At 40.0% G+C, this 57,671-nt stretch carries 55 protein-coding genes and 2 tRNA genes (1 of these 57 running past the window's edge); 20 read left to right on the top strand and 37 right to left on the bottom strand.

Annotated elements, in window-relative coordinates; translation table 11 throughout:
* The 5 genes from HR060_RS14045 to HR060_RS14025 all read left to right on the top strand — a co-directional run.
* On the top strand, positions 1–527 hold the 3' portion of the coding sequence (locus tag HR060_RS14045) for a response regulator (protein WP_174200927.1). Its footprint begins 1,123 nt before the window's first position; 527 of the gene's 1,650 nt are visible here — the last part of the coding sequence; the start codon falls outside the window, past its left edge; it ends in the stop codon at positions 525–527.
* Positions 528–623: 96 nt separating this feature from the next.
* Complete coding sequence (locus HR060_RS14040; RefSeq protein WP_174200926.1) at positions 624–1,157, top strand: elongation factor P hydroxylase; 534 nt, start codon at positions 624–626, stop codon at positions 1,155–1,157.
* 14 nt (positions 1,158–1,171) lie between these two features.
* Positions 1,172–2,302 carry an ATP-NAD kinase family protein gene (locus HR060_RS14035; protein ID WP_174200925.1) on the top strand — a complete coding sequence of 377 codons (1,131 nt, stop codon included), beginning with the start codon at positions 1,172–1,174 and terminating at the stop codon, positions 2,300–2,302.
* Between the two features lie 72 nt (positions 2,303–2,374).
* Positions 2,375–2,647, top strand: coding sequence for a YfcL family protein (locus tag HR060_RS14030; RefSeq protein ID WP_174200924.1), 273 nt, complete (start codon positions 2,375–2,377; stop codon positions 2,645–2,647).
* Between the two features lie 23 nt (positions 2,648–2,670).
* Complete coding sequence (locus tag HR060_RS14025; protein WP_174200923.1) at positions 2,671–3,246, top strand: hypothetical protein; 576 nt, start codon at positions 2,671–2,673, stop codon at positions 3,244–3,246.
* Between the two features lie 423 nt (positions 3,247–3,669).
* Here the strand turns inward: HR060_RS14025 and HR060_RS14020 are convergent, their stop codons facing one another.
* A complete protein-coding gene (locus HR060_RS14020) occupies positions 3,670–5,052 on the bottom strand; it encodes an SLC13 family permease (RefSeq protein WP_174200922.1) in 1,383 nt (460 codons plus the stop codon).
* Positions 5,053–5,202: 150 nt separating this feature from the next.
* Here HR060_RS14020 and HR060_RS14015 point away from each other — a divergent pair, with 150 nt between their 5' ends.
* Together HR060_RS14015 and HR060_RS14010 are read left to right on the top strand one after the other, a co-directional pair.
* Complete coding sequence (locus HR060_RS14015; RefSeq protein ID WP_174200921.1) at positions 5,203–5,994, top strand: CZB domain-containing protein; 792 nt, start codon at positions 5,203–5,205, stop codon at positions 5,992–5,994.
* A gap of 100 nt (positions 5,995–6,094) precedes the next feature.
* Complete coding sequence (locus HR060_RS14010) at positions 6,095–7,096, top strand: tetratricopeptide repeat protein (RefSeq protein WP_174200920.1); 1,002 nt, start codon at positions 6,095–6,097, stop codon at positions 7,094–7,096.
* Positions 7,097–7,127: 31 nt separating this feature from the next.
* On the opposite strand, the gene HR060_RS14005 is transcribed toward HR060_RS14010, so the two are convergent.
* The 14 genes from HR060_RS14005 to yceD form a co-directional block, all read right to left on the bottom strand.
* Complete coding sequence (locus HR060_RS14005) at positions 7,128–7,910, bottom strand: TatD family hydrolase (protein ID WP_174200919.1); 783 nt, start codon at positions 7,908–7,910, stop codon at positions 7,128–7,130.
* 66 nt (positions 7,911–7,976) lie between these two features.
* Entirely contained in the window at positions 7,977–8,303 is a 327-nt protein-coding gene (locus tag HR060_RS14000) for a PilZ domain-containing protein (protein WP_174200918.1), read from the bottom strand.
* Between the two features lie 24 nt (positions 8,304–8,327).
* Positions 8,328–9,278, bottom strand: a complete 951-nt coding sequence (gene holB / locus HR060_RS13995; protein ID WP_174200917.1) for a DNA polymerase III subunit delta' — start codon at positions 9,276–9,278, stop codon at positions 8,328–8,330.
* Positions 9,266–9,895, bottom strand: coding sequence for a dTMP kinase (gene tmk / locus HR060_RS13990; protein WP_174200916.1), 630 nt, complete (start codon positions 9,893–9,895; stop codon positions 9,266–9,268). Before tmk ends, holB begins: the two co-directional genes overlap by 13 nt.
* On the bottom strand, positions 9,895–10,914 hold the full coding sequence (mltG, locus tag HR060_RS13985; RefSeq protein WP_174200915.1) for an endolytic transglycosylase MltG: 1,020 nt from the start codon (positions 10,912–10,914) through the stop codon (positions 9,895–9,897). The genes tmk and mltG overlap by 1 nt, the downstream gene beginning before the upstream one ends.
* Before the next feature lies 1 nt (position 10,915).
* Positions 10,916–11,761, bottom strand: coding sequence for an aminodeoxychorismate lyase (gene pabC / locus HR060_RS13980; protein WP_174200914.1), 846 nt, complete (start codon positions 11,759–11,761; stop codon positions 10,916–10,918).
* Positions 11,762–11,841: 80 nt separating this feature from the next.
* Positions 11,842–13,080 (bottom strand): beta-ketoacyl-ACP synthase II, encoded by a 1,239-nt coding sequence (fabF, locus tag HR060_RS13975; protein WP_174200913.1) that lies wholly within the window; start codon positions 13,078–13,080, stop codon positions 11,842–11,844.
* A gap of 72 nt (positions 13,081–13,152) precedes the next feature.
* Complete coding sequence (gene acpP, locus HR060_RS13970) at positions 13,153–13,389, bottom strand: acyl carrier protein (RefSeq protein ID WP_174200912.1); 237 nt, start codon at positions 13,387–13,389, stop codon at positions 13,153–13,155.
* 170 nt (positions 13,390–13,559) lie between these two features.
* A complete protein-coding gene (gene fabG, locus HR060_RS13965; protein WP_217434938.1) occupies positions 13,560–14,300 on the bottom strand; it encodes a 3-oxoacyl-ACP reductase FabG in 741 nt (246 codons plus the stop codon).
* 5 nt (positions 14,301–14,305) lie between these two features.
* A complete protein-coding gene (gene fabD / locus HR060_RS13960; RefSeq protein ID WP_174200911.1) occupies positions 14,306–15,241 on the bottom strand; it encodes an ACP S-malonyltransferase in 936 nt (311 codons plus the stop codon).
* A 22-nt stretch (positions 15,242–15,263) separates the two neighbouring features.
* Positions 15,264–16,226, bottom strand: a complete 963-nt coding sequence (locus HR060_RS13955) for a beta-ketoacyl-ACP synthase III (RefSeq protein ID WP_174200910.1) — start codon at positions 16,224–16,226, stop codon at positions 15,264–15,266.
* A gap of 9 nt (positions 16,227–16,235) precedes the next feature.
* The gene (plsX, locus tag HR060_RS13950; RefSeq protein ID WP_174200909.1) at positions 16,236–17,267 is read right to left on the bottom strand and encodes a phosphate acyltransferase PlsX; all 1,032 of its coding nucleotides are present in this window, start codon (positions 17,265–17,267) and stop codon (positions 16,236–16,238) included.
* Positions 17,268–17,286: 19 nt separating this feature from the next.
* A complete protein-coding gene (gene rpmF / locus HR060_RS13945; protein WP_174200908.1) occupies positions 17,287–17,454 on the bottom strand; it encodes a 50S ribosomal protein L32 in 168 nt (55 codons plus the stop codon).
* Positions 17,455–17,463: 9 nt separating this feature from the next.
* The gene (gene yceD / locus HR060_RS13940; protein WP_174200907.1) at positions 17,464–17,991 is read right to left on the bottom strand and encodes a 23S rRNA accumulation protein YceD; all 528 of its coding nucleotides are present in this window, start codon (positions 17,989–17,991) and stop codon (positions 17,464–17,466) included.
* Positions 17,992–18,076: 85 nt separating this feature from the next.
* Between yceD and HR060_RS13935 the strand changes: the two genes are divergently transcribed.
* Positions 18,077–18,682 (top strand): Maf family protein, encoded by a 606-nt coding sequence (locus tag HR060_RS13935; RefSeq protein WP_174200906.1) that lies wholly within the window; start codon positions 18,077–18,079, stop codon positions 18,680–18,682.
* Between the two features lie 104 nt (positions 18,683–18,786).
* Complete coding sequence (locus HR060_RS13930) at positions 18,787–20,022, top strand: erythromycin esterase family protein (protein WP_174200905.1); 1,236 nt, start codon at positions 18,787–18,789, stop codon at positions 20,020–20,022.
* Between the two features lie 17 nt (positions 20,023–20,039).
* On the opposite strand, the gene HR060_RS13925 is transcribed toward HR060_RS13930, so the two are convergent.
* Both HR060_RS13925 and rluC read right to left on the bottom strand, forming a co-directional pair.
* Positions 20,040–20,699 carry an HAD-IA family hydrolase gene (locus HR060_RS13925; RefSeq protein WP_246283174.1) on the bottom strand — a complete coding sequence of 220 codons (660 nt, stop codon included), beginning with the start codon at positions 20,697–20,699 and terminating at the stop codon, positions 20,040–20,042.
* Entirely contained in the window at positions 20,699–21,661 is a 963-nt protein-coding gene (gene rluC / locus HR060_RS13920) for a 23S rRNA pseudouridine(955/2504/2580) synthase RluC (protein WP_174200904.1), read from the bottom strand. The genes HR060_RS13925 and rluC overlap by 1 nt, the downstream gene beginning before the upstream one ends.
* Before the next feature lie 518 nt (positions 21,662–22,179).
* Between rluC and rne the strand changes: the two genes are divergently transcribed.
* Positions 22,180–25,098: a ribonuclease E gene (rne, locus tag HR060_RS13915; RefSeq protein WP_174200903.1), complete on the top strand. Its 2,919-nt coding sequence runs from the start codon at positions 22,180–22,182 to the stop codon at positions 25,096–25,098.
* A gap of 112 nt (positions 25,099–25,210) precedes the next feature.
* Here rne and pyrF read toward each other — a convergent pair whose 3' ends face one another.
* The 8 genes from pyrF to gyrA form a co-directional block, all read right to left on the bottom strand.
* Entirely contained in the window at positions 25,211–25,915 is a 705-nt protein-coding gene (pyrF, locus tag HR060_RS13910; protein ID WP_174200902.1) for an orotidine-5'-phosphate decarboxylase, read from the bottom strand.
* Positions 25,916–27,067, bottom strand: coding sequence for a hypothetical protein (locus HR060_RS13905; protein WP_174200901.1), 1,152 nt, complete (start codon positions 27,065–27,067; stop codon positions 25,916–25,918).
* Positions 27,068–27,355 (bottom strand): lipopolysaccharide assembly protein LapA domain-containing protein, encoded by a 288-nt coding sequence (locus tag HR060_RS19460; RefSeq protein WP_174200900.1) that lies wholly within the window; start codon positions 27,353–27,355, stop codon positions 27,068–27,070.
* Between the two features lie 11 nt (positions 27,356–27,366).
* Positions 27,367–27,648, bottom strand: a complete 282-nt coding sequence (locus HR060_RS13895; protein ID WP_174200899.1) for an integration host factor subunit beta — start codon at positions 27,646–27,648, stop codon at positions 27,367–27,369.
* Positions 27,649–27,785: 137 nt separating this feature from the next.
* A complete protein-coding gene (gene rpsA / locus HR060_RS13890; RefSeq protein ID WP_174200898.1) occupies positions 27,786–29,459 on the bottom strand; it encodes a 30S ribosomal protein S1 in 1,674 nt (557 codons plus the stop codon).
* Between the two features lie 123 nt (positions 29,460–29,582).
* Positions 29,583–30,260 carry a (d)CMP kinase gene (cmk, locus tag HR060_RS13885; RefSeq protein ID WP_174200897.1) on the bottom strand — a complete coding sequence of 226 codons (678 nt, stop codon included), beginning with the start codon at positions 30,258–30,260 and terminating at the stop codon, positions 29,583–29,585.
* A 39-nt stretch (positions 30,261–30,299) separates the two neighbouring features.
* Positions 30,300–31,385, bottom strand: a complete 1,086-nt coding sequence (gene serC / locus HR060_RS13880; protein ID WP_174200896.1) for a 3-phosphoserine/phosphohydroxythreonine transaminase — start codon at positions 31,383–31,385, stop codon at positions 30,300–30,302.
* The gene (gene gyrA / locus HR060_RS13875; RefSeq protein ID WP_174200895.1) at positions 31,378–34,008 is read right to left on the bottom strand and encodes a DNA topoisomerase (ATP-hydrolyzing) subunit A; all 2,631 of its coding nucleotides are present in this window, start codon (positions 34,006–34,008) and stop codon (positions 31,378–31,380) included. The genes serC and gyrA overlap by 8 nt, the downstream gene beginning before the upstream one ends.
* 254 nt (positions 34,009–34,262) lie before the next feature.
* On the opposite strand from gyrA, the gene ubiG reads away from it, so the two are divergent.
* The 5 genes from ubiG to yfaE all read left to right on the top strand — a co-directional run bounded on the left by ubiG (position 34,263) and on the right by yfaE (position 39,978).
* Positions 34,263–34,991, top strand: coding sequence for a bifunctional 2-polyprenyl-6-hydroxyphenol methylase/3-demethylubiquinol 3-O-methyltransferase UbiG (gene ubiG, locus HR060_RS13870; RefSeq protein WP_174200894.1), 729 nt, complete (start codon positions 34,263–34,265; stop codon positions 34,989–34,991).
* A gap of 9 nt (positions 34,992–35,000) precedes the next feature.
* Entirely contained in the window at positions 35,001–35,699 is a 699-nt protein-coding gene (locus HR060_RS13865; RefSeq protein WP_174200893.1) for an HAD family hydrolase, read from the top strand.
* A gap of 427 nt (positions 35,700–36,126) precedes the next feature.
* Positions 36,127–38,406, top strand: a complete 2,280-nt coding sequence (gene nrdA, locus HR060_RS13860) for a class 1a ribonucleoside-diphosphate reductase subunit alpha (protein ID WP_174200892.1) — start codon at positions 36,127–36,129, stop codon at positions 38,404–38,406.
* Positions 38,407–38,483: 77 nt separating this feature from the next.
* Complete coding sequence (gene nrdB / locus HR060_RS13855) at positions 38,484–39,614, top strand: class Ia ribonucleoside-diphosphate reductase subunit beta (protein ID WP_174200891.1); 1,131 nt, start codon at positions 38,484–38,486, stop codon at positions 39,612–39,614.
* Between the two features lie 94 nt (positions 39,615–39,708).
* Complete coding sequence (gene yfaE, locus HR060_RS13850) at positions 39,709–39,978, top strand: class I ribonucleotide reductase maintenance protein YfaE (protein WP_174200890.1); 270 nt, start codon at positions 39,709–39,711, stop codon at positions 39,976–39,978.
* A 72-nt stretch (positions 39,979–40,050) separates the two neighbouring features.
* On the opposite strand, the gene HR060_RS13845 is transcribed toward yfaE, so the two are convergent.
* Both HR060_RS13845 and HR060_RS13840 read right to left on the bottom strand, forming a co-directional pair.
* Positions 40,051–40,842, bottom strand: coding sequence for a DUF2189 domain-containing protein (locus tag HR060_RS13845; RefSeq protein ID WP_174200889.1), 792 nt, complete (start codon positions 40,840–40,842; stop codon positions 40,051–40,053).
* A 37-nt stretch (positions 40,843–40,879) separates the two neighbouring features.
* On the bottom strand, positions 40,880–41,398 hold the full coding sequence (locus HR060_RS13840) for a YrzE family protein (RefSeq protein ID WP_174200888.1): 519 nt from the start codon (positions 41,396–41,398) through the stop codon (positions 40,880–40,882).
* A 237-nt stretch (positions 41,399–41,635) separates the two neighbouring features.
* On the opposite strand from HR060_RS13840, the gene HR060_RS13835 reads away from it, so the two are divergent.
* Genes HR060_RS13835 through HR060_RS13825 form a run of 3 tightly spaced genes read left to right on the top strand, consistent with a single transcriptional unit; the run spans position 41,636 to position 45,072 of the window.
* On the top strand, positions 41,636–42,850 hold the full coding sequence (locus HR060_RS13835; protein WP_174200887.1) for an aminotransferase class I/II-fold pyridoxal phosphate-dependent enzyme: 1,215 nt from the start codon (positions 41,636–41,638) through the stop codon (positions 42,848–42,850).
* Positions 42,851–42,862: 12 nt separating this feature from the next.
* Positions 42,863–43,459 carry a 5'-deoxynucleotidase gene (gene yfbR, locus HR060_RS13830; RefSeq protein ID WP_174200886.1) on the top strand — a complete coding sequence of 199 codons (597 nt, stop codon included), beginning with the start codon at positions 42,863–42,865 and terminating at the stop codon, positions 43,457–43,459.
* Positions 43,460–43,470: 11 nt separating this feature from the next.
* A complete protein-coding gene (locus HR060_RS13825; RefSeq protein ID WP_174200885.1) occupies positions 43,471–45,072 on the top strand; it encodes a tetratricopeptide repeat protein in 1,602 nt (533 codons plus the stop codon).
* 82 nt (positions 45,073–45,154) lie between these two features.
* Here HR060_RS13825 and rpsO read toward each other — a convergent pair whose 3' ends face one another.
* The 9 genes from rpsO to HR060_RS13780 form a co-directional block, all read right to left on the bottom strand.
* Complete coding sequence (rpsO, locus tag HR060_RS13820; RefSeq protein ID WP_174200884.1) at positions 45,155–45,424, bottom strand: 30S ribosomal protein S15; 270 nt, start codon at positions 45,422–45,424, stop codon at positions 45,155–45,157.
* Between the two features lie 106 nt (positions 45,425–45,530).
* Positions 45,531–46,439 carry a tRNA pseudouridine(55) synthase TruB gene (gene truB, locus HR060_RS13815; protein ID WP_174200937.1) on the bottom strand — a complete coding sequence of 303 codons (909 nt, stop codon included), beginning with the start codon at positions 46,437–46,439 and terminating at the stop codon, positions 45,531–45,533.
* Positions 46,439–46,855, bottom strand: coding sequence for a 30S ribosome-binding factor RbfA (rbfA, locus tag HR060_RS13810; protein WP_174200883.1), 417 nt, complete (start codon positions 46,853–46,855; stop codon positions 46,439–46,441). The genes truB and rbfA overlap by 1 nt, the downstream gene beginning before the upstream one ends.
* A 74-nt stretch (positions 46,856–46,929) precedes the next feature.
* Positions 46,930–49,587, bottom strand: coding sequence for a translation initiation factor IF-2 (gene infB, locus HR060_RS13805; RefSeq protein ID WP_174200882.1), 2,658 nt, complete (start codon positions 49,585–49,587; stop codon positions 46,930–46,932).
* A 22-nt stretch (positions 49,588–49,609) separates the two neighbouring features.
* On the bottom strand, positions 49,610–51,112 hold the full coding sequence (gene nusA, locus HR060_RS13800; protein WP_174200881.1) for a transcription termination factor NusA: 1,503 nt from the start codon (positions 51,110–51,112) through the stop codon (positions 49,610–49,612).
* A gap of 25 nt (positions 51,113–51,137) precedes the next feature.
* Positions 51,138–51,593 (bottom strand): ribosome maturation factor RimP, encoded by a 456-nt coding sequence (rimP, locus tag HR060_RS13795; RefSeq protein WP_174200880.1) that lies wholly within the window; start codon positions 51,591–51,593, stop codon positions 51,138–51,140.
* A gap of 83 nt (positions 51,594–51,676) precedes the next feature.
* Positions 51,677–51,753 (bottom strand) — tRNA-Met (locus HR060_RS13790).
* A 179-nt stretch (positions 51,754–51,932) separates the two neighbouring features.
* Complete coding sequence (locus tag HR060_RS13785) at positions 51,933–52,766, bottom strand: hypothetical protein (protein WP_174200879.1); 834 nt, start codon at positions 52,764–52,766, stop codon at positions 51,933–51,935.
* Positions 52,767–52,816: 50 nt separating this feature from the next.
* On the bottom strand, positions 52,817–55,231 hold the full coding sequence (locus tag HR060_RS13780; protein ID WP_174200878.1) for a PilZ domain-containing protein: 2,415 nt from the start codon (positions 55,229–55,231) through the stop codon (positions 52,817–52,819).
* Between the two features lie 451 nt (positions 55,232–55,682).
* Between HR060_RS13780 and HR060_RS13775 the strand changes: the two genes are divergently transcribed.
* Complete coding sequence (locus HR060_RS13775; protein ID WP_174200877.1) at positions 55,683–56,582, top strand: DMT family transporter; 900 nt, start codon at positions 55,683–55,685, stop codon at positions 56,580–56,582.
* Positions 56,583–56,588: 6 nt separating this feature from the next.
* Here the strand turns inward: HR060_RS13775 and HR060_RS13770 are convergent.
* Positions 56,589–56,664, bottom strand: a tRNA-Gly gene (locus HR060_RS13770).
* Positions 56,665–56,871: 207 nt separating this feature from the next.
* On the opposite strand from HR060_RS13770, the gene HR060_RS13765 reads away from it, so the two are divergent.
* Entirely contained in the window at positions 56,872–57,594 is a 723-nt protein-coding gene (locus HR060_RS13765; protein WP_174200876.1) for a substrate-binding periplasmic protein, read from the top strand.
* Positions 57,595–57,671: the final 77 nt, after the last annotated feature.

The raw sequence follows: 57,671 nt of genomic DNA, 5'->3' as shown, positions 1-57,671 counted from the left end.
ATTTGCTTGATGAAAGTGAAAAACACGAGTCTCCCTATGATTCTGCCGATGACAGACTTGATAAAGCTAAAGCTTATTTTGCAACAGGTAACTTATCAAGAAGCGATGAAATCATGGCTTCGCTTGATGAATTAGTCGAAAAAGACGACCTGATATCGACTACGCTGCAAGTGCTAGTTGAAAAAGAAAAAGAAGGTCATGAAGAGCTCAGAGAGCGCATTCGCCAGCTAAACAATGAAGGTTTAAAATTCTATCAAAATGCGATGTATCCGCAATCGGTAGAATGTTTTGTAGAAGCCTACTCATTCATGCCAAATAACGCGAGCTTAGCGTTAAACTTAGTTCAAGCCATTACCAAGGTGGGTACTTTCTTAACACAAGGGCACAGCCCTAAAGAAATGAAGTCTATTTGTAATCGCTGCATGACAATCATAGAGCAATCCGATTTGTCAGAGAACAATATGCGCCGTTATCATTCGTTAAAACCTGAGCTAATTCAGTTATTAAGCGAAAAAGAAATTGCTTAAATGCATTTTCAATAAATATTAAGCCATGAGCTAGTTCACCGATTGTGCTTTTTGTTAGAATAACTGCTTTGAAACCCTGATTTACGCTTTGTATCCATGTCTGTAACCCCACATCAATATCAAGACCTAATCGCTATTTTTGAGTCTTGTTTTTTGACATCTCACCAAACGCGCTTAGTACGAGGTGATGACGAGCCTATTTACTTACCAAAAGACAAAAACAATCAACATGCGCAAATTGTCTTTGCACATGGTTTCTATGCCAGTGCATTACATGAGATTGCCCATTGGCTTGTAGCGGGAACAGAACGACGTAAAAAAGAGGATTACGGCTATTGGTATAGCCCCGATGGCCGAGATCAACAAACTCAGGCAGAATTCGAAAAAGTAGAGATCAAACCGCAGGCTATTGAGTGGGCATTGTCTATTGCGGCAGGTTTTGAGTTTAAAGTCAGTTGCGATAATTTAAATGGTAGTTGTGAGCCAGATAGGCATGCTTTTGAAGAAAAAATCAGAACTAAACTTATCGAACTGATACAAACCAACGGCTTTAACGACAGAACACTCACGCTATTAAAAGCACTTTCTTCGTTTTATAAAACGGCTTTTCCCATTTCAGTTGCTAGCTAGATTCAGGATACATCATGAAAAGTAGAAAATTTAAACTTGGATTAATTATCAATCCAGTTGCAGGTATTGGCGGTTCGGTAGCACTAAAAGGCAGTGATGGTGAAGCCATTCAACAACAAGCCATTGCTTTAGGAGCAACGCCCAAATCACACCTAAGAGCAGAATTAGCACTTGCCGCCATTAAACCAGTATCCACGCAAATAGAAGTTATCACCGCGTCTGGAAAAATGGGTGAGCAAAGCGCAACTGAACTAGGCTTTGAACACAATGTAGTCTATCAAGCTAATGACCCATCAACAGCCGAAGATACCGAAATGGCAGTCAAAGCAATTTTAGCCCATGGCGTCGATTTAATTTTATTTGCAGGTGGTGATGGTACAGCCCGTAATATCTACAGCCAGATTGATGAGAATACGCCTGTGCTAGGTATTCCTGCAGGGTGCAAAATTCACTCAGGTGTTTATGCCCTCACCCCAACAGCTGCAGGTGTACTCACTAAACGCTTAGTAGAAGGCGAAATACTGACACTAGCAGAAACAGAAGTCATGGATATAGACGAGTCGTTATTCAGAGGCGGACAAGTCAAAGCAAAGCGCTACGGTGAAATGCAGGTACCGATGGATTTGCGTTACGTACAAGCGGTTAAAATGGGCGGAAAAGAATCCGAAGAATTAGTGCTAGCAGATATCGCTGCAGATATCATTGAACGAATGGATGACGAAACATTATTTTTAATCGGTTCTGGTTCAACAACAGCACATATCATGCATGAGCTGACTCTAGATAATACCCTGCTAGGTGTTGATGCCATTCTCGACCAAGAACCATTAGCCAATGACTTGACGAGCGATAAAATTCTATCACTATTGAATAACCACAATGAACACAAGTTGGTGATTACGCTTATTGGCGGTCAAGGCCACTTATTTGGCCGTGGTAACCAGCAGTTATCACCTCAAGTAATACGTGCTATCGGAAAAGACAACATACTCGTGGTAGCGACTAAGTCTAAATTGGAAAAACTGAATGGTCGTCCGCTAATCTTAGATACTGGCGATCCAGATTTAGATGCAGAGTTATCAGGGCCATTTAAAGTGATTACAGGCTTTCACGATACCGTGTTATACCCAGCAGCAACGATTTAGTCTTGATTTAGCCATACCAATAAAGAAGATTTACTGGTATAACAAAACAAAAGAAATTAGGAATTAAAATATATGTCTCAAGATGAGCAATTTTTAGAACAGTTACTTGATAAACTTGATCAAATGATGGAAAGCGATGATAGCGACGCGCTTTTTGTTAGCGGCTATTTACGTGGCCACATCACACTGATTGCAGGCCAATTAGATTTTGATAAAGCGCTGACAAAAGATACTTTAATTAGCAAAATTGAATCGGCTCTTTTTGAAGCAAGACAAACAGGTGAGTTGACTCCACAAGACTCTGAATTAGTCAAAGCATGCTGGGACAATATCACGCTTAGTTAACTATAAAAGACCTGACCAATACGATGAAACTATCTTCAGCCACGGCGATTATCTTTTTATTACTTCCCGCACTATCCTCTTTCTCAATAAATGCTAAAGAGCAATCACCGCGTTGCCAAGCTGCAGAAGCTCAATTAAAAAGAGTTCAAGGCTTTATGAAAGAAGGCAACAAAGAAAAATGGGGTCGAAACTTAGCTGACTATCAAGCAGAATTATTTAAGGACGTAGATAAGTTTTGCTTTCCTGATACTGGCGTAGCAGCTCAAAAAAAATCGAAAAAAGTCATCAAGAAACAATCGCAAGACAATGGTTTATTGACTCTTGATGCCAACCAACCTTGGCAATCACTACAAAAGGAAAAGAAAGCTCAAGGTCCTAAGTTAGCCCAAATAGGTCCACCAGGCAGTTTAGATACGAGCAGAAATAAAAAGAAGATACCTGAATTATCAAGCAAGGCTAAAGCTTGGAAAGCTTGGTATCAACCCGCACCAGAGTGTGTGGGCAAGCTAGAGATGAATATGTTTGTTTGGTGTAATAAATTAGAAAAAGCGCAAAAAGCAGAGTTTGAGTCACTTTGGCAAAAACGTAATGCCAAGTAAATAAGTTAACTTTTCTTCTTATTCATAAGTGTTCGGTTAAGAATTGAAATACCGTAGCTCACAACTACCGATACTGAAACAACCGCTAAAGTAAATCCTACTATACTGACTAAACCCGACATCTTTTACTCCTTTAGATTCCGTTTGGGGTAAGGTACAGTTTGGTCAAAAAATTAAAGTTTCGCTGTAAGATATATCTCAAAAGTCTGAGTGAAATTAACTAATCGTTATCTACCGACTCTTCAAATAACCTATCGCTAGCGAAAAAAAGCCAAGCAGTGTAGCCCAAAATAGCAATGCTAGCGGTAATCAGTAAAAACATATCCAAACTCTAATAAGAACAGGTGGGTTAATTAACAAGTTTGAATAATAAAATAACGACGAGAGTGGTTTTGTGACCTTAATCACAAAACCACTAAAGTATTAGATAGAAAAGTAAACAAAACCCGAAATAACGATGGCTAATAAAATATTAAGCACAACACCTTCTCTAGCCATCGTACTTATCTTAAATGCATCTGCACCATAAACGATAGCATTTGGCGCTGTGGCGACAGGTAACATAAAAGCACAACTTGCACTTAATGCTGCAGGTATCATTAATAGTTTAGGGTCAATTGCAGCTGCAACACCCGCAACAGCTAAAATTGGCATCAATAAAGTGGTTGTCGCAGTATTACTGGTTATTTCTGTTAAGAATGTCACCGTCAAACAAACAGCAATAATCATTAGGTAAGTTGGCCAAGTAGCCAGTGTTGTTAATTGATCACCTAATAGTTGGCTCAAGCCACTGGCCTGAAACGCTTTAGCAATACAAATACCGCCAGCAAACAGTAATAACATGCCCCATGGAATGTGACTAGCCGTTTTCCAATCGAGTAAACGTAAGATTTTACCATTTTCTTTAACCCCAGAAGAAACAATAAACATTGCAGCAACACTCATCAATGCGATTGTACTATCGCCGACAGTTTTAATACCCAGCCAATCAGACCAACCACCAAATGGCGCTTGACGAAATATCCAAGCACAAGCCGTTACTGCAAATACCAATAACACCCTTTTTTCAGCTTTTGTCCAAGCACCTACTTCAGGTAAAGTCAGGGCATTAGATAATTTGATCCCCCTAGTTAACCACAAGGCCATGAGTGGAATTGCACACAGGACAATAGGTACGGCTAAAGACATCCAGTCTGTAAAGCTCGGCGCAAAGCCAAACTCTTGCTCAAAGACAGCCATAAATATGATATTTGGCGGGGTTCCAATTGGCGTGCCCATTCCACCAACACTTGCAGCATACGCTACACCTAATAGCAATACGGCGGTGAAGCGTTGATCACCGCTAGTTTTACCCACGGCAATCACAATAGGCAGTAACATCAATGTCGTAGCAGTATTACTTATCCACATACTTAACGTCGCTGCAGCGAGCATAAACCCAAAAACTACTCGTTTAGGGCTATTAATACCTAATTTACTGACCATGCATAACGCAATACGATGATGAACACCTGATTTTTCGACAGCCTTTGACAACATAAATGCCCCCATCAGAAGCAAAATAACGTGGCTACCTAAAGCACTCGCTGCGGTTTTATGATCAATAACGCCAAACAAGGGAAACAAAGCAAATGGAAAAAGAGAGGTGACAGGAATCGGTAAAGCTTCTGTAACCCAGCAAGTGCCAGTTAAAACAGTAATAGCCAAAGTCAGTGCAATGACTTGTTCTAAGCCAAAAAATTGAGCTGAAAAGTAGCTGATAAAAGCTAAACAGATAGCAAGAATAAAGTATTGAGTATTTTGCATAAATTTTTATTACCTTAAAAATGAGCAGTTCTTGATTAATGATTGATAAACAAAAAAAAACTGCCTCACCAAGATATTTTTTATTTTGAGTTTTAATTACTAAGGTCTAAAGTTATAGTAATTTTTTGATAAAAAATAGCGTTAAATAAAATGGAAGTAGTGAATTTTAGGGTTGGTGAACGAATTGTAGCCTTCAATATTCTCAATATATTACTCACCGAAAAATTTGATGATGCCCAAACATCTATGCCTTCTGAAGATGCATCTTTTCTTGGAATTAAAGATTTCATGGGCGAGCCCATTCCTATTTATGATCTAGGGTTGGCAATGAATAAAGAGTCAACTAAGCAATACAATTTATCTCTTATTGAGCTTTTTCACCAAAAAGAGCGTGAACATACTGAGTGGTTAGATTCATTAGAAGAATCGGTGCAAAATAACACGCCGTTTACTAAGACTACCGAAGCGAGCCAATCAAGTTTCAGTAAGTGGTACGAAGGGTTTGAAACTAAAAACGAAGATTTACTCGATGTTTTAAAAAAGATTGAAGAACCCAATAAAAAATTGTATTCGGTTGCTCATCAAGTGCTATCTCTGGGCGCTGAAGGAAAAACAGAAGAAGCAGCCAAATTAATCGACCAGACCAAAGCTTCAACTTTAGCTATCTTAAAGCGCCTTTATCAAGCGGCAAGAGAACAAGTTGATGTCGCTTATAAACCTGTGACTGTATTTACTACAACTGACGGTCAAAAGCCCTGCTTGGGATTTGTTGTCGATAAAGTTGAAGATTCTTTACATGTGACAGAAGACCAAGTGAGGCAGCTATCTTCGCTTGATATGCATGTCGGACAAATTGATCATCGAGTTAAAGAGATGATCACCAGTTTGATCACTACAGGTGAGAAAAATAGCTTATTACTTAAACCAGAAGCTTTTTTATAATGCCCACTTTGGCAAGGTCAAACCTTGCCAACCTCCTACCCTATTTAAATTTAACTATCTTTGTTACACTCAATTTTTTAGTAAATGAGCGCCCCTGTCTATGAGCGAACAATGGATTAATTTAGAGCAAGCGACTGCCATCACAGGTGTATCACAAGCCATCATTCTAGATACCACGGCTAAGTACCAAACTACGACAGACTCGCCGATCACCAAAACCGAGCACGGTATTGTTTATTTCAACAAACGTCAATTAGTCTCCTTATTTCCCAATTCTGCTAATCCGCTAGTGAAAGACAAAATACCAGGGACTGTCTTTAGATGGTTTGATGATCTTAGACGAGCCTATGAAACAAGTTTAAACACCATGTTTAAACGAGTGGAAAAAGTGAAGGACGATCACAAGGATGATATTGAAAGGCAATATCAAGCGCGTATGCAAGATATGCAGGCTCAATATCAAGCTCAGCTAAACGCAATCGAAAAAGGCCATGATGCTGAAATAAAAGCGCTTAACCATCATTTAGAAAAACTTGAAAATGACAGTGTTTTTTATCAAAAACAAATCCTGACGCAGCAAGAAACCCTAGCACAACTTAATAATCGTTACGATGCGGTGATTTTGGCGCTACGAGATAAAGAAAGCCAAACAATTAGCTCTGAGCTTGCAAAAGATATTACACCGACACCTCTTGCTATTCCGAGTAATGACGAATGTCACGATGACGAAGAAGAATCCGCAACGAAAGAACAACAGCGTGTCGACTTTGAAGAAATCGTCAACCAAGCATACCAAGCTAGAAATGAGAACAACTATGAACTAGCGGTTGAGCTATTTCAACAAGCGGCCTTATCGGGTCACGCGAAGGCGATGGGCGCTTTAGGTCGCGCTTATTTTGTTGGTGAAGGCATTGAAAAAAATATTGAACTTGCCGTTGCATGGTTACACCTAGCTGCGACAAACGGTTTTGAACCTGCCGGTAAAAAGCTTGAAGCGCTAATTAATAAAGTACCGGAACAATACCAACACGGCTTGAAACTCGCTGAGCCTATCTCACTGCAAATAAAACTGAATAAAGACGCTTTAGATACAGCGAGTTAAGCTATTGAATACTCAAGAAAAAAATAACGTTTTAATCGCGTTTACTTAACGAGAAAAGTTTGAAGTAGTTATCAGTTGTTACTTTTGCTAATTCATCCAGTGAAACACCTTTTAAATCAGCAACAAATTTAGCGACATCTTTGACGTATGCAGGTTGATTCTGCTTGCCTCGGTGTGGAATTGGAGCAAGCCAAGGAGAGTCTGTTTCGACAAGTAAGCGCTCTAATGGCAGTTGTCTTACTGTCTCTTGTAACTCTGCAGCATTTTTAAATGTCACGATCCCCGAAATAGAAATATAAAAACCTAATTCTACCGCCTGTAATGCCATATCAAGTGACTCGGTGAAGCAATGTAAAACACCACCTACTTTATCGGCTCCCTCTTCTTTTAAGATTTGCAGCGTGTCTTCCCTTGCATCACGGGTGTGTATAATTAATGGCTTGTTCAGCTCTACCGCAGCACGGACATGCTTTCGAAATGAGGTTTGTTGAATTTCGATCGTCTCTGGTGAGTAATGATAATCTAAGCCAGTTTCTCCAATGGCGACAACACTTGGATCAGCCGCTAAATCAATTAATTCTTGATAAGTGTAATCGGCATCTTCTTGGTGCAAAGGATGAACACCACAAGAAACCGAGACATCGTCAAAGTCTTTAACTGCCGCTAGCATTTTTGGGTAATCGAGTAAACTGACCGATACACACAAAAAATGGCCAACACCTTGAGCACGGGCATTCTCAAGGACGCCAGCAAGGTCTGTTTCAAAATCTTTCAGTTTTAATCTATCTAAATGGCAATGTGAATCAACTAACATAACTAACCTGTAAAACAAAAAAACCGAGCATTTGCTCGGCTCTATTAAATCTTTTTAACGTCTGACTTACATAGTGTAAGTAGGCTCATTCGAATTGAGCATAGTCCCTAGCATGGTTTCAATACGATCTTTCAAGTGATCTTTATCATCAATAAAACCTATGCCAACTCCCTGTGGCGTCGCCCCTTGAGAGCCAATGGGTGTCACCCAAACAATTTTTCCTGAAACACTGATAGGCTCAAGAGAACCTGGTAGTAAAACACTCAAAGCTAATGGATGGCCCATGTCATATAAACGGTTAGTCTCGAAGAATAAACCACCCTGCTGAATAAACGGCATAAAGTGTTTATAAAGCTCATGTACACTTCTAAATTCTAATGGGATCTCTTCCATCACTAACCTTTAAATTTAATTCTATTATTCTTGTAATATCGCTTCTATTTTATGACAAAGCTGCTGATAGTTCAGTTTTTTATTTATGCCGTTTAAATTCACATTAGCATAATTGTGCTGGACAGCTTGATAAAGCGATGAAATTTTAACGAGTTGTGCCGATTTATCAACACTTTGATCTGCTTGTTTAGACTTCACACTTAACCATTGATTAAGGGCTTGCATCAACCAAATATAATAATGGTTAAGCTCGCTTTCTTGAAAATCAGCAAAAAAATCAAATGCGCTAATACGCCCAGCCAGTAATTGTTTAAATTGACTCAGGTAGTTTGTTCTTTTCTCAATATAGTTATCGGCTAACAGCGCACTTGCTTTGAGAGGTGCATGACCTGAGTCTTGATAAGCGACTAGAAAGTCAGATTGTTCTATGCCTTGTCTAGCAACCCATTCATTGAGTTGTATTTCTGTCGGGCTATTGACTCGGTGAAGCTGACATCGGCTCAAAATAGTCGGTAATAGATGCGAAATTGCCGATGTTGTTAACAGCAAATAAGTATGTGGATTGGGCTCTTCAAGTGTTTTCAACAGTGCATTGGCCGCAGAGTCTGTCATTTTTTCACAGTTTTTTATGACAAAGACCAAGGCGCCGCCTTGTTGAGATTTCTGTTGAGCCTTGTTAACTATTGCTCTAATTTGCTCAACGCCAATAGAATTAGCTGTATCATCAGCAAACTCGAGATAGTCAGGGTGAGAACCATTATTAAAAAGGTGACAACTCTTGCACTGACCACATGCCTGACCATCAATCGCTTGATTGCACAACAAACGGTTAGCTAAGCTTTTAGCAAATTCATATTTGCCTACGCCTTCAGTCGCATCAAATAGCAAAGCATGGTGTAAACGATTGAGCTGGAGCTGCTGCTCTAGCTTATCGCTTAATGGGCGTAACCAAGTTAGTTCTTTTATGACATGCATTGATAAAAATCATCCAACGCTTTTCTAATATCACGAGCCACTTCATCAATTGTTTGCATTGCATTAATCGATACGATGGACTCATCTTGACTAGCAATTTGTTGATATTTCGCGCGAGTATTTTCGAAGAAGGTTAACTCTTCTAATTCAATACGATCGAGTTCGCCACGCGCTCTTGCTCGAGCTAAACCGATTTTAGGGTCAATATCCAAATAAAGAGTTAGCTCTGGCTTAAAGCCTTTTAGTACTGCGTTTCTAACAGGTTCAATTAACTCATCGCTAATCCCTCGGCCACCCCCTTGATAGGCGCGAGAAGACAGGTCGTGTCTATCTCCAATAACCCAATTACCTTTATTTAATTCAGGCTTGATCACGTTATCGATAAGCTGAACTCTCGCAGCATACATGATCAATAACTCAGCTTCAGCGGTCACTTTTTCATCATCTCGAACCTGCTTAACCAGGGTTCTTAATTCTTCAGCTAATGCTGTTCCGCCAGGCTCTCTTGTTTGGCTAAAAGCAATGCCTTTATCATTTAACCACTGAGTTACCGCCGAAATAGCAGTTGACTTACCTGCACCTTCTAACCCTTCAATGACTATAAATTTGCCTGACATCAGTTTGTGTGTCCTTGTTTCTTTAAATAGGCTTTTACAGCGCTATTGTGTTCTTTAAGTGTTTTAGAAAAAGTATGACCACCTTCACCATTTGCCACAAAATAATAATAATCGCTTTGGGCCGGGTTTAGCGTTGCTAAGATAGCTTGCTTAGAGGGCATGGCAATAGGCGTTGGTGGTAACCCTTTTATTCGATAAGTATTGTAAGCCGTTTTCTCTCTCAAGTGCGCGCGAGTAATATCACCTTTATACCTATCACCTAATCCATAAATCACCGTTGGATCGGTTTGTAAACGCATCCCTTTATTTAACCTATTGTGAAATACCGATGATATCAATGGCATCTCACTCACCAGAGCAGTTTCTTTTTCAATGATAGAGGCAAGAATTAACACTTCATACTCAGACAAAGATTGACCTTGAATTTGAGCTGATATGCTAGTTAAAAAGTGGCGCATAGCCAGATAAGCTTGTTTTATAACTTGCTGATCTGTTATGTTTTTAGTGTACAAATAAGTTTCAGGTAATAGCAGGCCTTCAAGTGACGGGTAAACACTCTCCCCTGTTATCGTTTTGACTAGTGCTTTTTTGTTATCTTGATTCGTCAATTGCTTATCAATAAATGGGGCTTGTTTTAATTGAGCTAACCACTGCTTTAAATGGCTCCCCTCAACAAATGTTAATTTATATTGTACTTGTTCTGCTTTTAATAGCGCTTGCATAAATTGTTCGAATGAAAGCTGTTGTTTTGGTAATACAAAATGACCCGCATGAATTTTTCGATATTGCGGGTTTAACCATAAAAAGACTTTATAAGGAAATGCGTGCTCAAGTTGTTCTTGTTGTGTTAAATCTTGAACAATTCGGTAATACGACCAACCCGGTTTAACTTCATAGCTGGCCTCTTGGAAGGATAACTGACTTTGCCACTGAGTATTGAGTAGATAAAAGCCGGCAAGAGCTAAAGCGATGATTGAAAAAAATAAAAAAAGGAGCTTTTTTAATATTGCTTTTATCACTTCAAACTCCAAGTTGTTTAAACAGTTGTTTGAGGGCGATAACGGGTTGGCGATCGAGCTTTTTAGAAATGAAGGTTAGCTTGTTAACAGGTACGATATTCATTAAAGCGTTACAAATAAACATAGCGCTTGTGTTCTCTAGCCTACTATTATCAATCACAGTTACTTCTACATCGAGTGAAGCTTGCTGCATTTTTGTGATTATGGATTGACGGGCAACGCCATCTATACCTGATGATGATAAATTAGGTGTATACCAGGTTTTATCGTTCTCAAACTGCATAAAAATATTGGCAACGGACGTCTCAATAACACGATTATTTAAATCACAAACTATGGCATCACTGATACCTCGATCAACAAGCTCATCTTTTATTAATACTTGTTCGAGCCGGTTACAGTGTTTTATTCCAGCTAGAGCAGGCTGTAAACCCAACTTAAAATGCGCTAAGCCCAAGTCAACGCCTTGCTCTTCGAGCGTTAAAAAATGTGGGGGTAAGGCACTGATAAATAAATAACCACGAGGTAAACTTGGTTTAGCCGATGCATAACCGCGTTGACTTGTTCCCCGACTAAGAATCAGTTTGAAGACGGCTGTCCCTTCATTGGTTTTATTTAACGCTAAACGAATTAACTGCTCTTTAAGTAAAGGCCAATTTAGCTGAGGAAAGGATAATGTTTCACTGGCCAACTTTAATCTTTCGATATGGTTTTCAAGTAAATGGATTTGTCCATTCACAACAAGCATGGTCGTAAAATGTGCATCTCCAAATTGCAGCCCTCTATCATAAGCGCTGACTTGCTCATGCTCTTGTTCACAAATCGTTAGTGTTAAATCAATTGCCATATCTATACTGAATACAAATAAAAAAGGCCTGCAAAAGCAGGCCTTTAGATTCTACTGAGCTTGTTATTAAAAAGCTAATATTAAACTTTCTTAAATAACAATGAACCGTTTGTACCACCAAAACCAAATGAATTACACAAAGCGTATTCCATTTTAGCTTGGCGAGCTTCATGCGGCACATAATCTAAATCGCAACCTTCATCTGGGTTGTCAAGGTTGATCGTCGGTGGAATTGATTGATCTTGTAACGCTTTAATCGTCACAATTGCTTCAATCGCTCCCGCAGCACCGAGTAAGTGCCCCGTCATAGATTTAGTTGAGCTTACTGCTAACTTGTGAGCATGATCACCAAATAGGTTTTTAACCGCTGCAGTTTCAGCTTTATCACCAACAGGCGTTGAAGTACCGTGAGCATTGATATAATCAATCTGCTCAGCAGCGATACCCGCATCACGAATGGCATTAGCCATAGCTGCTTGTGCACCCGCACCATCAGCAGGAGGAGAAGTGATATGATTAGCATCGCCACTCATACCGAAACCTGTTAATTCAGCATAAATTTTTGCACCACGTGCTTTTGCATGCTCATATTCTTCAAGCATGATCACACCAGCACCGTCACCCATTACAAAGCCGTCACGGTCTTTGTCCCAAGGACGAGAAGCTTTAGTTGGATCATCGTTACGAGAAGATAATGCACGTGCAGCTGCGAATCCACCTAAACCTAGAGGCGTTGTAGCAGCTTCAGCACCACCAGCTAACATTGCATCAGCATCACCATAAGCAATCATACGTGCAGCATGACCAATACAGTGAACACCTGTTGTACAAGCAGTTGTGATGGCAATATTAGGACCTTGAAGATTATACATAATCGACAAGTGACCTGAGATCATATTAATAATGGTCGATGGCACAAAGAATGGTGACATACGTTTTGGACCACTATTTAAAAGCTTTGTATGGTTCTCTTCGATTAGAGATAAACCACCAATACCAGAGCCCACAGTTGCGCCAACACGATGTGCATTTTCAGCAGTGATCTCAATACCAGAATCTTTAAAGGCTTGAATACCTGCAGCAACACCGTACTGGATAAATAAATCCATTTTTTTGGCTTCTTTCTTTGGAATGTAATCTTCCAAATTAAAGCCTTTTACTAGGCCACTGATACGAGTTGAAAAGTTGCTAACATCAAAAGTATCAATTAACTGAATACCACTTTGACCAGCAAGTAATGCTTTCCAAGAATCGTCTACTGTGTTGCCCACCGGCGATAACATGCCAAGGCCAGTAACGACTACGCGACGTTTAGACACTTGAAGTCCTCCCAGAGGAGAATAGTTGAAAGGGAAATAAAAAGAGGGCGGTTTAAAACCGCCCCTGAAGAATTAGTCTTGATTAGCTGTGATGTAATCAATAGCAGATTGAACTGTAGTAATTTTTTCTGCTTCTTCATCAGGAATCTCAGTGTCGAATTCCTCTTCTAAAGCCATTACTAATTCAACTGTATCTAGTGAGTCAGCACCTAAGTCGTCAACGAAAGATGCTTCGTTACGTGCATCTTCTTCTTTAACGCCTAATTGCTCAACGATAATTTTTTTTACTCTTTCTTCGATAGTACTCATAGTTTTTCCTTTGAATATGCGCCAACCGCAAAATTTGTCGTATTGTATTGGATTATCTCGACCAGTTTCAAGTTTTAAGGAAAACTTTTACCAACTGGTCAGACCATAATCCAATAATGTTATTTGGCTAGTATTAAAACTTAACTTTTTGTATAAAAATTAACAAAAAGTTAAGCCATATGCATACCACCATTAACGTGAATCGTTTCACCTGTAATATATGCAGCTTCTTTAGCTGTTAAAAATAAAACAGCAGAAGCAATCTCTTCTGGCTGGCCTAAACGAGCTGCAGGGATATTTGCGAAAATGCTCTGTTTTTGCTCATCTGTTAGCTCTTTAGTCATATCGGTATCGATAAAACCCGGGGCAACTGTGTTTACAGTGATGCCACGTGATGCTACTTCTTTAGCCAATGCTTTAGAAAAACCAATAACACCCGCTTTTGCTGCACAGTAGTTAGCCTGACCAGGGTTACCCGTTGAACCAACAACTGAACCAATATTAACAATACGGCCGTTACGCTTTTTCATCATTGCACGTAAAACTGATTTTGTAAGACGGAAAATAGACGTCAGGTTAGTGTCAATAATATCTGACCATTCGTCTTCTTTCATGCGCATCATCAAGTTATCTCTTGTGATACCAGCATTGTTAATAAGAATATCAATATCACCGTATGCTGCTTTGATATCAGCAAATAATGCTTCGATGCTCTCTGGGCTCGTTACGTTTAAAACTAGACCTTTACCGTTGTCGCCTAAGTATTCACTGATAGCCGCAGCGCCTTTTTCGCTTGTAGCAGTACCTACCACAGTGGCACCTGCTGCAACTAATTTCTCAGCTACCGCTTTACCAATACCACGGCTTGCGCCTGTAACTAATGCAACTTGACCTTGTAAATCAGAAAACATAATGATTATCCGTTAATAAATGATTCGACTGTCGCAACATCGTTAACTGATGTTGCAGATAATGTTTTAACAATGCGCTTAGTTAAACCAGCAAGTACTTTACCTGGGCCAACTTCAACTAATTGAGTAACGCCCTGCTCTGCAAGCTCTTCAACTGTTTCAGTCCAACGTACTGGACAATACAATTGACGTACAAGTGCATCTTTAATGGCTGCTGCATCTTCTTCTACAGCTACATCAACATTATTGATAAGTGCTAACTCAGGCTGGCTTAATTCAATTGCGCTTAACTTCTGAGCTAATTGTTCTGCAGCTGGTTTCATCAGTGCACAGTGTGAAGGAACACTAACCGGTAATGGAAGTGCACGTTTAGCGCCGGCTTCTTTACACAATGCACCTGCTCTTGCTACTGCATCTTTGCTGCCTGCAATAACAACTTGACCTGGAGAGTTGAAGTTAACGGCCTCGACCACTTCACCTTCAGCCGCATCGGCACATGCTTTACGCACAGCATCATCATCTAAGCCAATAATCGCGGACATCGCACCCGTACCTGCAGGTACTGCTGTTTGCATGTATTGACCACGTAATTCAACTAACTTAACTGCATCGGCAAAATCCAATACACCAGCAGCAACGAGTGCTGAGTACTCGCCTAAGCTATGACCAGCAAAATAAGCGGGTGCAGGTGCATTTTGTTCACGTAGTACACGTAAAATAGCAATGCTTGACGTTAATAGTGCAGGTTGAGTGATATGAGTTTGGTTTAAATCTTCAGCTGGACCATTCGCGACCTTGTCCCATAAGTCATAGCCAAGTGATTCACTGGCTTGCTGAAAAGTTTGACGCACAACGTCATGCGCTTCGTATAAATCAGCCAACATTCCAACAGTTTGAGAACCTTGGCCCGGAAATACATAAGCAATTTTTTGTTCTGACATTCTTTATAAATCCTAAAATTTATCAGTATTTTAGTAAGGCTGAAGCCCAAGCAAAACCACCGCCGAAAGCTTCAATTAAAACAGTTTGACCTCGTTTAATACGTCCGTCACGTATTGCTTCATCGAGAGCAGTAATAACAGAAGCAGCAGAGGTGTTACCGTGTTTGTCTAGAGTGACAACAACACGATCCATTGTCATATTGAGCTTTTTAGCAGTCGCTTTGATAATTCTTAAATTGGCTTGGTGAGGAACCAACCAATCGATATCTTCTTTAGCCATATTGTTAGCGGCTAAAGTCTCTGAACAGATTTCACTTAGTTTTGTTACAGCAACTTTAAATACTTCATTGCCTTTCATGTAACCCCAAGAGTCATGCACAGAATCTTCGATTCCTCGAGTTGGGATACCTGCTCCGAGTAATTCGCCGTGACGACCATCCGCGTGAATATGCGTAGATAAAATCCCTGTTTCTTCATTTGCTTCTAAGATACAAGCGCCGGCAGCATCGCCGAATAAAATGATCATAGAACGATCTTCAGGGTTGATAAGACGAGTTAATGCATCAGTCCCAACAACAAGAATTCTTTTTGCATTTCCTGATTTGATAAACTGATCGGCAACACTAACGGCATAACAGAAGCCGGCGCAAGCTGCAGCAACATCAAAAGCAGGAATACCCGCCGGACAATCAAGCAATTGTTGAATTTCACATGCTGCACTTGGTAATGCTTTTTCCCAGCTTGTTGTTGCACAGACGATCATATCAATATCTGAGGCTTGTAAATTAGCAGCTTCTAATGCTTTTTTTGCAGCCTCTGCGCCCATAGTGGCAACATTTTCATCTGGGCCTGCAATACGTCTTTCATTAATACCAGTTCGCTCCACAATCCATTCGTGGCTGGTATCAACCATTTGCTCTAAATCGGCATTTGTGCGTACTTGTTCTGGGAAGTAGCTCCCTGTACCAATAATTCTAGAATACATAACTTGGATTTATGCCCTGTCGTTTAATGCGTTTTCCATCTGGTGTTCAATGCGTTGAGGGACCTGATGTTCTATTTCGTTTATTGCTTCTTTAATTGCATAGCGAAAGCCATCGATAGAAGCATTGCCATGACTTTTAATCACAACCCCTCTGACACCTAATAAACTGGCACCATTGTATTGGTCGGGATTAATTTGTTTATACATTTTTTTTAATATTGGCAACAAGAATACAGATAATATCCGAGTCACCCAACTCTTGCCAACAGCTTGTTTAATACTTTGGGCAACTAGCTTGGCAATACCTTCACAAGCTTTTAACGAGACGTTACCAACAAAACCATCACATACGACTACATCCGCTTTATCAGAGAAAATATCATTCCCTTCTACATAACCTACGTAGTTAATTTGCTGATCTTCACTAATTAACTTAGCTGCTCGTTTAATTTTATCGCTGCCTTTGATCTCTTCTTCACCCACATTGAGTAAAGCAACTCTTGGCTCTGCTTTAATTTGTTCTGCTTTTTCCGCTGCTAATACGCTTCCCATTAATGCAAATTGGTGGAGGCTTATTTCATCTGCATCAATATTGGCACCTAAATCGAGTAAATAAGTTCGATTTCCCGTTAGCGAAGGCATAACGGTAACTAATGCTGGACGGCTAATACCAGGGATCATACCCAATACATAATAAGCCATTGCAAGTAAAGCACCTGTGTTACCCGCACTTATACATGCTTGTGCTTTTCCTTCTTTAACTAAATCGAGACATTTTCGCATCGATGATTTTGTTTTCTGGCGTAAAGCAAACGAGGGTTTGTCACCCATTTCTACTGTTTGTTCACAGTGGTATACAGAAACGCGATCGTGTTCAAAGTAAGGAGATTGATTAAGTTGGGAATTGATAGCTTGGCTATCGCCACAAATTATAAAATTGATATTGTGGTATTTGCTAAGAATAGCAAGGGCAGCAGGAATAGTAATGGGAGGCCCATGGTCGCCTCCCATTGCATCTAACGCTAGGGTTAGATTAGTCAAATCAGTAATAACTCTTATATTAAGAAATTACTTTTTTGCCTTTGTAGTAACCGTCAGCAGTTACATGGTGACGTAAATGCGTTTCACCTGTAGCGCTATCAACTGAAGTTGTAGCAGATGTTAACGCATCGTGTGAACGACGCATACCACGGCGTGCACGTGATTTTTTGCTTTTTTGAACAGCCATTTTAGACTCCTAATCTTTTTGAAATTTCAAATTTTTTAATGCTTCAAACGGGTTTGGTTTGCTGGGTTCATCCTCAACTTCACCGAAACTCATGTCATCTTCTGAAATATCACAGTCGTCTTCGTCATGCTTTGGCACAATAGGTAGAGCAAGAATTAGCTCATCTTCTACTAGCGCCTTGAGCTCTAGCATGCCATAGTCATTTAACGTGATGATTTCGTATTCTGAAGGTATGAGTTCTTCATCTACGCTTGCCAGTTTAGGTGTAAATTTAGATGATAAATTTAACTTTTGGGGTAATGCCCCACCGCAACGTTGACAAGTTACCTGAACTTCCGCGTCAGCACTAAGCAGCAAAACGGTTAAGCCTTGCTCGTCTAATTTACATTCTAAATTAACCGTAACTTCACCAGTTTGGTCTAGTACAACTTCTTTAAAACGTGATAAATCTTCCAAGCGATAGATACCTGAAAAAGATGAGCGGATTTGCGCACTTTTTATAGGATCTAGTTCGATTGGCATTTTGACCTTTTGCATAGGGCGCGAATGGTATCGATCTGGACTTGTTTAGTCAATTGAAAAAAACGAAAATAACCATCTAATTTCATTATTCTCAATAATTATGCATAACAGACCGATAATCTTAGCTTCTACCTCACCTTTTAGGAAACAAATTTTAGCCAAACTCAATATCCCCTTCACAGCTCAAGCGCCTGAAGTGGATGAAACCGCATTAATAGATGAAACAGCAGATGCGCTCGTTGAACGTTTGGCATTTTTAAAAGCAAAAGCAATTTCAGATAAACATAATCAGGCCATTGTCATTGGATCCGACCAAGTGGCCGTTGTTGAAGGCACTATATTAGGAAAACCGGGTAATTTTGAAAATGCGAAAAAACAATTGCAATTGTTATCAGGTAAAACAGTCACATTTTTAACCGGTCTAAGTATCCAAATAAAAGAAACTAACTTTGTTCAAACCCTTGTTGAACCATTTAATGTGTGTTTTAGAAACTTGTCAGAACAGGAAATTGAACATTACTTAAAAACTGAACAACCTTATAACTGTGCAGGAAGCTTTAAAAGTGAAGGTTTAGGTATTACTTTATTTGAAGCCCTTTCTGGTAAAGACCCTAATACACTTATAGGCTTGCCGCTAATTAGTCTTAATCAAATTTTAATACAAGTAGGACAGAATCCATTATTAAATCAAGTTGAAAACAACTGATTATTCTTGTTATATAAAATCACGTAAAAAAATCGTTAATAGGTAGACAACGAGGTTAAAAATCGATACTTTGTAACAAAAAGTAAATGGATATTAGAGTTTTCATGAAAACGAACGTTGTTACCTATTTTACTACCCTCTTTATTTGTATTCTTAGTTTGGTGCATAGCAAAGCATTTGCACTAGCCGAACATGTACATGCATTAAAGACAGATCAAGGATATGATTTCTCTGCACTTACCAGTAGCGTAAAGCATAATCGCATGGTGTTTCTTGGTGAGCAAACACACGGAGATAGTCAGGCGTTTAAAATAAAAGCTGAACTGGTTAAAACACTGCACCAAGAACATGGTTTTGATGTATTAGCAATAGAAAGTGGCTTTTATGATATTGCCAAAATTTGGCAAGAAATGTTGCAAGGAAAGAGTCTTTCTGAAGAATCTATTGGCAGCCTATTTTACATGTATGCTCAAAGCCAAGAGCTCAAACCACTGTTTAATTACATCGAAAGACACGCTAAAAGTAATCGCCCACTCTATATAGTGGGCTTTGATGCTCAGCATTCTGGTCGTAAAGCACAAAAAGAATCCATTAGCGAGCTTATCGACTTTATCGCACAAGGCGATCCAGAGTTATTAACGTCTCGCCAAAAAATCCAACTCTTCACAGAACTTGAATACCTATTCCAATTCAATCACAAACCAAGAAGCTCAGAAAACTTAGCCGAGGTGCAATATACATTGGCCTTCTTAAGGCACCAGCTAAATAGCCTAGATGTTGTGAAATCTGATGATATTTTTTCCAGAAGCGATTTTTGGCTTAACTATATTATGAGTGTAGAGTCTCAAGTTAAAACTTGGTGGGTGCATGGAAGAGAGAGTACTAAAGGCCGAGCAACGCGAAATAAAAGAATGGGTAAAACGCTTAACTGGATTGCAAATGACTTATTTCCAAATAAGAAAATTATGGTTTGGGGACACAATATCCATGTCGCAAAAAATATCAGTCGTTTAGTTCAGTTCCCATCGAGTTTTGATTCAATGGCTGCTGATTTACGCTCACAAAGTCATGTCGTTTTACTAACGTCAGGTAAAGGCACATTTAGGGACTGGGATCTAAAAACAATTCATACCATCCCAGCTGCTAAACCAAACTCATTAGAAGCGTCTTTAGCTGAATTTAAAGCAAGCAGTTTATGGCTAAACCTTCCTTATACAAGCTATGGCTATGACCAAAAAATAAAAGCGAGAATAGCGGAGCATAATCAGCTCGATGTAGCAATTAAGCTTCACGCTGATTCAATCATATATGTAGATAAAGAAGAACCAGCTCAGTACTAATTAATAGCTATGGCCAGTTATTGAGCTAAATAACTGGTCAATTCTTCAATCGAATTAAAAATAGCTTTAGGCTTTTCTTTAATTAGCTGCTCTTCATTGGCGACACCAATCGTTACACCTATACTATCCATTCCTGCAGCAGTAGCCATTTGTAAATCAAAAATAGTATCTCCGATAAAAACAGCATCTTTACTATCAATTGATAACTCAGCAAGTATCTGTTCTAACATTTGTGGATCAGGCTTTGAGCGGCATTCGTCTGCACAACGGGTAGAAATAAATAACTCAGTAAAACCTGTATCTTTGAGAACTCGTTCTAAACCTACTCTCGATTTACCAGTAGCAACGGCTAATTTAATACCTGATTTTGAAAGTGTGTTTAATAATGTATCTACACCTTCAAATAGTGGCGCAGGCATATCATTACCTGATACATACTGACTTTTGTAGGTATCAGATATTAATTGTTGTTCGGAGGGCGTGGCTTCAGGAAAGAGTGTTTTCACTGCAACAGGTAAACTTAGACCAATAATCGATTTGGTAGTATCAAAATCAGGTACCGTCACTTTTGCATGTTCAGCGGCTTTTTGCATCGAGGAAACAATACGCCCTATCGAGTCCATTAGAGTGCCATCCCAATCAAAAATAACCAACTTATAACGACGGGCTTGCATCATTATTTACCAGCCTTATTGAGAGCTTTTAATGCTTTATCTAAATTGTCTGTTAATGGCGCTTCAACTCTTAACGTTGTCTCTGTTTTAGGGTGTATAAAACTGATACTAGCAGCATGTAAAAATAGCCTTTTAATACCAAAGGGTTTTACTTGGGAGTCAAAATCGCGATCGCCGTATTTATCATCGCCTGCAATTGGGTAGCCAGATGCGGCAGTATGAACGCGAATCTGGTGGGTCCGCCCAGTCACAGGGAAAGCTTCAATTAAAGTAGCTTGATTATATTTGTTTAACACTTTAAAGCGCGTTAATGAGGCCTTACCTAATTTAGGATCAACTTTTACTAGGCGTTCCCCTGAGGCCAATTGATTTTTGTGTAATGGTTTTTCAACTTGTCGTAGTTTTTCTGGCCAGTTGCCCTTAACCAGTGCCCAGTATCGTTTATCTACCTTTTTCGTCCTCAATTGCTCATGTAGTGCTTTTAAAACTGAACGTTTTTTAGCGATGACAATACAACCTGAGGTGTCACGGTCTAAACGATGAACCAATTCAACACACTTGGCCAAAGGGCGAAGTTTTCTCACTGCTTCAATTAAGCCAAAGTTTAAACCCGAGCCACCATGCACAGCTAACCCAGACGGTTTATTAACTATTAGCAAACTGTCATCTTCGAATAATATTGATTGCTCAACTTGAGTGAGAATGTGTTGCCCTACTTGTTTAGGTTGACTACCTGCTTCAGGGATTTTTACCGGAGGTATCCTAACTAAGTCTCCAGGTTGTAATTTATATTCAGGCTTAATTCGCTTTTTATTTACTCTGACTTCACCTTTTCTGATGATTCGATAAATCAAAGTAGTCGGCACGCCTTTTAGTTTTCGCTTCAAAAAATTGTCTATTCTTTGACCACAGATGTCATCATCTACTTCCTCGAAACTAACTGACCTACGTTCATTTTCATTCATTACAGTTTTTCTACCGATATTTACTATTTTCAATTGCCGCAATTAGGCAGTATTTGCTATATTTTCGGTGATGGCATCAAACAATGCCAGATTTTTTTATAGCGCAAAGCGCAAAGATTTACAGATAACAGCTCTTGCGAAACGTAAGAGGCTAATTTCGACGCAATCATATAAGCAAAAGATAGTTCAGATTTATATGATCGAACGCATTTTTAAATCTACTCGGAGTGAGTAATTTGCCGAGTAGGATTTAAAACGAAAAGCCCAGTGAGAAGAAGCTAAATTATTTCGTCACGACGCGAAAATACAAGTTATCCCAAGTATACATTTAATAGCATTGCAAGGACTTGCTGTGCTTTACAAGGCAGATATCAGCCAGTTGGGGACCTGAAAAAGCCCGCTGGTGTTTTTTATTGCCTGAAAAACAATGTAAAAACGACTGATAATCGGGAGATTAACAGGGTTTGATGAATTTGTATTTTGCAGTTGATGACGTAAATTTAAGGTAAAAATTCGTCATGAAACGCATGTTAATTAACGCGACTCAAGAAGAGGAGTTGCGTGTAGCCCTCGTTGATGGTCAACGCCTATATGACCTAGACATCGAAAGTTCAGGCCATGAACAAAAAAAAGCCAACATCTACAAAGGTCGAATCACACGTGTAGAACCAAGTTTAGAAGCCGCATTTGTTGATTACGGTGCTGAACGTCACGGCTTCCTCCCGCTTAAAGAAATAGCCCGCGAGTACTTCCCTGAAGGCTATACATTCTCTGGTCGCCCTAATATCAAAGAAGTAGTTAGCGAAGGCCAAGAAGTTATTGTTCAAATTGATAAAGAAGAGCGTGGCCAAAAAGGTGCTGCTTTAACAACTTTCATCAGTTTAGCGGGTAGCTACTTGGTATTGATGCCTAATAACCCTCGCGCAGGTGGTATTTCTCGCCGTATTGAAGGCGATGAGAGAACAGAGTTAAAAGAAGCTTTAAATAAACTGAACCTACCTAAAGGAATGGGCTTAATTGTTCGTACTGCAGGTGTCGGTAAGGCTTATGAAGAATTAGAATGGGATTTAAATGTCCTATTACATCATTGGAAAGCAATCTCAGATGCAGCTGATAGCCGCGAAGCTCCTTTCTTAATTCATCAGGAAAGTAATGTAATTGTTCGTGCAATCAGAGATTACTTACGCCGTGACATCGGACAAATCTTAGTAGATAACAAAAAAATCTACGAAGAAGCAAAAGGACATATTTCACTTGTTCGCCCTGACTTTGTAGACCGTGTAAAATTATACGAAGGCAACTCGCCATTATTTAATCACTACCAGATAGAAAGTCAGATTGAATCAGCTTTTCAACGAGAAGTTAGATTACCGTCAGGTGGTTCAATTGTTATTGATCCAACAGAAGCTTTAACATCAATCGATATCAACTCGTCTAAGGCAACTAAAGGCGGAGATATTGAAGAAACAGCATTAAATACCAACCTTGAAGCTGCAGATGAAATTGCTCGCCAGCTTCGACTTCGTGACTTAGGTGGTTTAGTGGTTATCGATTTTATCGATATGACACCAGCCCGTAACCAGCGCGAAGTGGAAAACAGATTACGCGAAGCCGTTAGACCTGACCGTGCCCGTATTCAATTAGCACGTATCTCACGCTTTGGTTTAATGGAAATGTCTCGCCAACGCCTTAAACCTTCATTGGGCGACAATGCGAATAAGGTATGTCCTCGTTGTTCTGGTACTGGCACAATTCGCTCTACCGATTCTCTGGCACTGTCAATTCTTCGTTTATTAGAAGAAGAAGCGATTAAAGAGAATACGGTTCAGGTAAGAGCAAATGTACCAATCGATGTTGCAACATACTTGGCAAATGAAAAACGTGGCGCTTTGCGATTCATTGAAAAGAATCATAACGTGCGTGTATTAGTTATCCCTAATCCAAACTTTGAAACACCTCACTACGAGATGGTGCGTCTAAAAAAGGATGACAATACAGATGAATTAAGTTATTCGCTTGTCAAAAAGCCAGAAATGGAAATTGACGCGAGTATTTCTCAATTTGTTGACACGCCTGCTGGTAAAGAAAACAAAGAAGAGCCAATGTTAAAGGGCTTTACAGCACCTGACACACCAGCTCCAGTTGTAGCAGCAGAAAAAGTAAAACAAGAAAAGAAAGTTAAAGAAAAAGAAGACACTTCATTTTTAGCAAGTATCTTTGCTTGGTTTGCTAGTTTATTTGGTTCATCTGCTGAAGAGAACAAAAAATCGTCTGAAAATAAAGGACAGAACAAAAAACGCCACAATAATAAGCGTCGTAATAACAACCGTAAACGCAGCCGTAACAACCGTCGCGATTACGATACTAAAGGTAAACCTCAAGATAGAAAGGCAGATAAAAAAGATGTGAAGCGCGATGATAAACCCGCTAAACCACAATCTGAGAAAACTGCAAATCGTCAGGGGCAAAAAGCCAAAAGTAATGAGAAAGTTGCAGAGCGCCGTCAGCGGAGACAGCAACGAAAGAAAATTCGTGTTGAAGAAAAGTCAGATTCAAATGTGGAATTAGCTGATACACAAGCCAAAGAAGTAAACACTCAGGTGGTAGCAGAGACTAAATCAGTTGAAGCAAAGGCGGCTGAGCAACAAAACACAGAAAAGGCATCACAAGACAGTAAACCTCAGCAAAATGCGAAACAGGACAAAGCTGAAGGGCAAACGCGAAGCAGACGCTCACCAAGGCACTTGAGAGCATCAGGACAAAAGCGTCGCCATGATAAAAATGGTGAACAAAACCAAGAACAGAAAACACATGATGTAACTGTTGACCCTGTTGATAGTCGCTACCCTGAAGCAGAAACGGTAACTGAAACTAAAGTAGTCGAAGAGACACAACAAACTCAGGAAAGCACACCGCAATCCGAGGAAGTTGTTGCAGCAGATAAACCTCAAGTTGCAGAAGTTGCAGAAGTTGCAGAAGTTGCAGAAGTTGCAGAAGTTGCAGAAGTTGCAGAAGTTGCAGAAGTTGCAGAAGTTGCAGAAGTTGCAGAAGTTGCAGAAGTTGCAGAGCACGCTAGCTCACAGGTGCAGCCAACGCAAGACACTGCTGCAGATTCAACTGAGCAAGATTTAGCGCTCAAAACACCAGTTGTTGAGACTTCAGATTCCGACGAGAAAGCAACACCAGCAATTGATGTTAAAAAAGAAACCGAAACACAGAGCAAAACCTCAGCACCATTAAAAGCTAAAGCACCTTATAAAGGCCATGCCTCAGCACCAATGAAGCGAACAGAGGTTGAAACGCTTGATCTAAGTAAAGAGCTTGCGATTAGTGAGCTTGATAAAGCCCATCGTATTGCGGTTTACTCGAGTGGTAAAGTAGGTGGAAGCACAGGCGCTTCGAGCCAAAGTCAATCGCCAATGACTCGCGCAGTCTAAACAGATTGAGTAGATAGATATTAAACGATATCTATCTAACGCTTAACTCAAATAAAAAGCCCGTTAAACACTGTTTAACGGGCTTTTTTAATGACTAAAAAGAATTAAGTATTTAGCTAAGTGTTTTATTAATTTGCTCTAAAACGTCAGCAGGGTTATCAGCTTGCGTGATTGGCCTACCAATAACTAAATAGTCAGAGCCGCTTGCGACGGCCTTTTCAGGCGTCATAATACGCTTCTGATCGCCTACATCAGCCCCAGCAGGTCTAATACCCGGCGTTACCAGTTTAAAATCATCACCTAATTGAGATTTTAGTAACTCAGCTTCTTGGGCAGAGCACACTACACCGTCTAACCCACTATCCTTTGCAAGCTTCGCAAGTGCTTGTACTTGTTCGGCAGGAGTATTATTTATACCTAAGCCATTCAAATCAGATTGATCCATACTGGTCAAAACAGTTACACCAATTAATAACGGCTTTTTCTCACCAAACTTTGCTAATGCTTCCTGTGCAGTTCGCATCATAACTTCGCCACCAGATGCATGAACATTGACCATCCAGACACCCAATTCAGCTGCAGCAACACAAGCTTTTGCTGTTGTAGCAGGTATATCGTGAAATTTAAGATCTAGGAATACATCGAAGCCTTTTTCGACTAACTGGCGAACGAATTCAGGACCAAAGTAAGTAAACATTTCTTTGCCTACTTTTAAACGACACTGGTTAGGGCTTAGTTTATCAACTAAGGCTAAAGCATCTTGTTTTTGGTTGAAGTCTAAAGCAACAATTACTTTAGCGTCTGTATTAGTAGACATTTAATCTCCTGTTAAACCTTTAATGGGTTCGACACTTCCCCATTGTTTACAACGTGGGCATTGCCAAAATAAATAGCTTCCCTGATAACCGCAATTGCCGCATTCATAATCGGGAAGTTGAGTAATTTTTGTGATCACCATTTGCTTCAAGTTTTGCATTTTTTGTTTTGCTTCAGACGATTCAATTTGTTCAGCGTCGTGGGCAAGTAAATTTGCAAAACCTTGTATAGTGGCATTTTTTTCTAGCTCACTAATCAGTGTTTTTCTTGAAGTACGCGTGTCACCCATTTCAGATTGAATTTGTGCAATTTGAGCTGCTACAACTGAACTTGTCTGGGTGTTTTTAATCGATTTTAGAAAGGCCAAACGCGCATCTAGCTCAGGAAAGATAATAGAAACTTTCTTAATTAACAGTGGAACATAGCCTTGGCAATACTGTGCTAGTGACGATGCATACGCTTGTGCTTTATCCAATTGCTCAGTGGATAATTTAATTTCTATCAGCTCTAAATAAGCTCTTGCGCAAGAATTATCATAGTTAAGCGCTTTGATAAGTAAAGACTCTGCGATTTCTTTATTTTCGGCCTTCTCAGCCAATTCACATAACAAATAAGCGCGAATGTTATTCAGATCATCGCCTTCCTGGCATGTCAATTCGCTGATGATATCGTAAGCTTTTTGCCAATCTCTGTAGGTTTGGTAGATTCGACAGAGTACGATCCTAGTTTCGTAACTGAACTCTTCATCTTCTGTCAATGGTAATAAAAGCGCTTCTGCCCTATCGAACAATGCACTTTCAACAAAATCGTAAGCTAATTGTAAGATTGCCGTTTTTCTTTGCTTAGGACTCAAAGTGTCTTGTTTTGCCAAGAACTGGTGAATTTTAATTGCTCTATCATTCTCACCTTTGGCACGAAATAACTTTCCAAGAGCGATATGAGTAGTGAAAGTTTCATTATCTACCTCCAGATTCTCAATTAAAACCTCAATAGCCTTATCTCGCTGATTATTCAGAAATAAGTTCAGGCCTGATAAGAAGTTTTGGTTAATTTTTTCGTGTTGTTTTAATTGTTGCTGGCGAAAGCTATTCCTACCCATAACGTAGCCGTATAAAGCCGCTACAGGTAAAAGAAGAAAGAGAAGTTCTGGCATTTATTGATCTTTTAACTGAATTCGCAAATAGTCATTTTCTTGAATAAGCTGTTTGATCTTTTTATTCTGCTGGATTGATTTAAATTTAGCCCGGGATAAGAAAACCCACCAAGCAAGAGAAGCTAAAATCACACCTGCGATAAAAAACACAGCGAGAGCTTGAGATAATATCAAATCTTGCTTAGCTAAAATATAGTTTAATGTAATTGATTGGTCGTTTTGACTAGATAAAACTAAGGCAAAAACTGCAAACGACACAACAACTAAAAAGTAGATTATTTTTTTCACAATAGGTAAGACTAGAAAATGTTTACGCGCTCACGTAACTCTTTACCTGGTTTGAAATGTGGCACATATTTACCTTCAAGCTGAACGCTTTCACCTGTTTTAGGGTTACGACCCACTCGCGGCTCGCGGTAGTGAAGGGAAAAACTGCCAAAACCACGGATCTCAATACGTTCATTATTCGCTAATGAATGAGCCATGTATTCTAGGAGCTCTTTGATCCCCAATTCGACATCTTTGAGTTGAATTTGAGGGTTTTTATCGGCGAGTAATTCAATTAATTCAGATTTGGTCATGTTAACCTCAGAAGTAAAATTTAATTTAAAACGTCTTCACCGGCCAAAAATAAAAAAGGTGAGGAAGTCCTCACCTATTTTAGTATCAAAAAAAGGTTTTAGCCAAGCTAAAACCTTTAAAATCAACTAACTAAGCATTACTCGCCCTTTTGAGCGTTTTTGAATGCTTCAGCCATAGCGTTGCTGAATGAACCAGAATCTTGTTGGTTAACAGATTCTAATGCAGCTTTCTCTTCTGCTTCGTCTTTAGCTTTGATTGATAAGCTAACAACGCGGTTCTTACGATCAACACCGATGAACTTAGCTTCAACTGAATCGCCTACGCTGAATTCAGTAGATGCGTCTTCGATACGGTCACGAGAAATATCGCTAACACGTAAGTAACCTTCAACACTTTCAGCTAATTCAACTGTAACACCTTTAGCGTCTACAGCAGTAACTGTACCAGTTACGATAGCGCCTTTCTTGTTAGTTGTTGTGTACTTGCTGAACGGGTCTTCGTCAATTTGCTTGATACCAAGAGAAATACGCTCACGCTCTGCATCAACTTGTAATACAACAGCAGTAAGCTCTTCGCCTTTCTTGTATTCACGAACTGCTTCTTCACCTGTAGCATTCCAAGAAATGTCAGATAAGTGAACAAGACCATCGATGTTGCCGTCAAGACCAATGAAGATACCGAAGTCAGTGATTGACTTGATCTTACCAGATACTTTATCGCCTTTAGCGAAGTTCTTAGCGAACTCTTCCCAAGGGTTAGCTTTACATTGCTTAAGACCAAGAGAAATACGACGACGTTCTTCATCAATTTCAAGAACCATAACTTCTACAGTGTCACCTAAGTTAACAACTTTAGAAGGGTGGATGTTCTTGTTAGTCCAATCCATTTCAGAAACGTGAACTAAACCTTCAACGCCTTCTTGGATTTCAACGAAACAACCGTAGTCAGTTAAGTTAGTTACGCGGCCAGAAAGCTTAGCACCTTCAGGGAAACGCTCTGCGATTTCGCCCCAAGGATCGCTACCTAATTGCTTAAGACCTAATGATACACGTGATTTCTCTTTATCGAACTTAAGAACTTTAACAGAGATTTCATCGCCAACATTTACGATTTCGCTAGGGTGCTTAACGCGCTTCCAAGCCATATCTGTGATGTGAAGAAGACCGTCTAAACCACCTAAATCTACGAATGCACCGTAGTCAGTTAAGTTCTTAACGATACCTTTAACTTCTTGACCTTCTTCTAAGTTAGCAAGTAACTCTTCACGTTCAACGCTTGTTTCAGATTCGATAACAGCACGACGAGAAACAACAACGTTGTTGCGTTTTTGATCTAACTTGATAACTTTGAATTCTAACTCTGCACCTTCTAGGTGAGAAGTGTCACGTACAGGACGTACGTCAACTAATGAACCTGGTAAGAACGCACGGATACCTTCGATCTCAACAGTGAAGCCACCTTTAACCTTACCAGAGATAAGACCTTTAAGTGTTTCAGACTCTTCACATGCTTTTTCTAAGCGGATCCAAGCTTCGTGACGTTTAGCTTTCTCACGAGATAAAATAGTTTCACCGAAACCGTCTTCCACTGCATCTAATGCAACGTCGATTTGGTCACCAACGTTAACTTCAACTTCACCAGAAATGTTAGTGAATTGCTCTACAGGGATAGCACTTTCAGATTTAAGACCCGCATCAACTAATACGATATCTTTTTGAATTGCAACGATAGTACCTTTAACGATGGCACCAGGACGAGTTTCGATTTGTTGTAAGCTTTCTTCAAAAAGCTGTGCAAAATTTTCAGACATGAATGATAGTCTTCTATAAATTAAAATCTGAGCTATATCCGAATATCTCAGGGTTGTTATATAAAACCTGCCTACCTTGGCGGGCCAGTTAAATAGCTAGGCCGAACCTAGCATTTAATATGGTTAACTCAAACGAGATTGAACATGATTGAGAACTTTATCTACCACATCTTCAATCTTCATTTCAGTCGAATCTATTTCAAGTGCATCTTCAGCCGCAACTAAAGGCGCAACAGCACGATTCATGTCACGTTCATCACGCGCACGTATATCGGCTAAAAGGCGCTCAATTTTAACGCTTGGGTCGCTATCTTTCAACTGTAGATAGCGTCTTCTTGCTCTTTCTTCTGCAGATGCGGTTAAAAACACCTTTACTTCAGCAGTCGGAAATACAATAGTGCCCATATCACGCCCATCTGCAACCAAACCAGGTGCTTCTCTAAATGCTCGTTGACGTCTAAGTAAAGCTTCTCGAACACGAGGTAAAGAAGCTACTTTTGATGCGACAGCGCCGATATCTTCTGTTCGAATTGCATTGGTGACATCTTCGCCTTCCAAAATGACATGTGTTTCACCATTTTCGGAAACGAAGCTAACATCTAAATGTCCAGCTAATGGGACAAGAGAATCTTCATCTGTTGGTTCAATATCATGATGAACAACAGCAAGCGCAAGAACACGATAAATAGCACCACTGTCTAAAAAGTGCCAACCTAAGTGTTCGGCAACTCGTTTACTTACAGTGCCCTTTCCTGCACCGCTTGGTCCATCAATAGTGATCACCGGAGTAAGCTCGGTCATCTTTTACCTCAATTTGTTACAAATGGCAGACGTTACTCATTAACCGTAACGCTTAACAAAATCTGCCATGAATTCCGTTAACTTAACGACACCTTCATAAGGCATCGCATTATAAATGCTGGCACGCATACCACCTACACTGCGGTGACCTTTCAATGCTAATAACCCAGCACGTTGTGATTCATCTAAAAACGTTTGGTTCAGCGTTTCATCTGCGAGATAAAAAGGTACATTCATACGCGAACGGTACTCTTTATCTACAGGGTTATGATAAAAATCGTTACTGTCTATAAAATCGTATAGAGCAGTCGCTTTTTTGATATTCACTTGTTCAATCGCTTCAACACCGCCCTGCTCTTTTAGCCAATTAAAAACAAGGCCTGCTTGGTACCATGCAAATGTAGGAGGCGTATTTAACATAGAATCTGCATTTAGCTGCTTTTGATAATCAAAAATAGAAGGTGTTTCGATACGAGCCTGTCCAATTAGGTCTTTTCGAACAATGACGATACCTAAGCCACTTGGACCAATATTTTTTTGTGCCCCCGCATAAATCAAACCAAATTTATTGACATCAACTGGTCTAGATAAAATGCATGATGACATATCCGCTACTAGGGGTTTATCAGTCCCTGGTGTGTAATTAAACTCCACACCGTCAACGGTCTCATTAGGACAATAATGAACATAGGCCGCTTCATTTGATAACTGCCAATCAGAGGTTGGGGTAATACTTCTCAGTTCGCCCACTTTAAATTGGTTTGCAGCAATATTTACACGTCCGAACTTTTGATGCTCATCTACTGCACTTTTTGACCAAGACCCGGTAATCACGTGGTCAGAAGAGCCGCCGACAGGCAGTAAATTAAGTGGAACGGATGCAAATGCGCCTCGGCCACCACCGTGCATAAATAACACAGCATAATCTTCGCTGATCCCCATCAATTGACGGAGGTCGCGCTCTGCTTGTTCGGCTACTTCAATGTAATCTTTGCTACGGTGGCTGATCTCCATTACAGAGCAGCCTAAATTATGCCAATTAAGTAATTCAGCCTGTGATTTTTCCATCACAGGCTTTGGTAACATGGCTGGTCCTGCGCAGAAGTTAAAAACAGCGTTACTCATTATCTGCACTTGGCTCCGCATTATCGCTTGAAGAAGCTTCACTCACTTCGTTCGTTTCCGTATCAACTGATTCACCATCAGTAAACTCTTCATCAGTATCAAGTTCGTCAATACGCTCTAAGCCAACAACTTGCTCACCTTCAACTGTTCGAATCAAACGAACACCTTGTGTATTTCGTCCAACTGTAGAAACTTCATTAACACGTGTTCTTACTAATGTACCTTTATTACTGATCAGCATAATTTCATCAGCATCAACAACTTGAACAGCACCAACAACATTACCATTTCTTTCTGATACTTTAATCGATACAACACCCTGTGTTGCACGGCTCTTAGCAGGGTACTCTTCTAAAGGTGTGCGTTTACCATAACCATTCTCCGTAACAGTAAGAATTTCGCCTTCCTCTTTTGGAACAATTAAAGACACAACTTTCTGGCCTTCTTGCAACTTCATGCCACGAACACCCGTTGCAGTTCGGCCCATTGAACGAACTTGGCTCTCAGCAAAGCGAACAACTTTACCTTCATCAGAGAACAGCATGATTTCGCTATCACCATGCGTGATATCAACACCAATTAACGTGTCACCTTCATTTAGGTTAAGTGCAATAATACCGTTTGCACGAGGACGTGAATACTCTGTAAGAGCAGTCTTTTTAATCGTACCGTTTGCTGTTGCCATCACTATGTATTGGTCATCAGCATATTCACGTACAGGCAAGATTGCAGTAATACGCTCGCCTTCATCGAGTGGTAATAAGTTAACAATAGGTCGACCACGCGCAGTACGATTCGCTAACGGTAATTGATAAACCTTCAACCAATACAATTGTCCATCAGAAGAGAAACAAAGAATCGTATCGTGAGTGTTTGCAACAAGTAGTTTTTCGATGAAGTCATCTTCTTTCATCTTAGTTGCAGCTTTACCTTTACCACCGCGGCGTTGAGCTTCGTATTCAGATAATGGCTGATACTTCACATAGCCTTCGTGAGATAGTGTCACGACCACATCTTCTTCTGCGATTAAATCTTCAAGGCTAATATCGTGCGCTGCTGCTGAAATTTCAGTACGACGCTCGTCACCAAACTCGGCTTTAATGTCAACGAGTTCATCACGAATTACTTCCATTAAGCGAACAGCACTTGCTAGGATATGAAGTAACTCAGCAATTTCGTCTAGTAATGCTTTGTATTCAGATAAGATTTTCTCGTGTTCAAGACCTGTAAGCTTGTGTAAACGTAAATCAAGGATCGCTTGTGCTTGTTGTTCTGTTAAATAGTATTTGCCATCGCGAATACCATAACTTGCTTCTAACCACTCGGGTCTAGCTGCATCAGTACCTGCTCTCTCAAGCATCTCAGCTACATCACCTAAATCCCAAGCATTCGATACAAGTGCAGCTTTAGCTTCACTTGGGCTAGGCGATGCTTTGATTGTTTCTATAATAGGGTCAATGTTAGCTAATGCAATTGCTAAGCCTTCAAGGATATGGGCACGTTCACGGGCTTTTCTTAGTTCGAAAATCGTTCTACGTGTAACAACTTCACGTCTGTGGTTGATAAACGCTGATATCATATCGCGTAAATTGAATAAACGCGGTTGACCATTATCAAGCGCAACCATGTTCATACCAAATACGACTTGCATTTGAGTAAGAGAGTAAAGTTGATTAAGTAATACTTCACCAGACTCGTTACGCTTAACTTCAATTACAATTCGCATACCGTCTTTATCAGACTCGTCGCGCAACGCTGAAATAGCTTCAATACGCTTTTCTTTAACCAACTCAGCCATCTTCTCAATCAGACGAGCTTTATTTACTTGGTATGGAATCTCAGTAACGATGATGGTTTCTTTACCGTTATCTGCCACTTCAATTTCAGCACGAGCACGTAAATAAATTTTACCACGGCCGGTGCGATAAGCTTCTTCAATACCTTTGCGACCACTGATAATGGCAGCTGTTGGGAAATCTGGACCTGGAATATATTCGATGAGCTGTTCTATCGTGATATCCGGGTTTTCAATCATGGCTAAACAGCCATTGACGACCTCAGTTAAATTGTGAGGTGGAATATTAGTTGCCATACCAACCGCGATACCGGATGAACCGTTCACCAATAAGTTTGGGACACGCGTAGGTAAAACTTCTGGAATCTGTTCAGTACCGTCATAGTTAGGTACATAGTTAACCGTTTCTTTTTCAAGGTCGGCAAGTAATGAATGTGCCATTTTAGCCATTCTAACTTCGGTATAACGCATTGCGGCAGCAGAGTCACCATCTACAGAACCGAAGTTACCTTGACCATCAACGAGTAAATAACGCAATGAGAAAGGCTGAGCCATACGAACGATTGTGTCGTAAACGGCACTGTCACCGTGCGGGTGGTATTTACCAATGACGTCACCAACGATACGAGCCGACTTTTTATAAGGCTTGTTAAAGTCATTTTTTAACTCGTTCATTGCAAATAAAACGCGGCGGTGTACAGGTTTTAGTCCATCACGAACATCAGGTAATGCACGACCTACGATTACGCTCATAGCGTAATCCAAGTAAGAGGTTTTCAGTTCGTCTTCAATATTGACGGGGAGTATTTCTTTGGCCAAATCACTCATAAACAGGACTGTTCCCTAACTGTTGTTATCTAGTTATATCTCGTTAGCTAACTTGAGAATTCATTGTCGATGACAAATTTCGACCGCCGATTCTAACATACTTATCCGCGCATACCATTGAAAATTTGACCGTATTTGTAACCTGAATTAACAGTTATACATTTACTATTCAAAATGGCTTTTTCATAGTGCTCAAAACTCGGTATGATGCGCATTACAAAGTAAAATAATTAGACCTGAAAAAAGAGAGTAATATGTCGCTTACTAATGCGGATAACCTAGATCAACAGGAAGTTGAAAAATTTGATGAAATAGCTCACAACTGGTGGGATAAAGATCAAGAATTTGCCCCACTCCATCAAATTAACCCCTGTCGACTCGATTTTATTCTCGGTCATGCTGGCCAGTTGTATGATAAACAAGTATTAGATGTTGGCTGTGGTGGCGGTATACTCAGCTATTCAATGGCAAAACATGGTGCAAAGGTCACGGGTATTGATGCTGCAGAACAAGCCATCAAGATAGCTCAATTACATGCAAAGTCACAAAGTATTAGCATCGACTTTCAGCAAACACTCGCGGAACCTTTTAGCGAAAACCATGATTCGCAATTTGATATTGTCACTTGTATGGAAATGCTAGAACACGTCCCTGACCCCGAGTCAGTCATTCAGGCAGCTTGTAAAACACTAAAACCAGGCGGACAACTATTTGTTTCGACATTAAATAAAACGCTAAAAGCCTATTTACTTGGCGTTGTCGCAGCTGAAAATATCCTAGGTTTAGTGCCTAAAGGTACACACGAACACGATAAGTTCATCAAACCATCACGTTTAATTGCGATGATTGAAAGCCAAGGCTTAAAAGTTAAACAAGCCAAGGGGATGCATTACAACCCATTGACTAAATCAGCCAAACTCAATGACGACTTATCAATCAACTATTTATTGTATGCCTACAAGCCGACTTCAGCAGAATTATAAGGGAGTAACATGTTGCAACAGGACTTTGTAAAACTGGCTCGACCTGAAGCGGTACTGTTCGATCTAGATGGAACCTTACTCGACACAGCGAGAGACTTAGGAAATGCACTTAACGCAATCTTAGCAAAAAATGCACTACCCGAACTCAAATATGAAGATTACAGAGATACGGCATCTCACGGGTCGATTGGCTTGCTTAAATTGGGCTTTGGTGGACAATTTAACGATTTCGATGAACACCAAGTCCAATCTTTAAAACAAGCTTTTTTAGATCATTATCAGGCAAACCTAAATCAAGCGACAGTGCTATTTGAGCAAATCCACGATCTCATTAAAGGTTTGGACCAGCATCAAATTCCATGGGGTATAGTGACGAATAAACCTGGCTATTTAACTGATGCCTTGATTGTTGACTTTCCGGAGTTTGCAGCGTGCAAAGTGATAATATCAGGCGATACGCTTGCTCAAAGGAAGCCTCACCCAGCTCCGTTATTGCACGCAGCTGAACTCATGTCAGTTAACCCTGAAAATTGTTGGTATGTTGGCGATGCTGAGCGTGATATTGCTGCGGGCAATGCTGCCAATATGACTACATTCACTGCAAATTGGGGCTACACAAGAGATGAGTTACCAATTGAACAATGGCGAGCAGACTGGCAATTAATTGAACCAAATTCGCTGCTAAAACATCTCAATATTTCACTTTAGTTTATATTCTAGGCGAGTTACTCAACTCGCCTTTTTTGCAATTATTTTCTTATACTTTTTCACGATAAAATTATCCCAATATCATTTAATAAAAAATGTTTTTTTTCATTTCAGTTTGCATTGGCAAAAAAAAGTTAAAAATGAACGCCTTAAAGTGAGTGTCTACTAACATTTAAAATTTCATTAACAGGATGCTGATTTTTCGACCGGACCATGGGGTTGCTTTGCGACTAAAACCTCACTATCTTGTGGTGATAAATTTTCAAACCCCAATATCTTGTGGTGTTTGAAATTTCAGCCCCATTTAACTCAAAGGCTGACTGAATTGTATTCAGTCTATCTCATCTACCTTTAAGTACCTCAAAAATCAGAGGGCTGACCGAACAAAATTAATAAATGACGTTAAAGATACTTTATAGGCGCTATCATGGGTAATCAGCTTTTCGTTGAAAAACGAAATGGACAAAAAGAGCTATTAAATCTAGATAAACTTCACCAAGTTATCGAATGGGCAGCAAAAGACTTAGACAATGTGTCCGTTTCTCAAGTAGAAATGAAGTCACAGATCCAGTTTTTTGATGGCATAAAAACTGAAACCATTCATGAAACTATTATTAAATCTGCTGCTGACTTAATCTCAGAAGACACACCTGATTACCAATACCTTGCAGCTCGTTTATCAATATTCCATTTGCGCAAAAAAGCCTATGGTCAGTTCGAGCCGCCTAGACTTTATGATCACATCAAAAGACTCGTTGCAGACAAACGCTATGATGAGCACCTACTAGCCGATTACACTGAAGCTGAATTTGATGAAATGAATGACTTTATCGATCATTCACGTGATTTAAATTTCTCTTATGCAGCTGTAAAGCAACTTGAAGGTAAATACCTGGTACAAAACCGCGTATCAGGTGAAATTTTTGAAAGCCCGCAGTTTTTATACGTTTTGGTTGCTGCTTGTTTATACGCAAATTACCCAGCCCAAACACGTATGGACTATGTGAAGCGCTTTTATGATGCCACTTCACAATTCAAAATATCTTTACCCACTCCAATTATGGCGGGTGTTCGTACTCCAACACGTCAATTTAGTTCGTGTGTATTAATCGAGTGTGGTGATAGCTTAGATTCAATCAATGCTACATCGAGCTCAATCGTTAAATACGTTTCACAACGTGCCGGTATTGGTGTAAACGCGGGCCGTATCCGAGCTGAGGGTAGCCCAATTAGAAGTGGTGAAGCTTATCACACAGGTTGTATCCCATTTTACAAGCACTTCCAAACAGCCGTTAAAAGCTGTTCTCAAGGTGGTGTTCGCGGTGGTGCAGCTACGCTATTCTACCCAATTTGGCATTTAGAAGTTGAATCGCTGCTTGTATTGAAGAACAACCGCGGTGTTGAAGAAAACCGAGTTCGCCATTTGGACTACGGTGTACAATTTAACAAGTTAATGTACCAACGTTTAATTAAGGACGACTACATTACTTTATTCAGCCCTTCTGATGTTGAGGGCTTATACGATGCATTCTTCGAAGATCAAGCCGAATTTGAGCGCCTTTATGTGCAATACGAACAAGATGAATCAATTCGCAAGAAGCGCATTAAAGCACTTGAGTTATTTAGCCTATTTGCTCAAGAACGCGCATCTACAGGCCGTGTTTATCTTCAAAACGTTGACCACTGTAATACTCATAGCCCGTTTGATTCAAAAGTCGCACCAGTTCGTCAAAGCAACTTATGTTTAGAAATTGCCCTACCGACTAAGCCACTGAATGATATCAACGATGAAGAAGGCGAAATTGCACTTTGTACTTTATCGGCATTTAACCTCGGTGCGATTAAAAACTTAGATGAGTTAGAAGACTTAGCTGAATTAGCAGTCCGAGCATTAGATAGCTTATTGTCTTACCAAGACTACCCAATCGCTGCAGCACAAAACTCTAGCTTAAATCGCCGTACACTTGGCGTTGGTGTTATTAACTTTGCCTACTACTTGGCAAAAAATGGGGTTCGTTATTCAGATGGTTCAGCAAATGCACTGACGCATAAAACGTTTGAAGCCATTCAATATTACTTACTAAAAGCATCAAATGAATTAGCTATTGAGCGGGGTGCTTGTCCTAAGTTTAACGAAACAACCTATGCTGAAGGTATTTTACCAATCGATACTTACAAAAAAGATATCGATGCAATCTGTGATGAACCATTACACTTAGACTGGGAAACATTACGTGACTCAATCAAGACTCATGGCTTGCGTAACTCAACACTATCAGCATTAATGCCATCAGAAACGTCATCGCAAATTTCAAATGCGACAAACGGTATTGAGCCACCTCGAGGATTTATTAGTATTAAAGCGAGTAAAGACGGTATTTTAAAGCAGGTTGTTCCAGAATATGACAAACTTCGCTTTAATTACGAGTTACTGTGGAACATCCCAAATAATAAAGGCTACCTAGGCCTAGTAGGTATTATGCAAAAGTTTGTCGACCAAACGATTTCTGCAAATACTAACTACGATCCAACAAAATTCGAAAATAATAAAGTTCCGATGAAACAGTTGATCGCTGATCTTCTGTACGCGTATAAACTGGGTGTAAAAACACTTTATTACCACAATACGCGAGACGGTGCAGAAGATGCCCAAAAAGACATCCAAAAAGAAGACCAAGATTGCGCCGGTGGTGCGTGTAAAATCTAGTTTTTTACAACTCAATTTGCGGTGCAAGTTATCGGACTTGCGCCCTTTTAATTTCTAGCCTGATCAAGTTTATAAGTATGAGTTACACAACCTTTAACCAAAATAATACTGACTATCTAAACGAACCTATGTTTTTCGGCAACTTAGTAAATGTAGCCCGTTATGATAAGCAGAAATACCCTATTTTTGAGCGTTTAATTGAAAAGCAGTTAAGTTTCTTTTGGCGCCCAGAAGAAGTAGATGTTAGTAAAGATAGACTTGATTACCAGAAGTTGTCGGCGCATGAGAAACACATTTTCACGAGTAATTTAAAGTATCAAACACTACTGGATAGTATCCAAGGTCGTTCCCCGAATGTCGCTCTACTGCCATTAGTGTCGTTACCTGAATTAGAGACTTGGATTGAAACTTGGGCATTTAGTGAAACTATTCACAGCCGCTCATACACACACATTATACGTAACATTGTTACTGACCCTTCCGTCATTTTTGATGATATCGTGGTCAATGAACACATCTTAAATCGCGCTAAGGATATTTCAATCTACTACGATAAACTGATTGAGATGACTCAGGCACATCATCTACATGGTGAAGGCACGCATGATATTGAAGGTAAGCAATTAACAGTAAGTGTTAGAGAAATCAAAAAGCTTACCTATTTATGCCTAATGGCTGTAAACGTGCTTGAAGCAATTCGTTTCTACGTCAGTTTTGCTTGTAGCTTCGCGTTTGCTGAGCGTGAGTTAATGGAAGGTAACGCAAAAATCATTAAGCTCATTGCTCGTGATGAGGCACTTCACCTCACCGGTACACAGCATATGCTCAATATTATGGCTTCGGGTGAAGACGATCCAGAAATGGCTGAAATTGCAGAAGAATGCAGACAAGATGCAATCGAGCTTTTCAAACATGCAGCAGAGCAAGAAAAAGAGTGGGCAGAGTACCTATTCAAAGATGGCTCAATGATTGGTCTCAATAAAGATATTCTATGCCAGTACGTAGAATATATTACTAATGTTCGTATGGAATCAATTGGTTTACCTGCTCAATTTGATACTGCACAAAACCCAATCCCTTGGATTAATGCTTGGTTAGTAAGTGATAATGTTCAAGTTGCACCACAAGAAGCTGAAATTAGCTCTTACTTAGTAGGTCAAATTGATAGCGAATTGAGTGCTGACGATTTTGATGACTTCGAACTGTAAGTAATTTACATACGAGTTAGACTGTAATAGGCCAGTTATCTTCACTGGCCTTTTTTATTATTATAAAGCTAAAACCCAAATACTCACCACCTTCATGACAGATAAGATTGAATACACCGTTCTAAAAAGCGAGTTTGAATCGTCAGGCTGTGACACCCTACTCGATTACATGGAGCAACAATCTTTGAAAGTTCATTTTCATTGCAGAGACGGATTTTGTGGTGCATGTCGTACGCCTCTTAAGTCAGGTGATATTAACTATGAAAAAGAGCCGCTAGCTTTTGTTAGACGGGGCGATTTCTTACCTTGCTGTAGTAAACCTTGCACAGATATTAAAATTGAAGCTGAAAAAGACACAGACTAATATAAATAAAATAGTCAGTTAGATAATAAAAAAAGCGGCCTATGAGCCGCTATTCTGTTTTTAGTTTAAAATTTAAATTCCTTTGCGTTCACGCTTAGTAGCAATAGCATCCATGTATGCATGCCAGCTTGCAAAGCCGAGCAATGGCATTAACACTATGAAGGCTAAAAATGCAGTGGCAAAACCAATTACCACACATGTAACAATTATGCTGGCCCAAAGTAACATTACACCTTTGTTTGACCAAACTGCGTTAATGCTACTTAAAACAGCAGTCATTAGATCTACCTTTCTTTCAACGAGGATAGGTTGAGTAAACGCACTTATAAGAAAGACGACACACGCAAGTACTCCGCCTACCACACTGCCAACGATTAAAAATGGCATAAGCTCGGTTAAGTCATCCCCTACGTATGGTGGGTACAACGCATGGATGAGTGAAGCTACTCTGAGCCAGAAGATCATCACTACGAGTAGTAAGATTGCAAATGCAATTTCATTAACAGTATTTCGGTGTATGGCTTTTATGCTGTGCCACAAAGATGGCGTATGACCTTTCTTAAATTCCCAGCTAACATCGTAGAGCCCAGCCGCTAAAAACGGACCGACAACCATGAAACAAACCATAGCAGGCGCTATCACTAAATGGTTGTCCGTTAGAGAAACAAAATATGTTATGGTTAGTGGTATAAGTGTAAAAAATATGCCGTAAAACATGGTTATCAGGGGTGCTCTTGTCATATCGAGCAATCCTAACCTGAGCCACTTTACTGGGTCTCCCCAATCTAATTCATTACACGGTATGACACGACCCATTTCATTGTCGTGTAAAGCATTTTCTTCCTTTCTCATTGCATGTGACATAGCAACACCTTCAATTTTCAGATCATCAACTAGCCTGTTAGGCCAAACGAATATCCAAGGCAGAATTTGTGGCGAGGTACTGCGCGTTAGGATGTTTCTTTGACATCATTAACAGCACTTTCTGCATATCGGCAGGACGTAAGTACACCATCATTAAGGCCTTGCCTGTATTTAAGTATTGTTGAAATTTTTCAATTTTGTAGTTTTTTTGACTTATACCAATTAAACCTCCTAGCCATGTTGTGAAACCACTTAATAAAAGAGTAACTAAAACAAAGTTATAGAATTCAGGACGCCAGCCAAATGGCTGGTAAAAAAACAAGAATATGGAGCTGAGTACGCCGATTGAAATGCCGGATACCAAACCCAATTTTCCTGCATGTATCACATTACTTTGTTCGAATAAGTTGGCTGCGTGCAGATGATTAGATTCCACTTCGGCATCGTTTTGACTCATAAAATGAATATGGTTGTGCTTTATGCCAATAAACTCTAGATCTTCATCAATTTCGACAATTTCTTTCATGTCATCGATTAGATATTGAACCTGTAACATATTGAACCTCGACGTTATCCAACTAATAATTACATACGCCCAGAGAAAAAAATCGTTCACTTTTAATACAATTAAAATTTTCAGCTTGTGCTGGTAAAAAGAGGTAAACAATTTTTCCCTATTTTTGGCATTTTTACTTCACATAAAGCGGCAGTTACGCTACTTTGGCTTGTCTATAAAAATTATAAAAATAATCAATTAAATAAGCGTCAATTGGGGTTTACGGGAGCATAAACAGTGACAGAAATTAAGCAATCCGATAAGTTAAGGCATGTTTGTTATGAGATCAGAGGTCCCGTAGCAAAAGAAGCCAAGCGTCTTGAGGAAGAAGGTCATAAGATCTTAAAACTTAATATCGGAAACCCAGCCCCGTTTGGATTTGATGCCCCAGATGACATCCTTAAAGATGTGATCCGCAACTTACCTCAATCACAGGGTTATTGTGATTCTAAAGGTATATACTCAGCCCGAGTTGCGGTTATGCAATATTACCAACAGAAAGGCATTCTAAATGTAGATATCGAAAATATTTACATTGGCAACGGCGTATCGGAGCTGATTGTAATGGCAATGCAAGCACTACTAAATACTGATGACGAAGTGCTCATCCCTGCTCCAGATTATCCTTTATGGACAGCTGCAGTTGCATTATCCGGTGGTAAACCCGTGCATTACATCTGTGATGAACAAGCCGATTGGTATCCTGATATAAAGGATATGGAAGCGCGTATCACAGACAAAACTAAAGCTTTGGTGCTTATTAATCCAAATAACCCGACAGGCTCTGTTTACCCTAAAGAAGTACTCGAAGATATTCTTGAACTCGCCAGAAAGTACAACCTTATTGTATTTAGCGATGAAATCTATGACAAAGTGCTCTATGGTGATGTCCAGCATATACCAACAGCGAGCTTAGCAGATGATTTATTCCTTGTTACGTTCGGTGGTTTATCTAAAAACTATAGAATTGCAGGCTTTAGAGCGGGCTGGATGATGCTCAGTGGTGCAACCCATCGCGCCAAAGACTTCATCGAAGGGCTCACCATGCTTGCATCTATGCGCCTTTGCGCAAACGTCCCTTGCCAGCATGCCATTCAAACTGCATTGGGCGGCTACCAAAGTATCAACGAATTGATTATTCCTGGCGGTCGTTTGTATGAGCAAAGCTTATTTGCCTATGAGCGAATTAATTCAATAGAAGGTTTAAGTTGTGTTAAACCAAAAGGCGCCATGTATGTGTTCCCTAAACTCGATCAGAAGAAGTTTAATATCAAAGATGATCAGCGCATGATCATCGACTTCCTCCGCCAAGAGAAAATCTTAATGGTTCACGGTACTGGCTTTAACTGGCCAACACCAGACCACTTTAGGATAGTTACCTTACCTCATGTCGAGGTCTTAGATGATGCCTTTAACAAACTAGAGCGTTTCTTACACAGTTACTCACAATAAGGAAGTTTATCAATGGCCGGACACAGTCACTTCTTTGCCCATATGGCGAGACTTAAATTGATCAATCGTTGGCCATTGATGCGTAATATCCAGACTGAAAACGTACAAGAGCACAGTCTACAAGTAGCGATGATAGCTCACGCACTGGCTCTAATTGGCAACGAGTACTTTGAAAAAGAGTACGATGCCAATGCTATCAGCACCCTAGCCTTATATCATGATGCTTCTGAAGTACTTACCGGCGATTTACCTAGCCCGGTAAAGTACTTCAATCCTAACATCGCAAAAGAGTATAAAAAAATAGAAGTCATTGCCGAGCAAAAACTGGTCGACATGCTGCCAGAACGGTTAAAAAAGTACTATCAACCTCTAGTTTGCTCAATTGACCATGACGCCTCTCAATACCAAATCGTCAAAGCAGCTGATATATTAAGTGCTTATTTAAAAACACTTGAAGAATTATCAGCAGGTAACCACGAATTCAAACGGGCTAGTGAAAAGCTCAATGAAGAGCTAGACAGCCTTCCTCTCGAAGAGGTAAAGCTGTTTAGAGAAACTTTTGTTGAAAGCTTCAAACTTAGCTTGGATGAAATAAGTGTACAAAGCTAAAAATAGATTTCATGAAGTATTATTTTGATAACAGCAAAATTAACCTCAAAAATGGTCAAATTTTCCATCTAGGCCAAACCCACCAATTAAGAGCTAAAACGTTACTTGTGCTTAAAGCGCTGATTGAGCGCCAAGATTGCATAGTCGATAAAAGTGAATTACTTGCCCAAATATGGCCTGATGTAGTTGTACAAGAACAAGTACTGGTGCAATCTATTAAAGAGATCAGAGATATCTTGGGTTCTGATGTCATCAAAACCTATCCCAAAAAAGGTTATCAATGGGTCCAAACACTGGAAACAAGTAACCGCAACAAACAGCATTCAATATATACAATAATAGCTGGTGCTATCCTACTCGCATTCTTGGCTCTTGCTTGGTTTTGGCAGCAACAGATTGATCAAGAACAAAATAACCAGATAAGTATTGCCTTTTTACCAGTCAAGAATGAAATGCAAGATGCTCTTCACGAGTGGGTCCCGTTAAAAGGTATGGACTATTTAAGTCACCGCCTAGAAGAGCAAAGCCAGCTCAATGTGCTTAACAGCGATGACTTGGTATTCGCTATGGCGCGGACACGTGACTTTGATAGTCAGTCAATCGAGCAGCAAGTTTATCAACTCAGAAAAAAGCTGGGTGCTGATATTATTATTCAAACTCGGTTAGCTGGCTTTCCACAAGACTTCCAAATTCACTATACGATGTTTTCAGCACATAATGTGGAGCGTGGCGTTGAGTTTGCTAAAACGCCCTATCTAGCATTTGATAAACTCATCGCTCATATTGCACAGCGCTATGGTAATTTCGCCCCATCGAGTATCAATTACCAAAGTGATTTTAGTAATGAAGCGTTTGCCAACGGCATCGAATTTTATTTAAAGCGAGAATACCAGCAGGCCATCACATATTTTACAGCCGCGTTAAATGCCAGCCCAACATTACTCAGTGCCCGTCGTTATTTAGCAGCAAGTTATGCCAATTCAGGCGATTTAGCAAAAAGCTTAGAATTATTAGAAGAAAACATCCAAGCAGCACAAGTTGCGGGTGATAAGCGCGAAGAGCTAAGAGGTTATTTAATGGTCGGCTACCTCATCATTAATTATGATAATCCAGATGACCGAGCTAACAGGCTGCAAACAGCAGAGCAATATCTAAACACCGGAATGCAATTAGCAACGCTTTATCAAGATAAGCTTTTTATAGCCTATACGCATGAAGAGCTAGGTAAGGTAAAGCGTATTCAAGGTAAATACTTACAAGCTGTACCCTTGTTAAAATCAGCATTAGAGCACCATAAAGCATTTAGGGGCTCATATGGCCAAACAACGGCTTTAATTGAATTAGCAAAGGTAGCCGCTGCTCAACACCAATATGAGCAAGCTTCTCACTACTTTGCGCAAGCCCATCAGATTGCCGATACCAATCAAACACCATCCAATAAAGTCTGGATCTTACTGGCTCAGGCCGATGTACTATTAGCACAAGATAAAACATCGCTAGCAAATGAAAAGGCAGTAGAAGCCAAAGCAGTCGCCCAACAAGCACAAAATGATATTCTAAAAAATAGAGTTAATGCCTGGTTTAAGCAACACCCCATCTACGATGTGAATTGATAACCCACTAAATGAGCATAACCAGAAACTAAAAAAGCGCCGAAAGGCGCTTTTTTAGTGAAATAATCAATTCGATTAAGGATTAACGACGTAAACCTAAACGAGCGATTAAATCTTGGTAACGGTCAGCGTTTTTACGCTTTAAGTAGTCTAAAAGACTACGACGTTGGTTAACCATACGGATCAAACCACGACGTGAGTGGTGATCTTTTTTATGGTCGCCAAAGTGACCTTGCAACTTGTTGATGTTGTGCGTTAATAAAGCAACTTGTACTTCTGGTGAACCAGTGTCGCCTTCTTTAGTCGCATATTCAGCAACGATAGCTGCTTTTTCTTGAGTACTTAGTGACATAATCTTCTCCAAAATAAAAAGGAAGTAAAACAAAGCTGCCGATCACTAATTCAGCCAGCTTCAAAAGAGCGCATATTCTAAAGTAATTAAAAAATACCGCAAGTTATTAATTAGTCTTCACTAATCGCTTAGGTTGGATTAACCCTTTTTCATTCACTTCAACCAAACCGACAAACTGTTCGCTTTGATAAGCTCGGTACAGTGACGGTTCAGTACCTTCTGGGGCATAGAATCGTTGTCCTTGCTTTAATCGAGCAGCTTGCTCCTCAGTCAATTCAAGCGTGGGTAAATCTTGTAACGCAGAATCCACAGGTAAAAGTAATCCATCAATCGCGTCAAGCCCTTGCTCGGCAATGGTTTCTAATGCTTCAAATGACATCATTTTTGCATAAGGGTAATTCGCAACTTGGGTACGCCTTAACTCTGTTACATGCGCGCCACAGCCCAATACTTCACCTAAATCATCGACTAAGGTTCGGATATATGTGCCTTTAGAGCAGCGAACTCTCAATTTGAGTTTAGGCAATTCAATTGCTTGTACTTCAATTTCATAAAATGTGATAGTACGCGTTGGCCTTGGAACATCAATACCTTGTCTTGCATACCAATACAAAGGTTTCCCTTGGTATTTCAGGGCAGAATAAACAGAAGGTGTTTGTTGTTGTTCGCCTAAGAAAGATTCAATTGCAGTGAAGATTTGTTCATTCGTTACTTGCACATCACGTGTTTCAACGACCTCTCCTTCGCGATCACTCGTCGTTGTTCTTTGACCTAGCAAAGCGGTCACTTCGTACTCTTTATCAGAGTCGAGTAGAAATTGACTAAACTTTGTTGCCTCACCAAAGCATATAGGTAGCATGCCAGTAGCAATCGGATCTAATGCTCCCGTGTGACCTGCTTTTTTTGCTTCAAAGCAATGTCTTACTTTTTGTAGCACTTGATTTGATGAAGCGCCGTCAGCTTTATCAAGCAAAAAGACAGCATTTAAATCACGATAAATTTTCTTAGCCAAGATTAGGCATCCTCAGCCGTATCATCAGCATCGACATCACGACCGGCATCCTGTGCTTTCGTTTTGTCTTGATTACGGGCTTCATCCACTAATCGAGACATGCGAATACCTTCAATTAAACTGGTGTCCAAATGGAAACGAATAGCAGGTACGGTGCGCATTTTCATTATTTTAGCTAACAGTGAACGAATGTAAGGCGCCGCTTCATTAAGTGCTTTTAACAATTCGTTTTGTTTAGTTTTGTCTGATTCAAAAGAAGAAACAAACACTTTGGCGTACGCTAAATCTTTGGTCACTTCAACTTCAGAAACCGTCACCATGCCAATACGAGGATCTTTGATCTCGCGTTGTAAAATCACCGCTACTTCTTTTTGCACTTGCTGTGCAACACGTTCGGTACGGGAAAATTCTCTTTTCACTATAAAAACTCTTAATATTTAAGACAAAAAAGGGGCATACGCCCCTTTTATCAAGTTGAGTAAGTTACTCGTGATTATAGCTCACGTTTAACTTCAACAATTTCATAAACTTCGATCATATCGCCTACGCGTACGTCATTGTAGTTCTTAACACCGATACCACATTCCATGCCATTACGAACGTCTTGTACATCGTCTTTGAAACGACGAAGTGATTCAAGCTCACCTTCGTAAATAACTACGTTGTCACGTAATACGCGAATTGGGTTGCTGCGTTTAATTGAACCTTCAGTAACCATACAACCTGCGATAGCACCAATCTTAGGTGATTTAAACACATCACGAACTTCTGCTAAGCCCATGATTTCTTGTTTAAACTCTGGTGCTAACATGCCGCTCATTGCTGATTTAACTTCATCAATTAATGCATAGATAACGCTGTAGTAGCGAAGCTCTAATGACTCAGCATCGATAACTTTACGCGCACTTGCATCAGCACGAACGTTGAAGCCTAAAATGATTGCATTAGAGGCAGCAGCTAATGTTGCATCAGTTTCAGTGATACCACCAACACCGCTACCAACAATTTTTACTTTAACTTCATCAGTAGATAGTTTCATTAGTGAATCAGAAATCGCTTCTAATGAACCTTGTACATCTGATTTAAGTACAATGTTAAGTTCTTGAACTTCACCGTCGCCGATATTGGCAAACATGTTTTCAAGTTTAGCTTTTTGCTGACGCGCTAATTTAACTTCACGTAACTTGCCTTGACGCGCTAAAGATACTTCACGAGCTTTACGCTCATCTTTTACTACAGTCGCCTCGTCACCTGCTTGTGGTACGCCAGAAAGGCCAAGGATTTCAACCGGAATTGAAGGACCAGCAACTTTAATTTCTTTACCGTCTTCGTCACGCATAGCACGAACACGACCGTACTCTAAACCACAAAGAACGATATCGCCCTGCTTCAACTCACCTTCTTGAACTAAGATTGAAGCAACTGGACCACGACCTTTATCAAGGCGTGATTCAATTACGATACCTGCAGCCATACCCGTAGGTACTGCTTTTAAGTCAAGCATTTCAGACTGTAATGAAATGGCTTCTAATAATTCTGGAACACCTTCACCTGTCTTAGCTGAAACGTGACAGAACTGAACGTCACCGCCCCAATCTTCAGGGATAACGTCAAATTGAGATAACTCATTTTTAACGCGATCTGGGTCTGACTCTTCTTTATCAATCTTGTTAACAGCAACAACTAAAGGTACTTCTGCGGCACGCGCGTGCTGAACAGCTTCTTTAGTTTGTGGCATTACACCATCATCAGCAGCTACAACCAATACAACAATATCTGTCGCTTTCGCACCACGAGAACGCATAGCAGTAAACGCCGCGTGGCCCGGTGTATCTAGGAAAGTTAGCATGCCGTGGTCAGTATCAACATGGTATGCACCAATGTGCTGTGTGATACCACCCGCTTCACCAGATGCAACTTTTGTTGAACGGATGTAATCGAGTAATGAAGTCTTACCATGGTCAACGTGACCCATGATAGTAACTACCGGAGCACGATCAGTTTTCTCACCCTGCTCACCACGGTCATTTAATACTTCATCCTCAAGCGCATTTTCGTTAACTGCAATCGCTTTGTGACCTAATTCTTCAACGATTAAGATAGCCGTATCTTGATCTAGAATTTGGTTAATCGTTACCATTTCGCCCATTTTGAACATGAACTTAATGATTTCATTCGCTTTAATCGCAAGCTTATTCGCTAAATCAGCAACAGAAATTGTTTCACCAATTTTAACTTCTTGCTTAGTTGCTTCTACAGGCTTTTGGAAGCCGTGCTGCATGTTCTTAGGCTTGCTTAATGGACCTTTTTTGCCCGCTTTGCCTTTACCACGGTGCTGAGGAGCATCGTCGTCTTTTTTCTTTTTCTTCTTACCACTGCGACGAGAACGGCGCTCTTCACGCTCATCTTCTTCATCTTCTGCTTCTTGCGCATACTTATTAGTGTGTAAGTGAACTTCTGCAGCTTCTTTTGCTTTACGCTCAGCTTCTTCTTGCTTCCAACGATCAGCATTTTCTTCAGCAAGACGCTTCGCTTCTTCAGCAAGTTTAGTCGCTTCTTCGTTTGCTTTGCGTTCAGCTTCTGCTTCTTGACCACGTTTAATTTCTAACGCTTCTTGCTCTGCTTTTTCGATTTCAGCTTTTTCAGCAGGTGACATATTATCTTGTGCTTCCTGTTTAGCTTTCTCTTCAGCTTCGCGCTTTGCTTTCGCTTCAGCATCTTTCTTAGCTTTTTCTTCAGCTTCTTGTTGAGCTTTTTCAGCCGCTAGACGTCTTGCCTCTTCTTCTTCAGCTTGACGTGCTGCAGCCTCTTCCGCTTCTTTCGCTAAACGCGCTTCTTCTTCCTTTTGACGCTGTTCTTCAACTGCAGAAGCTTTCACGTAAGTGCGCTTTTTGCGAACTTCAACTTGAACAGACTTGCTCTTACCAACGCTTAACGTACTTTTTGTTTTGCGCTTTAAAGTCATTTTACTTGGCTCAGCAGCTTCGCTACCGTGCTGTTTAGCAAGGTGATCGAGTAAGGTTTGCTTCTCATCTTCAGTGACTGATTCACCTACTTGCTTGCTAATACCCGCCTCTGCAAATTGCTGGACTAGTTTATCTGGGCTAGTGCCAACATCAGCGGCTAGTTTTTCAATTGAAACGTCTGACATTCAGTTTTCCTCCGAAAGTCTATTATTCTTCTTCACCGCCGAACCAGCAGATGTTACGCGCTTTCATAATTAAGTCGCCAGCAGCTTGCTCATCAAGCTCTTCAATATCTGCTAAATCATCGATACCTTGTTCAGCTAAATCTTCTAAAGTGCAGATGCCTTTGCTCGCTAAAACAAAAGCTAAATGGCGCTCTAAGCCTTCTAGGCCTAATAGGTCTTCAGCTGGTTCTGAGTTTTCTAACGACTCTTCGTTGGCAAGTGCCATTGTCGTTAATGCAGCTTTTGCACGATTTCTTAATTCTTCAACTAAGTCTTCGTCAAAGCCGTCGATTTCCAGTAGTTCAGCTACTGGAACATATGCAACTTCTTCTAAAGTTGAGAAGCCTTCATCAATTAATACTTCTGCAAAGTCTTCATCAATATCTAACTTATCAGTGAATAATGTCATCACTTTGTCGTTTTCTTCTTGATGCTTAGCATTTAAGTCATCAACAGTCATCACATTCAACTCCCAGCCTGTTAATTGGCTAGCAAGGCGAATATTTTGACCAGAACGACCGATAGCTTGTGCTAAGTTGTCTGCTTCTACAGCGATATCCATTGTTTTCTTGTCTTCGTCAACAACAATAGATGCCACTTCAGCAGGAGACATTGCATTGATTACGTATTGAGCTGGATTATCGTCGAATAAAACAATATCGATACGCTCACCGTCTAACTCACCTGATACCGCTTGTACACGTGAACCACGCATACCAACACACGCACCAACTGGGTCTAAACGCTTGTCATTTGTTTTTACAGAGATCTTGGCACGAGAACCTGGATCACGTGCTGCTGAGCGAATTTCTAGCATTTCTTCGCCAATTTCTGGTACTTCAATACGGAATAATTCGATCAACATTTCTGGACGTGTACGGCTCATAAATAATTGAGCGCCACGTGCTTCAGGCTTAATGTCGTATAATAAACCACGAACGCGATCACCTGGACGGAATGTCTCACGCGGTAAAAGTTCTTCGCGATGAATGATTGCTTCTGCGTTATTACCTAAATCTAAGATAACGCTATCACGTGTAGACTTTTTAACGACACCCGTTAATAACTCGCCTACACGATCTCGGTATTCATCAACAATTTGTGCGCGCTCTGCTTCACGTACCTTTTGTACGATAACTTGCTTAGCAGTTTGCGTCGTAATACGGTCAAACTCAATTGATTCGATTTGGTCTTCGATATAACCACCCAGTTCAACTTCAGGGTCGTCGTATTTAGCGGCTTCGAAACCAATTTCGCTAAATGGGTTTTCTAAACCAGTGTCTGAATCTTCAACCACTAACCAACGACGGAAAGTGTCAAAATCACCAGTTTTGCGATCAATACTAACTCTAACTTCAATGTCGCCTTCGTATTTTTTCTTTGTCGCTGTTGCAATCGCAATTTCTAATGCTTCAAAGATTTTTTCACGAGGAACGGCTTTTTCATTAGATACAGCTTCTGCTACTAAGAGTATTTCTTTATTCATGCTAAGCCTCGCTTTCCCTTACCCGTTAAAACTGAGGTACAATTTGAGCTTTATCAATATTCTTAAAAGGGATAACAAACTCACTGTTGTCTAAGCTAACAACGATGTTGTCACCTTCAACCCCTTCTAAGACACCTTTAAATTTACGACGACCATCTACTGGTAATCGTGTTTTAATATTTATCACCCCACCCATGTATAGTTCGTATTGCGCTAGTTTAAACAAGCGACGATCCATACCTGGCGATGAAACCTCAAGCGTATATTCACTTGAGATTGGATCTTCTACATCCATAATGGCGCTAATGTGGTGACTGACTTCAGCACAGCCATCAACCGTTACACCATCAGGGCTATCGATATACACGCTCAATGTTGAATGCTTACCTGCGCGAATGAATTCGATACCCCATAACTCAAAACCAACCATTTCAACAGCTGGTGCAATTAATGATTCTAGAGTGACTTCAAGCTTGGCCAAGTTAAGCTCTCCTAAAATTGAACGCTAAAAAATAAAAAAGCCCCGATACGCTTATCGAGGCTTCCAATACAAATTCGATAATGTGGTTGCGGGGGCCGGATTTGAACCGACGGCCTTCGGGTTATGAGCCCGACGAGCTACCAGACTGCTCCACCCCGCGTCAGTATTTGAATTATAGAAAGGAATTACGTCCTTACCTAATTCAAATAAAAAGCCTTTAAAAGGCGTTGGTAAGTGTAGATCAAACATTAAAAACTTGATCATTACCAATAAAAGATGGCGCGTATTCTAACGAGTTTATTAACCAATGTCACTGTAAAAATAAAACTTAACACTAAATTATGCTGTTTCTTCAACAAGGGCTGTTCGCAGCACTGTGTAGCTATCAGCTTTTGCTCCGTATTTGACGACATTGGTTACTTTAGGTGATAACAAGTCATGCCATTTATTTACATAAGTGGACAAGTCCAAGTTAGATTCAATTGTGATTAAGCTATTAGTGTATTCAGGTGAAATATGAAGACAAATAAATGAATCTTTTTTAAGGGCATTAAGTGAAAACCCCCAGGGCTCAAAAGCATGATACTGCACAGTAAAGTCTGCTAAAACCTGATCTAACCGCAAAAAAGCAATCTGCTGCTTTGCCGTAAACTGACGAAAATCATTAACAATATTCAAAGGTAAAGCTGAAAAATGATAATGATTTCGGCTATTGAATAAATTCAAATAGTCTGTTTCTTTGATGTGCTGATAAGTTGTGCCAAGGGTTGTGATTTCTGCAGATAAGGGTAAACCTTTTACGCTGAACCACGCTTGCCAGTTTTCATATTCATCTAGATGTGAGTTTGGTAAGTGCATCGTTAGCTTATTAACTGCAAGCGCAACATCACCGTCACAGAATGCGCATTTTTGTAAGACCTCCAATAAATACTTAGCCGCATTGGCAACTTGAGTATTACCACAGGTAATTAACAAAATACGATCGGCCCAAACAAATAGGCTCGATTCAGATAGCACATAAGCTCGGCAGTATTTATTTTCAATTTTGTTGAGGATTTCTGCTCCCGCTCGTTTACACATCTCAAGCCAAAAATCATCCGTTAAAGCGAGTAGCGATGGGCATTTGTTCTTATCGAAATAAATGGTTAATTTTTTTTCAGACGTGTCGAACAAAATGGCTTTCCCTAAACTGATTCAAAGCAACGCAAACTATAAAGGAGTTTTTAAAAAGCATCAAAAAGATATTGGTTTTGCTTTAGCAACATCGCATCAACTTCTTTTTGCTTCATCCCATAGCGAGTAAAAGTTTCCGCTGAAATATCAGTGATAAACGCACAGCTTTTTACCGACTCAATCATATTTTGTAATCGAGGTTTTGCTGCAGCTTGATAGGTAGCTAGATAACTTAGCTCTAATTCAACAACTTTGTAATCCGGTGCATTTACCGCCTCAACATCCATTTGAAGCACCCAAACTAAAGCATGCTTTAGTAAATCGTTCAAAAAAGTGTTTCTCGCATTTTCTGAGCCCACTTGTTCAAGCCAAGTATTTACAGCTAATTCCCTGGTCTTTAAATCGTAAGTAATAACTAACTCATCCTGTTCACCGTGCTTGGCGATAAACTGACTGTCATTAAATCGACTAGCAATGGCCTTACTGAGTGCCTTTGCTTGTGCAGATGTGAGCTTAGACAAAAGCGCATTTAATCGTGTCGGTTTGGCCGATTGAACCAACCAAGCTCGATTAGTATCATTCGTCACACGTGAGATAAAAGCAGACGTTTGCGCTGTGGTGTGTACAAATAGGTTCTGCAACGCCTGTTCTAAACCAATAGTGCGCCCTGAACCGCCCTGGTTTTCGATCTCTTTTCGTTGCACAAGCTTACTAAAAAACTGCTTGCCAGCGTGTTTATTTGCATTAGCCCTAAAGCGATAAACTTGCTCATTCGTATTCATACTAACAAGCTGATATGGAAGCTTTTTAAGTACGTGTTCCGTTGTTGTTAGTTGTAAATCAGGTAAGTCGATTTCAACCACATCCCCCACTGCTAAATTCAGTGGCTTTTCCAAAGTAACTTGTAAACCACTGACTGAAAAATTCTGTACCAAGCCTTTTATTGCTTGCCTGTCTGATAGAACAACTACACTAGTTTGTAATTTATACCTTGCCTCTTTTCTCTGCCCTAAATATTGATAATTAACCACTTTGATATCTGACTCAACCTGCTTGATAAGCTCAAATTGAGTGAGCTGATTTACACTCAGCGAAGGATCGGGTTTATAAGCCTGGTAGGTTAATTTTGCTGGTTCATAAGTAACATCAGTCAGCATAGCTAAAATGTTTAACTTATTTAGATGTTTGGATAACTTAGCCGACAGTGGCTTATTGAGTTGCTGAAACTCACTGCTTGCAGAACTTGGAATCGCTAAAGGAGACCAAGCTGCTTTTGCATCGAGCAAATGGCACTGTAATTTGTAAACTCGCCAGCTCACTTTAGTGGCGCCAAAATTGAAGAATAAGGCAGCCAAGTTTTTATTAACCAACTCATCTAGCGTAGCAGCAAAGAAATGTACTTTGCCTTTTTGCGTATAGGTGAAGGAATACAAAAATGTACTTTTAACCTCCCCTACTTTTTGCATTAATGGGTAGATACGCTCAAAGGTAAAAACACTGTTCAGCTGATTTACATGCCTCTCATCAGACCAATATTGAATTAATCCTTCATTGCTTTTTTGCTGACAAATATATTCAGTATTAACTTGGGTTCCGCTATACGATAAAAATACAGGAATACTGGGTGTAGTATGAAAGTAAGCGTGTTCAAATAACTTATTTCTTGCAGCATCAAGTGTATTACATGTGTCTAATTTATATTTACGGCGATAACTGTGCACATATTTAGCCATAAACTCGACAAAAGCTTCGCTGTGTTTCGGCTTGTCTACTAACAACAACCCGGATTGCTTTTCAGTATCTTCCTCTCTTTGCCAGCAAACCTTGTAATTTTGTTTAAATGAGAAGTTCTGTTGGTATTGCTTGTCTAATGATTGAAAATAAACCGAAATTAATTCGCCTATCGGCAGTAGCACATCATCGGGAAGCTTTACCCGAATACCAGAGGGTGAAATATCTTTTGTTTTAGCTAGATATTCTTGGCCAGAAAAGCTCAACACCACATGCGTAACATAGTGCATACGCTCTTCATTTCGATTGATTCTTTGGCCAAAAACAATGGGCTCTTGCAAAGTTCTTTCTACTTCACTTTGCTGCTGTTTATACTCAAATGAAGCGGGTTTAGGCTTTTGCTTGAACGTTTGTAGCAAGGTTTCATAAACAACAACCAAATATTGCTCACCGTGCCTAAGGACCAACTCGTCAAATAGTGCCTTCGCTTCAAATGTTAAATAATGAGCAGTATTCTGATACTGATATAGCTGACATTGGTCACTTAAATGTCTTAAATCAAGCGGCCTTAAACAAGGTTTAGCTAGCCTAGACAACTCCATCTTTAACAAAAATCGGTCCGAAGTAGAGAGCTCAGCGGTTAAGTCGCTGAAAGAATCATTAAAAAAAGAAGTGTTTATTAGAGGCTTGAGTTCACTTAATAAATCGTTAAGTGGCTCTGAAAGTTGTTCCATACCGCGTTGCCATCATCGTTCTGAAAAGCTAAAGACTGCATAAACAGGTTAATTGAAGCTTTTATATTTGGCAACGTGTATCGAGAATCACTCTCAATTAATTTAATTTATACCATTCAACGCTAGAAAATGACGTTTAATCGCAGCTTGCGAAATATCGCTCAAACGCCGTTGACAAAATAAACACGCAAGCGCATGATGAAGTTCGTTTTAATAAATACATTTCAATCACAAATGACTATCTCCAAACGCACAAATAAACCGGTAATGCGACTGTGGCTAATTATGGCCAAGGTCACGTTTTGCTGTGTGCGATTAGGTAAGTCAAAATAAATTAAAACGTCTTATCTTAACCGCAAAAATCAGCTTTGCGGTTAAGATTCAATTTCTTTCCTTCAAAGCTTCTTTTTGCGGTTTACCTAAGCTGCCATAACATAAAAGGAGCAATAAAATGTCAGTGCCAGCAGCGTATTTAACCGTAATACTCATATGGTCAACCACCCCATTAGGTATTGTATGGAGCGCCGAGTCAATGAGCCCTCAGCTTGCGGTATTCATTCGAATGTCCATCGCGCTTGTTATCGGTTTAGGTTTAATTGCGTTATGGCGAATCAAATTACCTTTTTCAAAGGCAGCATTAAAACTCTATTTTTATTCTAGCCTTGGCATTTATCTGGGCATGATGTTTAGCTATTTGTCAGGCCAGTATATTTCATCAGGCTTAATGTCTTTAATTTTTGGTTTATCACCGATTATTTCAGGTCTTTTTGCCCAACACATCATCGCTGAGCCCAAAATGGGGAACATTAAAAAGGCGGCCTTAGGGATGGCGTTATGCGGTCTATTTATTGTCTGTATCGATAACATAGCACTTAAACACAACAGCGTAATAGGTATCGTACTTATATTGCTCTCGGTGATATGCTTTAGTCTGAGTGCAGTTTTAGTCAAGAGTGTAAAAATAGATATCAACCCATTGGCATCAACAATTGGCACACTGGTTATTTCAACACCATTGTATGCGATGACTTGGTATTTAACCGATGGTAACTTTGAGCCTAGTCAGTGGACGGAGCGCTCTATATCGGCAATTGTTTATCTTGGTGTCTTTGGCTCATTACTTGGGTTTGTAGCTTACTTCTATACTTTGCAGAAACTAAAAACCAGTACAGTGGCTTTGATAACGCTTATTACCCCTGTTATTGCCATCGCGTTAGGGATCAGCCTTAACAATGAGCAGGTCAGCCCAAGCTTTATAAATGGTGCAATAACAATAATATTAGGGTTAGCTTTGTATTTATTTGGTGAAAAGCTAGGAAAGTCTAAATACTTGAAAAGTGAGGTGGAATAAGAAAATTGGAGCGGCTAACGAGGCTCGAACTCGTGACCCCGACCTTGGCAAGGTCGTGCTCTACCAACTGAGCTACAGCCGCTCATCTTTTTACAAACAGGTTGTTTGCTGAAGACGCTGCGCATTCTATTTAGCTGAGAAAGAAAAGCAAGCATTAAATTCATTTTTTTGTTCAAGTGACTAATAATCATGCAAAACCATGATTTTCAGGATATATTTTAAACAGCCACTAAAAATCTAGAGTACTGATTAATTTAACCTATTGCTCTGACTCAACAAGGAAACGGTAATGCTAAAATTAAGCGTTAGTATTTTGCTGCTATTTTTAGCCTTACTGTCCTACTCACCTAAAACGCTAGCTCTAAATAAAGAGACCAAGATACTGCGGTTAGAAATGCCAGACTTTCCTCCTTACAGTTACTCAGAGGGCGGACAATTGAAAGGCATCGCATTTGAAAAGGTCTCGGCGATATTAAACCACGCCAAGATCAAGCATGAAATCCAATTTACTGCTAATTATGGCCGGGCCGTACACAATGTGAAAAATGGCTTGTCCGATGGCTTTTTCCTCGCCTCACAAAATAGTGAAAGAGATAAGATAGCCGTATTCTCATCACCGGTAATGATCAACAAATGGAGCTGGTTCAATCGAAAAGTTTATTCATATGATTTTGCCAGTGAAAGCTTCAAGCAAAGAGGAAATGTAGGTTCATACCTTAATGCCAATACCCACAAATGGCTAATTAAACAAGGCTATCGCAATATTATCGGCGCATCGACAATTGAGTCTCTGACCGAGTTACTGATTCACGATAGGATAGATAGTGTATTAGTAGCAGAATATGTTTTTAAACAAAGTGCGAAAAAGCTAAATGTTCCAATGTCTGCCTTTAAAGAAACAGTATCACAAGAAAAGCCTTTTGGAATTTATCTAGCAAAAAAGAAAATAGCAGATCAAAATGATTTGATGATAAGGATAAATAAAGCAATTAGAGATTTAGCTGCGAAGTAATGGTGCCCGGGGACGGACTTGAACCGTCACGCTGTTACCAGCGAGGGATTTTAAATCCCTTGTGTCTACCAATTCCA

Source organism: Marinifaba aquimaris, from assembly GCF_013328345.1.
Taxonomy (GTDB): Bacteria; Pseudomonadota; Gammaproteobacteria; order Enterobacterales; family Alteromonadaceae; genus Marinifaba; species Marinifaba aquimaris.
Note: the sequence above shows the minus strand (reverse complement) of the source record. Positions and strands in the feature narration are given on the sequence as shown.

Coding starts and splice junctions, on each gene's coding strand:
- HR060_RS14040 (WP_174200926.1), top strand. CDS start 624: ATGTCTGTAACCCCACATCAATATCAAGACCTAATCGCTATTTTTGAG.
- HR060_RS14035 (WP_174200925.1), top strand. CDS start 1,172: ATGAAAAGTAGAAAATTTAAACTTGGATTAATTATCAATCCAGTTGCA.
- HR060_RS14030 (WP_174200924.1), top strand. CDS start 2,375: ATGTCTCAAGATGAGCAATTTTTAGAACAGTTACTTGATAAACTTGAT.
- HR060_RS14025 (WP_174200923.1), top strand. CDS start 2,671: ATGAAACTATCTTCAGCCACGGCGATTATCTTTTTATTACTTCCCGCA.
- HR060_RS14020 (WP_174200922.1), bottom strand. CDS start 5,052: ATGCAAAATACTCAATACTTTATTCTTGCTATCTGTTTAGCTTTTATC.
- HR060_RS14015 (WP_174200921.1), top strand. CDS start 5,203: ATGGAAGTAGTGAATTTTAGGGTTGGTGAACGAATTGTAGCCTTCAAT.
- HR060_RS14010 (WP_174200920.1), top strand. CDS start 6,095: ATGAGCGAACAATGGATTAATTTAGAGCAAGCGACTGCCATCACAGGT.
- HR060_RS14005 (WP_174200919.1), bottom strand. CDS start 7,910: ATGTTAGTTGATTCACATTGCCATTTAGATAGATTAAAACTGAAAGAT.
- HR060_RS14000 (WP_174200918.1), bottom strand. CDS start 8,303: ATGGAAGAGATCCCATTAGAATTTAGAAGTGTACATGAGCTTTATAAA.
- holB (WP_174200917.1), bottom strand. CDS start 9,278: ATGCATGTCATAAAAGAACTAACTTGGTTACGCCCATTAAGCGATAAG.
- tmk (WP_174200916.1), bottom strand. CDS start 9,895: ATGTCAGGCAAATTTATAGTCATTGAAGGGTTAGAAGGTGCAGGTAAG.
- pabC (WP_174200914.1), bottom strand. CDS start 11,761: ATGGCAATTGATTTAACACTAACGATTTGTGAACAAGAGCATGAGCAA.
- acpP (WP_174200912.1), bottom strand. CDS start 13,389: ATGAGTACTATCGAAGAAAGAGTAAAAAAAATTATCGTTGAGCAATTA.
- fabG (WP_217434938.1), bottom strand. CDS start 14,300: ATGTTTTCTGATTTACAAGGTCAAGTTGCATTAGTTACAGGCGCAAGC.
- fabD (WP_174200911.1), bottom strand. CDS start 15,241: ATGTCAGAACAAAAAATTGCTTATGTATTTCCGGGCCAAGGTTCTCAA.
- HR060_RS13955 (WP_174200910.1), bottom strand. CDS start 16,226: ATGTATTCTAGAATTATTGGTACAGGGAGCTACTTCCCAGAACAAGTA.
- rpmF (WP_174200908.1), bottom strand. CDS start 17,454: ATGGCTGTTCAAAAAAGCAAAAAATCACGTGCACGCCGTGGTATGCGT.
- yceD (WP_174200907.1), bottom strand. CDS start 17,991: ATGCAAAAGGTCAAAATGCCAATCGAACTAGATCCTATAAAAAGTGCG.
- HR060_RS13935 (WP_174200906.1), top strand. CDS start 18,077: ATGCATAACAGACCGATAATCTTAGCTTCTACCTCACCTTTTAGGAAA.
- HR060_RS13930 (WP_174200905.1), top strand. CDS start 18,787: ATGAAAACGAACGTTGTTACCTATTTTACTACCCTCTTTATTTGTATT.
- HR060_RS13925 (WP_246283174.1), bottom strand. CDS start 20,699: ATGATGCAAGCCCGTCGTTATAAGTTGGTTATTTTTGATTGGGATGGC.
- rluC (WP_174200904.1), bottom strand. CDS start 21,661: ATGAATGAAAATGAACGTAGGTCAGTTAGTTTCGAGGAAGTAGATGAT.
- rne (WP_174200903.1), top strand. CDS start 22,180: ATGAAACGCATGTTAATTAACGCGACTCAAGAAGAGGAGTTGCGTGTA.
- pyrF (WP_174200902.1), bottom strand. CDS start 25,915: ATGTCTACTAATACAGACGCTAAAGTAATTGTTGCTTTAGACTTCAAC.
- HR060_RS13905 (WP_174200901.1), bottom strand. CDS start 27,067: ATGCCAGAACTTCTCTTTCTTCTTTTACCTGTAGCGGCTTTATACGGC.
- HR060_RS13895 (WP_174200899.1), bottom strand. CDS start 27,648: ATGACCAAATCTGAATTAATTGAATTACTCGCCGATAAAAACCCTCAA.
- rpsA (WP_174200898.1), bottom strand. CDS start 29,459: ATGTCTGAAAATTTTGCACAGCTTTTTGAAGAAAGCTTACAACAAATC.
- cmk (WP_174200897.1), bottom strand. CDS start 30,260: ATGACCGAGCTTACTCCGGTGATCACTATTGATGGACCAAGCGGTGCA.
- serC (WP_174200896.1), bottom strand. CDS start 31,385: ATGAGTAACGCTGTTTTTAACTTCTGCGCAGGACCAGCCATGTTACCA.
- gyrA (WP_174200895.1), bottom strand. CDS start 34,008: ATGAGTGATTTGGCCAAAGAAATACTCCCCGTCAATATTGAAGACGAA.
- ubiG (WP_174200894.1), top strand. CDS start 34,263: ATGTCGCTTACTAATGCGGATAACCTAGATCAACAGGAAGTTGAAAAA.
- HR060_RS13865 (WP_174200893.1), top strand. CDS start 35,001: ATGTTGCAACAGGACTTTGTAAAACTGGCTCGACCTGAAGCGGTACTG.
- nrdA (WP_174200892.1), top strand. CDS start 36,127: ATGGGTAATCAGCTTTTCGTTGAAAAACGAAATGGACAAAAAGAGCTA.
- nrdB (WP_174200891.1), top strand. CDS start 38,484: ATGAGTTACACAACCTTTAACCAAAATAATACTGACTATCTAAACGAA.
- yfaE (WP_174200890.1), top strand. CDS start 39,709: ATGACAGATAAGATTGAATACACCGTTCTAAAAAGCGAGTTTGAATCG.
- HR060_RS13845 (WP_174200889.1), bottom strand. CDS start 40,842: ATGTCACATGCAATGAGAAAGGAAGAAAATGCTTTACACGACAATGAA.
- HR060_RS13840 (WP_174200888.1), bottom strand. CDS start 41,398: ATGTTACAGGTTCAATATCTAATCGATGACATGAAAGAAATTGTCGAA.
- yfbR (WP_174200886.1), top strand. CDS start 42,863: ATGGCCGGACACAGTCACTTCTTTGCCCATATGGCGAGACTTAAATTG.
- HR060_RS13825 (WP_174200885.1), top strand. CDS start 43,471: ATGAAGTATTATTTTGATAACAGCAAAATTAACCTCAAAAATGGTCAA.
- rpsO (WP_174200884.1), bottom strand. CDS start 45,424: ATGTCACTAAGTACTCAAGAAAAAGCAGCTATCGTTGCTGAATATGCG.
- infB (WP_174200882.1), bottom strand. CDS start 49,587: ATGTCAGACGTTTCAATTGAAAAACTAGCCGCTGATGTTGGCACTAGC.
- nusA (WP_174200881.1), bottom strand. CDS start 51,112: ATGAATAAAGAAATACTCTTAGTAGCAGAAGCTGTATCTAATGAAAAA.
- HR060_RS13780 (WP_174200878.1), bottom strand. CDS start 55,231: ATGGAACAACTTTCAGAGCCACTTAACGATTTATTAAGTGAACTCAAG.
- HR060_RS13775 (WP_174200877.1), top strand. CDS start 55,683: ATGTCAGTGCCAGCAGCGTATTTAACCGTAATACTCATATGGTCAACC.
- HR060_RS13765 (WP_174200876.1), top strand. CDS start 56,872: ATGCTAAAATTAAGCGTTAGTATTTTGCTGCTATTTTTAGCCTTACTG.